The sequence below is a fragment of the Mesorhizobium sp. P2_C7 genome, from assembly GCF_056404515.1.
Genome location: NZ_JBFUDW010000005.1, coordinates 228,569 through 281,501 on the forward strand (window position 1 = coordinate 228,569; position 52,933 = coordinate 281,501).

Consider the following 52,933-nt stretch of genomic DNA (forward strand, 5'->3'; position numbering starts at 1 on the left):
TATGGCCCAAAGGGCGTGCGGGTCAACGCGCTGCTGCCCGGCGGCACCGACACGCCGGCAGCGACCTTCAAGACTCCTGAGTCGCGAGCTTTCGTCGAAAACCTGCATGCGTTGAAGCGTATCGCGACACCGGAAGAGATCGCCCGTTCGGCCCTCTACCTTGCCTCCGACGCATCGAGCTTCACCACGGGAGCCGCGCTGTTTGCCGATGGCGGCGTGTCGATCAACCGGACGTGAAGGCTTTTCCCCGCCAGGATGCATGTTGATTGTCGCAAGGTGGACGGCCGGTCTTGCTTTTTCCGTGCGATTTGGCGATGCCGTTTCCTGTCGAAACGGGTCTTTTGCCAATACAGGTCCTGGAACCATGATGCTGATCAGAACCTACGTGGCTGCGAGTGCAATCGAAGGCGTCGGCGTGTTCGCCGCCGAACCGATCAGGAAAGGCGCCTCGATCTGGCGGCTCGATCCGGATTTCGACCGATTGATTCCGATGAAAAAATACGAGGCAGCCCCCTCGCATCTGAGGGAATTGCTCGACCGCTATGCCTATCCAAGCCCGGACCGTCCCGGTTTCATGGTCTATGAGGTCGACAATGGGCGTTTCATGAATCACGCCGAACGGCCGAATACGGATTTTTCGCAGTATGGCGGCGCCATCGCCACCCGCGACATCGCGGCCGGGGAGGAGATCACGTGCGACTATGGTGAGTTCTTCGAGGATTTCGAGCGGCTTCACCTCGCTACGGCGTAGTCGGCTCCCGATCCAGCGGCAAACCGGCTGCGGTTTGCCGCTGATGTTCATTTCGGCTGTGGACAGCGCGGCCTGATTCTGCTATCAGCCGCCACAATTCGTGGTGTAGATCGCCGCGGAGGCTTGTGGCTATGGCCGCTTGCCTGTTGATATCAAACCCGAAAGACAGGATTGCCCGTGCAGGTACTCGTCCGCGACAATAACGTTGATCAGGCGCTTCGCGCGCTCAAGAAGAAGATGCAGCGCGAAGGCATTTTCCGCGAAATGAAGATGCGCGGCCATTACGAGAAGCCTTCCGAGAAGCGCGCCCGTGAAAAGGCCGAAGCCGTGCGCCGCGCCCGCAAGCTGGCCCGCAAGCGCGCACAGCGCGAAGGCCTGCTGCCGATGACGCCGCGTCCGGTTGCTGCTGGCGCCGCCGGCGGTGCAGGTGGTGCTCCGCGCCCGCCGCGGTTCTAACGCCAATTTTTCGTCCTTTTCGAAGGATACCAGAGGTGGCGCGATGCGGAATCGCCGCCACCTTTTTGTTTAGGGCGACATGCGTCCACTTGAACGCTCAAAAGACGCTCTAACGCTTTACGACAATTTTGACCCGGCCCGGAGGGGGGACCCGGACCCGAGTGACGCGACTGAAGTGAGGACAGGGCAGACATGAACGCAATCAGCGTGGAGCGCAGAACCCAATTGCGCGGCTTTGCCCTGACGGCAGCCCTGCTTTCCGGGCTGGCGCTGGCCGGCTGCCAGACGGCGGGCCCTACAGGCGAATTCAACAACATCGACAAGGCGCAAGGCTCGAGCGAGAACATCTCCTCGCTGTCGGCGGTGATTCAGCGCAATCCCAAGGATCCCGAAGGCTACAATGTGCGCGGCTCCGCTTATGGCCGTGGCGGCCAGTACCAGGCGGCGCTCCAGGATTTCAACACCGCCATCCAGCTCAACCCGAATTTCTACCAGGCCTACTCGAACCGTGCGCTGATTCAGCGCTTCCTCGGCAATCAGAAGGCCGCGCTCGACGACTACAACCGTTCGATCCAGATCAATAGCAATTATGACGCCGCCTATATCGGCCGCGGCAATCTCTACCGCAAGGCGGGTCGCACCCAGGATGCCTTCAACGACTTCCAGAAGGCAATCCAGCTCGACACCACCGATGCGCGCGCTTATCACAATCGCGGCCTGATCTATCAGAGCCAGGGCCAGCACAAATTCGCCATCGAGGATTTCTCGACCGCCATCTCGCTAGCGCCGGACGCCGCCGAACCCTACAACGGCCGCGGCCTTTCCTATCTGGCCACCAACGACGAAGACAACGCCTTTGCCGACTTCAACATGGCGATCAAGCTCGACGGCAAGAACGCCGAGGCCTGGGCCAATCAGGCGCTGATCTACGAGCGGCGCGGCGACAAGGTCAAGGCGGGGAAATCCTACCGCGAAGCCGTGCATCTTGATCCGACCTACCAGCCGGCCAAGGATGGCCTCGCCCGCGTCAGCGGTGCGACTTAGGCGCCAATCAAAGCGCTGCCCGTTGTGCGCCCGAACTAGCGCGCGGCTCTTGAAAACCCATCAATCCGGCAACCGCGCATTAACCCCGGCGGCAAGGTGTTGGCGCGTGCCTTGTTCGCGCCAAGTTTTCAGGGGAACGGTCTGGCCACCCAAGCCGTTATTCCAAGCAATTTGCGAAAGGACCCTCCCATGATCAAGAAACTCGCCTGCGCCGCGGCCCTCGCCACGACGGTGTTCGCCGCCGCCCCTGCCAGCGCCGGCAAGCTGCAGCTCGGAACGCTCGACTGCACCATTGATGGCGGCACCTCTTACATCGTCGCTTCCAACAAGGGCGTGTCCTGTGTCTTCCGCCCCTACCACCACGGACCGTCGGAGATTTACACCGGCGTCATCTCCAAGATCGGCGTCGATGTCGGCCAGACGCATCAGGGCCAGCTCGTCTGGGCCGTGCTGGCGGCAACGCGCGAACGTGATGCGGGCGATCTCGCCGGCAGCTATTATGGTGTCAATGCCGAGGCCAGCGTGGTGACAGGCGGTGGCGCCAACCTGCTGGTCGGTGGCTTCAACAGCGCCTTCATGCTGGAGCCGCTCAGCGTGCAAGCACAGACCGGCGTCAACCTCGCCGTGGCCGTGACCTCGCTGGAGCTGATCCACTCGCTCAAGTAATTGCATGGAGCCATGCGCTCCCACGACCCTCTATTTACGGTGCGGAACCAGATAGGATGGTTCCGCGCCGTTTGATTCTTAGGCAATACCGGGAAAAAGGTGAAACGGTTTTGCCAGGAAAAGCGCGTGGCGCTTTCCCTAGGGAATTGCGTCAAAACAAAGAGATAGAGCGGTTCCGAACCGCTGGGGGGACTGCATGCCAAAGACAGCCATCGCTGCTGCCATATTCGCCACCACGCTTGCCGGAGCGGCGCATGCACAGGACAAGGGCATCGAACTCGGCGTCCTGGATTGCGCCATCGGCGGCGGCACCGGCTTCATCTTCGGCTCGAGCAAGGATTTGAGCTGCACCTTCAACCCCGCCGACAAGACCTTTGCACCGGAAGCCTATTTCGGCGCCGTCAACAAATACGGCCTCGACATCGGCACCACGAAGCAGACGGTGATGCAGTGGATCGTGCTGACACCGCTGAAGAACATCTACGCGCCGGGCGCGCTGGCCGGCGACTATATCGGCGCCAGCGCCGAGGTAACGGCCGCCGTCGGCGCCGGCGCCAATCTGCTGGTCGGCGGCTCCTCGCAGGCCTTCACCCTGCAGCCACTCAGCCTGCAGACGCAGACCGGCATCAACCTCGCTATCGGCGTCAGTCAGTTCCAGTTGCGCAGCACCGAGAATTGATCGCCCGGTCGCCTCCCGAAAAAATCTCGAAAATTTCGCTTGAGCTCAACCCCGGTTGAGGTTTTACAAGCCTGCCCCGACTGGAGCGGCGCCCTCGACGCGGCGCGCGATGCACGCTCCCGCCTGCGCATGGTCCTGCCGGAAACCCATACTGGCTTCTGGCGCCATGCGCTGGCATCGAGATATGGAAGGCAGGGGTGGAAATGACCGGAATCAGCACAAACAGGGTCGACTGGCGCGCTTTGTGGGCAAGCGGCGACCTGGCGCGTTTCTGCTTCATCAGCCTCGGCATCCTGCTGCACGCCACCAACGAGACGATGGTGGCGACGGTGATGCCGGCCATGGTCGGCGAACTGGCCGGCGTCCAGCTCGTCGGCTGGTCTTTGGCCATCTATGAACTCGGCGCCATCGTCGCCGGCGCCGCGGCGGGACGGCTGGTGAGCTATGTGGCGCTGCGCACCAACATGGTGGTTGCCGCCCTCCTCTATGCCACCGGGGCGCTGATCTGCGCCATCTCGCCTTCCATGCAATTGTTCCTTGCCGGCCGCCTGATCGAGGGGCTTGGCGGCGGCGCGTTGGTGTCGTTGGCGTTCGTCTCGGTCGAACGGCTGTTCTCGCGCGCCATCTGGCCGCAGCTTTTCGGCATCATGTCGGCGATCTGGGGCGTCGCCGCCTTCAGCGGCCCGCTTCTCGGCGCGATCATGACCGAGCTTTTGTCATGGCGCTGGGCCTTTGGCATCTTCACCTTCGGCGGCACTGCGATGGCGCTGGCGAGCCTGATTGTCCTCAACACGCCCGAGGCCACCAGGCCGCAGGCGACCGCGGGCAAGGCGCCGCCCTTCCCATTCGCGGCGCTTGGCTGCCTTGCCGTCGCCGTGGTGCTGATCGCCTCGGCAGGCGTCGACATCGCCCTGCTGCGCTCGTCGGTGCTGATGGCCCTCGGCCTCATCGGCCTGGTGCTGTTCTTCCACATCGACGCGCTGAAGCCGCGCTCCCGGCTTTTTCCGGCGCGCCTGTTCTCCTGGCGCACACCGGTAGGCGCCGGCATGACCATGGTCGCCGCCTTTTCGGTGGCGACCTGTTCCTTCGGCGTTTACGGGCCGCTGATCCTGACCAGCCTGCACAACATCCCGCTGCTCACCACCGGCTACATCATCGCCGCCGAATCGATCGCCTGGTCGATCCTGTCGATCCTCGTCGCCAATGCGCCACCGCACCGCGAGCGGTTGATCATCGTTGGCGGCGCGCTGATGATCGCGGCAGGCATCGCCGGCTTTGCCTATACGATACCGCTGGGCTCCATTCCGCTGATCCTGCTATGCGCCCTGCTGCAGGGTGGCGGCTTCGGCATCGCATGGCCGTTCCTGACGCGCGTCATCGTTGCCTCCGCCCCGGAGGACGAGCAGACCATCGCCTCGGCTGCGGTGCCGACCATGCAGCGCATCGGCTATGCCGTGGGGGCAGCACTTGCCGGCATCGTTGCCAATGCCAGCGGCTTTTCAGAAGGACTGAATCATGACGCGGCCGCGAATGTCGCGTCCTGGCTGTTTCTTGCCTTCGTGCCGCTCGGCATCGTGGGCTGCCTCGCGGCCTTGCGGACATCGTCGACGGCAAACCGCCTGCAGGAGGCTGTTGGTTAAAGCAATTCCAGGAAAGTGTGAAACTCGGGATAAGCGCATTGGCGCTTTCCCTCAGGGAATTGCTTCAAAACAAAGAGACTAGAGCGTCACGGCGAACGGCCGCTACTCGACCTCACGCAGGCGATAGCCGACGCCGGTCTCGGTGGTGATATAGCGCGGCTGGTCGGGGGTCTTCTCGATCTTCTGCCTGAGCTGCCGGACATACACCCGAAGATACTGCACGTCGGTGGAGTCGCCCCAGACCTGCTTCAACAGGAAATGATGGGTCAGCACCTTGCCGGCGTGCTGCACCAGGATGCGCAGGATCTCGTACTCCTTCGGCGACAGCTTGACGTCCTTGCCTTCGACCTTGACGATGCGTTTGACCAGATCGACGGACAGGTCGCCGGTCTGGAACACCGGCTTTTCACCTTGCTGCTGGAACTTGTGGCGCAGCGCCACGCGGATGCGGGCAACCAGCTCATTCATCCCGAACGGCTTGGTGACGTAGTCGTCGGCGCCAAGTTCCAGAGCCTGGACGATGCCGGCCTCGTCGGTCCGGCTGGACAGGATGACCACCGGAATGTCGAGGCCGTCGTCGCGCCATTTGCGCAACAGTTCGTGGCCACCCATGCCGGGCAGGCCGAGATCGAGCAGGACGAGATCCGGCTTCTCCGCATCCATCAGTTCGATCGCTGCCTTGGCGTTCGGCGCCTCGCTGATCGCGTAGCCCTGGCTGCCGAGCCCGACACGAAGCAGCTTGCGGATCGGCGGCTCGTCGTCGACAACCAATATCCTGACGTTCGAATTTGTCATGCCAAGTCACCCACTTCGTTGTCGTCCGTATTGGCGGCATCGAGATCGGGCTGGTTCGCCGGCTTCGGCATCTTGATGGTGAAGACCGCGCCCGAACGGTCGGTTCGGTTTGCCGCCGTGATCGTGCCCCCCATCGCCTCGATGAAGCCGCGGCAGATCGACAGGCCGAGCCCGGTGCCGGCGCGGACCTGGTCGCGCTTGCGCACTCGGTAGAACGTATCGAAAATCCTTTCCAGGTCGCCGGGAGGGATGCCCGGCCCCTCATCCATGACCTGCAGGATAACGGAACCATTGTCGGTCCAGCCCTGTATCCGGATAGTCGAGCCGGGCGGCGCGTATTTCGCCGCATTGTCGAGGAGATTGAACAGCGCCTGCTCGAACAGCACGGGGTCGACTTTCAACATCGGCAAATCGCTGGGGATGTCGATCTCGGTCTTGTGCTCAGCGATGATTTTCCTGGCTCTCTGCAGAGCGGAACCGACGATGTCGCCGACATAATGGAAAGCATAATTCGGCTCCATCGCGCCGGACTCGATCTTGGTCATGTCGAGCAGATTGGCGATAAAGCGGTTCAACCGCTCGGATTCGTCGAGCACGGTCGTCAACAGCTCCGCCCGGTCCTGTTCGGGAAGTGCCGGTGCGAATTCCCTCAGCGTGCCGGCCGCGCCCATGATGGCGGCGAGCGGCGTCTTCAAATCATGCGAGATGGACGTGAGAAGTGCAGAGCGCAGCCTGTCCGCCTCGGCCGCGAGCTTGGCACGGTCGACGTCGGCGACGAGCTGGATGCGCTCGATGGCGACCGCCGCCTGATCGGCCAGCGCATCGAGCAGGCGCTGCTGCTCGGGCGTCAGCAACGGACCCTGCTTGTCGTTGTCGAGGCCGACGACGCCGATTGCCGTGCGCCCGGTGCGCAAGGGAAGATAGAGGCGCTTGGCGCCCGGAAGCGTATCGGCGCCGCGTCCCGCGGCACGGTCATGCTCCCAGGCCCAGCGGGCGGCTGCGATGTCGGCCTCGGCCAGCGTGTCGTCGGGCGGATAGCCGGCCTTGACGGTGATCGTTCCGTCTTCCGGCAGCAACAACACCACCCGCAGTTTCAGCATCGAGGCGATCTGGAAGGCGGTGGCCCAGAGAACATCGTCGAGCGTGCCGGCACCGGCGAGCTTCTTCGAAAAGAGGTAGATGTCCTCGGTGGCTCGCGCCCGCGAGCGGGCGGCGATCGCCTGGCGCTGCACGCGCACCGTCAGATTGCTGGCAATGACGGCGACAACCAGGAACACGCCGAGCGCAACGATGCTCTCCGGATCCCGGATCGTCAGTGTGTAGCGCGGCTCCAGGAAAAAATAGTTGAACGCAAGCGCGCTGGCGAGACAGGCATACAGAGCCGGCCACAATCCGCCGGTCACCGCCGATGCCAGCACCCCGACGAGAAAGATGATGGCGAGGTTGCGAACGTCCAGGAACTGGTCGAGAAGGACGGCGAAGGCGAGCGAGCCCATGACATAGGCCGTGGCCTTGAGATAGGGCCATATCTGGAACTGCCACTGCTCGTCCGCCGCCCTGACGTTCCTCGACGTCGCCTCGGTGTTGCGTTCGTTTCCCGAAATGACATGGACGCTGATGTCACCGGCATTGCGGATGAGATCGTAGGTGAGCGAGCCTTCGATCAATTCGCGCCAGCGCGACCGGGTCGGCCTGCCGACCACGATATGGGTGAAATTGTTCGCCGTCGCATAACGCACGATGTCCTGCGCCAAATTCTGACCCGGAATGGTCGTCACCTCGGCACCAAGCTGTTGGGCGAGGCGCAGGTTCGTGGCGAGTCGGTCCTTGTCCTCCTCGGGCATGCTGGCCGAGCGAGGGCTGTCGACATGCAGCGCCGTCCACGGCGCGCGAAGCCGGTCGGCCAGCCTGCGTGCATAGCGCACGCGTGCCGACCCTCCCTGGCGCGCGTCGAGACAGACGAGGACCCTTTCGCCTGCAGCCCACGGCCCGGGAATGGCATGCGCCTGCATATGGATCAGCAACTGGTCGTCGACGCGCTGGGCGGTGCGGCGCAGCGCCAATTCCCTCAGCGCCGTCAGATTGCCGGGCGAGAAATAGTTCTCGATGGCGCGCTGGGCGGTGTTGGGGAAATAGACCTTGCCTTCCTCGAGCCGCTTGATCAGGTCGTCGGGGGTGAGATCGATGATCTCGACATCGTCGGCCTGGTCGATGATGGAATCGGGAACCGTCTCGCGGACCCTGACCTTGGTGATCTGGGCGACGACATCGTTCAGACTTTCGACGTGCTGGATGTTGAGCGTCGTGTAGACGTCGACGCCTCGCGTCAGGATTTCCTGGACGTCGAGGTAGCGCTTGGGGTGGCGGCTGCCAGGCGCGTTGGTGTGGGCGAGTTCGTCGACGAGAACCAGCGCCGGACGCCGGGCGAGGATGGCGTCGATATCCATCTCGTCGAGGACCCGCCCCTTGTAGTCGACCTTGCGGCGGGGAATGACCTCATAGCCCTCGACCAGGGCCAGTGTTTCCTTGCGACCATGCGTCTCGACGACGCCGATCACCACGTCCACGCCGTCGGCCAGCCTGGCGCGGCCCGACATCAGCATCTCGTAGGTCTTGCCGACGCCGGGTGCCGCACCCAGGAATATTCTCAGGCGGCCGCGTTCCTCCCGCTCGGCATGATCGAGCAGCGCGTCGGGAGAAGGTCTGGTTTCGTTGCGGCTGTCGTCCGGCATCAGCATCGATCATGGATGGCGCCGGGGGTAGTGTCGATCCCCGGCACCCACCATTCACTATTTCGCGGCGTCCAGCGCAAGGTTGAGACCGAGCACGTTGACCACCGGTTCTCCCATGAAGCCGAGTTCCCTGCCCTCGACCTGGCTGTCGACAAGCGCCTTGACCTTGGCCTCATCGACGCCCCTGGCCTTGGCCACCCGGGCCACCTGGAAGTAGGCCGCTTCCGGGCTGATGTGCGGATCGAGGCCGCTGCCGGACGTCGTCACCAGGTCCATCGGGACGGGCTGATTCGGATTCTCCGCTTTCAGCTTTTCGGCATCGCCCTTGATGCGGTCGATCAGCTTGGGGTTGGTCGGGCCGAGGTTGCTGCCGCTGGAGGCAGCGGCGTTGTAGCCATCGCCGGCTGCCGAGGGGCGACCATGGAAGTACTTGTCGCTGGCAAAGCCCTGGCCGATCAGTTCGGAGCCGATGACCTTGCCGTCCTTTTCGATAAGGCTGCCATTGGCCTGACGCGGGAACAGGGCCTGGGCGACGCCGGTCATGCCGATCGGATAGATCAGGCCGGTCAGCACCGTAAAGAAGACGATCATGATGATCGCGGGTCTTATCTGGGTGAGCATGGATGTATTCCTTAAGCGAGGCCGAGGCCGGTGACGATCATGTCGATCGCCTTGATGCCGATGAAGGGGACAATGATGCCGCCGAGGCCGTAGACGAGCAGGTTGCGGCGGAGCAGTGCGCCGGCGCCGATTGCACGGTATTTGACGCCTTTCAGCGACAGCGGGATCAGCGCGATGATGATCAGCGCGTTGAAGATGATGGCCGACAGGATGGCGCTCTGCGGCGTCGCCAGATGCATGATGTTGAGCGCCTGCAGCGGGCCGGTCGTTTGCCCCGGCGCGACGTAGAACACGGCGAACATCGCCGGGATGATGGCGAAGTACTTGGCGACGTCGTTGGCGATCGAGAAGGTGGTCAGCGAACCGCGCGTCATCAGCAGCGCCTTGCCGATCTCGACGATCTCGATCAGCTTGGTCGGATCGCTGTCGAGGTCGACCATGTTGCCGGCCTCGCGCGCGGCGACCGTGCCGGTGTTCATGGCGACGCCGACATCGGCCTGGGCAAGGGCCGGCGCGTCGTTGGTGCCGTCGCCGCACATGGCGACAAGCTTGCCCTTGGCCTGCTCGTCGCGGATCAGCTTCAGCTTGTCCTCGGGCGTCGCCTGGGCGAGGAAGTCGTCGACGCCGGCTTCCGCGGCGATGGCCGCCGCCGTCATCGGGTTGTCGCCGGTGATCATCACCGTGCGGATGCCCATCTTGCGCAATTCGGCGAAGCGCTCCCGGATGCCGCCCTTGACGATGTCCTTGAGATGCACGACGCCCAGCAGGCGCCCGTCACGCTCGACCGCCAGCGGCGTGCCGCCCGACTTGGCGATCTCGTCGGCGATCGCCTGGAGGTCCCTGACGGTATCGCTGCCGGGCCGTGTGGCGTGGGCTGCGACCGTCGACTGGCTGACATGGGCGAGCACGGAATCGACTGCGCCCTTGCGCACCGAGGAGCCGTCGATATCGACGCCGCTCATCCGGGTCTGTGCGGTGAAGGGCACGAAGGTGGCGTGCAGCGTTGCCATGTCGCGGGCGCGGATGGCGTATTTCTCCTTGGCCAGCACGACGATCGAACGGCCTTCCGGCGTTTCATCGGCAAGCGACGCGAGCTGGGCGGCGTCGGCCAGTTCCTGTTCGGTGACGCCCTTGACCGGGCGAAACTCGGTCGCCTGGCGGTTGCCGAGCGTGATGGTGCCGGTCTTGTCGAGCAGCAGCGTGTCGACGTCGCCGGCGGCCTCGACGGCGCGTCCGGACATCGCCAGCACGTTGAAGCGCACCAGGCGGTCCATGCCAGCGATGCCGATGGCCGACAGCAGGGCGCCGATGGTGGTCGGGATCAGGGTGACGAACAGCGCGACCAGCACGGTTACCGAGATGTAGCCACCCGAATACGAAGCGAAGCTCGGGATCGTCGCCGTCGCCAGCACGAAGATCAGCGTCATGCCGACGAGCAGGATGTTGAGCGCGATCTCGTTCGGCGTCTTCTGGCGCTCTGCGCCTTCGACCAGCGAGATCATGCGGTCGAGGAAGGTATGGCCCGATGCCGCGGTGATGCGCACGCGGATCCAGTCGGACAGCACCTGTGTGCCGCCGGTGACCGCCGAACGGTCGCCGCCCGATTCGCGGATGACTGGCGCCGATTCGCCGGTGATGGCGGCTTCATTGACCGAGGCGACGCCTTCGACCACTTCGCCGTCGGACGGGATGATGTCGCCGGCCTCGACGAGGGCGATGTCACCGACCTTGAGGCTGGTGCCGGGCACCAGCTTGAACTTGGTGCGATCCTCGCCGGTCAAAAGCTTGGCCTGGGTTTCGGTGCGCGCCTTGCGCAGCGAATCCGCCTGGGCCTTGCCGCGGCCTTCGGCGACAGCTTCGGCGAAATTGGCGAACAGCACGGTGAACCACAGCCAGATGATGATCTGCAGCGTGAAGCTGAAATCGCCACCGCCGGTGATCAGATCCCTGACGAACAGCACGGTCGTAAGCGCCGAAACAACGGCGACGACGAACATCACCGGATTTCTGATCAGGGTGCGCGGGTTCAATTTCTTGAAGGCCCCGCCGATAGCGGGCAAGAGGATGCTAGCATCCATGATGCTCGCGGATTTTGAGTGGCTCATTTTGGAGCTCCGGCTTCGCTGTTGTTGGATGGCACCGATCGATCGGATGCCGAAAAGGGCGGCCCGTAGACCAGCAGCCAGATCACGATCATGACCGCCGCAATTCCCAGGAACGTGGATACGCTCGGGAAGGGAGGGGGAGTTGCCTCCCCCTCATTATCGGCCTTGGGCCGAGCCTTGCGACGCGTGGTGTTGAACCAGGACATGACTTCTATCCAAGACGGGGCGGCATCAGAATGTCTGCCCATGGATCATTGCCAGGTGTTCGACGATCGGCCCGATCGCCAGTGCCGGGAAGAAGGTCAGGCCGACGACGATCAGGATGACGCCGACCAGCAGGCCGACGAACAGCGGGCCATCGGTCGGGAACGTGCCCGCCGAGGCCGGGACCGTCTTCTTGGCCACCAGCGAGCCGGCAATGGCCAGCGCCGGAATGATGACCAGGAAACGTCCCATCAGCATGGTGATGCCGAGCGTGATGTTGTACCAGGGCGTGTTGCCGCTGAGGCCTCCAAAGGCCGAGCCGTTGTTCGCTGCCGCCGAGGTATAGGCGTAGAGTATCTCGGAGAAGCCATGCGGCCCGCCATTGGCGATGGATGCCACAGCGCTCGGCAGGACCACGGCGATGGCCGTGAAGACCAGCATCGCCAGCGGCAGGCAGAGGATGGCCAGCATCGCCATCTTGACTTCCTTGGCTTCGATCTTCTTGCCGAGATATTCGGGCGTTCGGCCAACCATCAGTCCGGCAACGAAGACGGCGACGACGATGAACATCAGGATTCCATAGAAGCCGGCGCCGACGCCGCCGACGATGACTTCGCCGAGCTGCATGTTGATCATCGGGATGAAGCCGCCGAGCGCCGTGAAGCTGTCGTGCATGGCGTTGACCGCGCCGCAGGATGCGGCGGTGGTGACGACCGCAAACAGGGCCGACATGGCGATGCCGAAGCGCGTCTCCTTGCCCTCCATGTTGCCGCCATCGATGCCAAGCGCGTGCACCAGCGGATTGCCGCCAGCTTCCGCCCAGTAGCAGACGGCGACACCGGCGATGAACAGGGTGCCCATCGTGGCCAGGATCGCCCAGCCCTGGCGCTGGTTGCCGACCATGCGGCCGAAGACGTTGGTCAAGGCAGCACCGAGTGCGAAGATCGTCACCATCTGGATCAGGTTGGAGATCGCGTCGGGATTTTCGAACGGATGCGCGGCATTGGCATTGAAGAAACCGCCGCCATTGGTGCCGAGCATCTTGATGGCCACCTGCGAGGCGACCGGACCGACCGCGATCGTCTGCTGGGCGCCTTCAAGCGTGGTGGCGTTGACGTATGGGCCGAGCGTCTGCGGCATGCCGAGATAGACGTAGACAAGGGTCAGGACGATGCAGAGCGGCAACAGCACATAGAGGGTGCAGCGGGTCATATCGACCCAGAAATTGCCGATGGACTTGGCCGAGGCACGGGCGAAACCACGGATCAGCGCGACCGCGATGGCGATGCCGACCGCCGCCGACAGGAAGTTCTGCACGGTGAGGCCGGCCATCTGCACGAGGTAGGACATCGTGCTCTCGCCACCATAGTTCTGCCAGTTGGTGTTGCTCACGAAGCTGACGGCGGTGTTGAAGGCGAGGTTGGGTTCGACAGCGGTCATGCCGGCGGGATTGTAAGGCAGGACGCCTTGCAGCCGCTGCAGAACGTAAAGCACCAGGAAGCTGGCAACGCTGAAGAGCATGATGCCTGCCGCATAGGCGGTCCAGTGTTGCTCCTCGCGTTCACTGGTGCCGGCGATGCGATAGAGCCCGCGTTCAATCGGGCCTAGAACCGGCGAAAGAAATGTCCGGTCGCCGTTGAAGACGCGGTACATGTAGCCGCCGAGCGGCTTCACCAGCAAAACGACGATCCCGCAGTAGACGAGGATCTGTAGCCATCCGTTGAGTGTCATGGTTGTAGCTTTCCGGACCTTGCGTCTATTGCCGTCAGAAGCGTTCTGGACGAACGAGGGCGTATGTCAGGTAGACGAGCAGGAACAGCGTCACGCTGCCACCGAGAATATAGTCGACGAGCATTTCGCGATCCTCGCGTTAGAGAATGTCACAGGCTTTGATGTAGGCGAAGGACAGGGCAAAAAACAAAATCCCGATCCCGAGAACGACGATGTCCATTCTGCTTGTTCCTTGCTTCCGATCTTCTACTTTCGACCGTAGCGCCTGCCAAAGGCAGGTCGGCGATTGCGTAAACAGGTCGGCGATTGCGTAAAAAGCGGCCCGCCATACTTCAGGTGTGACGGCGCCAACTTTTGCTCAAGGCGGAATATGGACCCGATCGCCATAAAGGTTCGAGACGGGGCGGGAAGGAAAGAAATAGGAATTTTATAAGGGTTTTGCGCCCGGCTCGTGGCCGGCCCCCGGGCCAACAATTTGGCTCGCCTGGGACGTCATTGCCGCAACGAGCGGAACAAAACCTCCGATGCGAGATTGTCGACCTGAGGGCTCACCACAGGAGATGACCATGGCAAAGCAGAAGACGCTCGACGACCTATTTCACGACACGCTGAAGGACATCTATTTCGCCGAGAAGAAGATCCTGGCGACGCTGCCGAAAATGGCCAAGGCCGCGCAAAGCGCCGACCTGAAAGCGGCCTTCGAAAAGCATCGCACCGAGACCGAGGGCCATGTCGCAAGGCTGGAGAAGGTCTTCGGCGTCATCGGCAAGAAGCCGGTCGGCAAGACGTGTGCGGCCATCATGGGCATCACCGAGGAAGGCGCCGAGATCATGGAGGACTACAAGGAATCTCCGGCGCTCGACGCCGGCCTCCTCGCCGCAGCGCAAGCGGTCGAACACTACGAGATTTCGCGCTATGGCACGCTGAGGACCTGGGCCGGCGAACTCGGCCTGAACGATGCGGTGACGCTTCTCGAAGCCACGCTGAAGGAGGAGAAGGCCACCGACGAAGCCCTGACGCAGATCGCGGTATCGGCTGTGAACGTTGCAGCCGAAGCGGCGTAACCCAAAACTCATGATCGGTGAGCCGCGCCAGGAACGAGCTAGCGCGGTTCCCGCATCATGCTGAGATAGGTCGGATCGAACTCGGCGATCTCCTGCAGCCGGTGCCAGTCGAGAATGGTCACCGTGTGGTTTGCCCAGTTGACGACGCCGACCTTGCGCAAGGCGCCGATAACGCGGTTCAATGCACAACCGAGAGGCCAAGCACGTCGGCCAGTTCGGCCTGTGAAAGCGGCAGATGAAACCTCATGCCGTTGGTGCGTTGTACCACCTGCAGGCGCACGAAAAGTTCACAGACGAGATGGGCCAGATGCGAGGTCTTGGAGCGGCGTCCCATCGCCACGATCCACTCGCGGTGAATGGCGCCATCAACCAGCGTGTCCAGCCACAACAGCCGGGTCAGATGCGGTGCCTCCTCGGTGATGGCACGCAGCCGGCTGTGATCGGCGAACATGACATGACAAGGCGACAGGGCGACGATGCCGTGATCCATAGTCTTCAGCAGGAAAGCGTGGAGATCGACGAAGTCGCCAGGCACCTGCAATGAGGTGAACTGTCGGCCGCCATTCTCCAGCACCTTGTAGCGTGCCGCCAGGCCGTCGAGGATCAAAGTCGAGTAAGTCGGCCGCGATCCCGAGGCGACAATGTCCTGTCCGGTCGCAAAATGCCTTTCGAAGGTCATGGCACCGGCCAGCAACGCTTTCTCGCCGTCGGAGAGCGCGTCGTGTTGGCCAAGGTTCAGATAAAGGGATTCAAGCACCGCTATCTCCAGCGAAGGGGCTCAGAGCCGATCGCCAATTCGTTTGGCGCAAGCATGGGGCGGCTGCGGAAGCACTAGGTCTTCGGACGGGGCCAGGCATTAACATTTGTTAGAGTGCACTTATTCGCCGGCAAACGCCACCTCAGGTGGAACAACAGTTCGGTCCGCGAATTGTCGGTTGAATCTCACGCGCACATCGTCATCTGGAGGTCCAGCGCATCATGCCCAGATATTACCTCGACCTCTACAATGGTGATGGTCTGACGGTCGACGATGACGGGCAGGTGTTCGAAACGCGCGAACGCCTGCGGCGAGAGGCCATTCGCATACTGCCCGACATCGTCCGCGACGAGATGATCGAGAACGATCGCACGGTCATTACCGTGAAAGTGCGGGACGAGAGCGGGCGCCATGTCTTCGAAGCATCGCTGGTCGTCTCTTCGGGGTGGTGTGACTGAGAGCCTCGGCCCAAGGCTCGGACCGAAAGATTCCACTGGCCATCATTTGTAATCGTCACCGCCGCCGCACCGCTGCACCATGCGGAGACTGATTGAGGTGACAACGGTTCCGAGACCGACGTCCCAGCAGCGGAAGGACCGGCATATGAATCGCGCGAAAGTCGACACGGAGCGCGACGAACGCGCCAAGCGTGAGTCGCTGATCGTGACCGCCGCCGAGCGAGCGGCGCGAGAGGAAAAGACGGCCAGGCTGAGAGCTCTGCGCCTTGCCGCGCAGTCGGCGGACGAGCCGGCATCGGCAGGCCCCAAGCCGCCACGGCGACGCGCACGTTCGACGCAGTGATTGTCGCGCAAAGTACGCAGCCGCATCTGTGATTTCCTGCGGCTCCTGAAAAAGCGAAAGCCCGGCTGGGTCGAGCCGGGCTTCTGCGATAGATTAGCCACCACCATGGGAGGTGGCGTCAGGCGGCGTAGCCGCCATAACCACGGGCAACTGCGTGTACACCCGCGGTCGGCTCGAGATCCGGCCACAGGATGCCGGAAGCCTGGGCAAATTCGACCAGCGCACGGCGCGCCTGCTCGATGGTCACATAACCCGGAACCGCGAGATCACATGCCTTCATCGCGTTACGATAAAGCGGGCCGCGGCGGGAAGTCGTCCAATCGGTCAGGAAATCGTGCATTTCGGCAAGCGAGGCAATCTCGCGCTTGAAGCCAAGGCCGACGGTCAGCGCCACCGGTGAATGAAACAGCTTGTCGTGCATGAAACGGGCTCCTGATTATACGCAGCGCCAGGAGAGATATCCGGGCTGGTCCACGAACGGGACGCGGTGAAACGCGCCGCGTGGCAGGAGGTTCCAGGCCGAGCGCTTTTATATGAAGGCGGCGATCATCCTTGATCGCGATGCCCGCACGAGCGCTATGAGCGATCGGCGGATTGTCGCGTGAGGCTGGCCGGCATCCGCCAGGACCTTGCTTCACTCGCGACTGGAGCCTCGCGTGTCTCACGCTGCTTCGACAGGCGAAGAACTGCCGCAAGCCTGTTTCCCAGCGAGACGCCGGGCTTTTCAACAAAAAGGTGCGCGACCAGCGCCATGAGGAGCAGAAGCACCATCGCCATCACGATCACAAGCCAATACTGGGTGGCGTTGTCCAAGGCGAAGGTCCGCACGGGCGCGATGGAAAATATCGTGACGAAGGCAAGCCCCTGCAAGAGAAAGATGCCATAGCTGATCTCGCCCAGTCGCACTGAACGGTTGGCAGTCAGAAGGCCAAAGAAATCGGCGCCCGAGACGATCAGGAAGAAGGCACCGGTGCACAGCAAGATCGGTCCCGGCGCGTAGGCAACCCTGTAGGTGGCAAAAATATACACCAGCAGCGCCAGGGCGATGGCGGACAAGACGTGCCGATGCACCTTCACCAGCAGGGCGTTTTCTTCAAGCGTCGCGCACAACATGCCGCCTGCGAAAAGTCCCAGATAGCTATAGGCGCCGCTGCCTCCACTCATTGACATGAGGATGGAAAAAGCCAGCAGAACGGCCGGTAATCCTATGCGGGTAACTGGGTGCCGGCTGAATATGGCTGCGATCGGCAGGCTGAAATAGAACAGCCATTCATAGGGCAAGGTCCAGGTTACGCAGGCCAAGACGCAGACGCGGGCACTCGAAAGCGGGATATAGCCAAAGACACCAAACAGCAGATTGAAAAATGCCCGCTCGTAGGTCGCGAAGGTCGAATAATCGATCCGGCCGTCAACGACCTCCAAGGCCATCGCCACGCCGACAGCCAAAATGTAGAGCGGCCCGATCCTGAAAGCCCGCTTGAGCAACAGGGTCGGAAAATCCACGGAGGCCTTTGCCGACAGCAGTTTCCCCCAGAACAGATAGGCGGAGATAATGAAGAAAAAGGACACTCCCACCTGCCCCAGCAGCCCATAGAAAGCCGAAGGCGGATACTTCCATGCGCCGGTCGTCAGGAATTCATGGTAGATGACGGCGTGGTGAAGCGCGACGGCCAACGCCAGATAGCCACGCATTCCGTCGATCGCCCGGACCCTGGCGGCGTTCGCTTCGAAGCCGACCCGCTGAAACAGCGGCAAGCCCGCAAGCGGCCAAAGCAGCGCGACGACCACAAAGGCGGGCCAGAGATCATAAAGTCCAATCACGATTGCTCCGAGCCGATGCGCACAGCCTGCTGAGTCCCCCTGTTGGACTATGCAACCTTGCCCAGCGCCGGCACAAGCGCTTGCCACGATCCGCCTGATCCTTTCCCGCTGCGGCTAGCCGAACAATCGCTGACCTGCCTGACCGAAGCGATCGAGCGCAACGACAACCGCGATCGGGAATTCTGGAGGCGATGGCCGATTGCGCGTGACGTGTGGCCCCTATCGCCGCATGAGAGCGTCTGCTTCAGCCAATGTGGCCAGCACTTGCTCGACTTTCTGCGCCGAGGCGCCCGTGCGCTCGATGTGCCGAATCACCTGCTGCGTCAGCATCGCAAGCCTTGCGGCGCGATATACGTCGCCGTTTCTCGCGGTTTCAAGGTTGAAGGTCGCGATCATCATGGCAACAATCCCAAAATCATGGAGCACTACGATGGGGGTGGATCGATCTTCGTCAGGCGCTCTCTGGCCTCGATCACACGCCGCTGAGCGGCCCGTATTCTGCCGCAGAGCGCGAGATTGATCCCGACTCCGCAGTCTTCATCCAGCATTTCCTTGGCGCGCCTAAGGGCGGACTCCGCCCGCTTGACGCGCTGTCTGGCCTTGGCCAGTTCCAAGATCATGAGATCGGCCATTGCGCCGCGTCCACTGTGCTCCGGGGTGTACATCATGAAGTGCTAACTCATGACGGAGCGGATCGTTCCCCCGTTGAGGTCTGGCACCGAGATCACGAATAGAGTCTTGGTTGCCACGAACCCTTCAACGGAGATCTCTGTCCCATGACAGTGAGACCACGATGGCGGGCTTTCTATTGCCCCACGGTCAGGACGAGCGTGCGCACTCTTGCCTTGGTTCGCTTTAGGCAATGCTCCGGAATATCTGGCCACGTCGCCTCAGCGCATTCTTTCCCTGTGACTGCAACAGTTTCGCCAGGCTGCACGTTCGCGGCTTGGGTAGCGGTGGTTGAGGTGAAGAGCACTGTCTGAGTTATGAGCGCCGCAACGGCGGCGACCTGGATCAGGACGGTAGCTAGGGCGATTTTCTTGAGCACGCGAGGAAACGCTCCACCCCGCTCCTGGTTCCTCCGGCTTGTGATTTTCGTTCAGATTGGCCCACTCCCTTACGGTGTGGACTTTTCTGCTTGAGCAGGCCAGCCAAGCAGGGAAAGAAGCAGGGAGACCTAAGCTAGTCAGAAATCACCAGCGATTTCAACGCGTCGTCGAACGATGGTGGCGGGCCACGAACGATGAAAATGGGCACTATGTCTACGCTAACGCGCTCTAGAATGACCGGAAATCGTTTCTCGTCGAACACCCTATAGCGAATCCTAGGGTCGGGCTCTTTCATAACTCCGATCAAGCCGATTCCCACCCGACCTGCCTTTCGCATGGCGTCCTTCGAAAAGCCCGCGTTGCTGCATATCAAGGTGACATCCGCGGCAAGATCGCGACGCTTTGAATCGGCAGCATCGATGACGGCAATCCCTATTCGCCGTTTGTGCGAGTCGTAGTCTTGCATTCGATCAGGATCTGCCTCGTCACGCCGTCCACGGTGCCTGCGATCAGTACGTCGACCTCTCTAAGGCCATCCGGCCCTTTTACCCACTCGCCGACCTTCACCTCGGCCGAAGGATCGAACTGCTTCGCCACGTCGGCAACGACTTGTTCATAGGCCCTTCCGAGCTTGGCCATGCGGAGGTTTCCTCGGTTGTCCGTGCCCGAAAATGGCTCACCAATGCATGGCGCTTGCCTCGTCAGGGCGCTGCTGCAGTTTCAGGTTTGCAAGGCGGTTGGCCTTTGAAGTCACGAGCAAGGCACCCATACTTGTCGAACGTCTGCCCGGTTTCCCTCGCGGCTTTGGCCATACCGCAGGCCGAAATGGCCAGGCAGGAGAGCAGAGCAATCGCGGTTCTCATAACGAGCATCGATTCATGTCTGCGCCTCATTTTCCGTCCTTTTACGATGCCCGAATTGCCAGAGGTTGACCGTGATCGGCGCCGGGGTCAACCGTCCCGAAGACGCACGCGATTGAGCATCGTTGCACATTGCGGCGCTTGCCATTCCTTCGTTGCGGGGACCCTTCAAACGGAGTTCGCCAATGGCTAGATCGAAACCGTCCAAGCAATCATCGCAGGCTGAAATCGAGCGCTTTCTCGTGGCAGCGGAAGCGCTGCATTGGAGCATCGTGAAGCCGTTCATATCGCCACTCTGCGAGCACTACCGCGCTACGCGTGTCTTGCATGAGGGCTGTTGAAGGCCATGCGGGAAGTGACGGGAAGGAAGTCGAGTTTATCCCATGGAATGTGACGGGTCCGGTGCGATGCCCCCCGGCTGAGTAGCGCGCGGGCTGGGACTTCAGTCTTAGTCCCGCCAATAGGCTTAATTGCGAAGTTGCTAATATGCCCATAGTTTTGGCAGCGCGGGGAACGCAACCCCTTCCCGCAGTGACCGGTGCGGCTTTCGCATCCCCAAGATAGCCCCAAGGCCGCACCGGCCATCGTATCAAGAACGGGTCGCGCGGACGGTCGGGCTTGTTAGCCGAATCGTGGAAGGCAGTCCTAAGTGCTCTCAACTGTTTTACGGGAAAAGCTGGTGTGCGAATGCGGTCGCACCGGTTATCTGAAACTACGAGAAGACCATCAGCCCCTCAGCGGGACCTGGGAATCCTACAGCCTGGAAGGGTTCAATGGCGGCAGCCTGACGATCACCAGTTGCGGAAATATTTCGGGCGACAAGTTGGCCTATCTCCGTCCTTTGTGTCCTCAATGCAGCCAGTGGGGCAAGGTGAAGTATGCCAGCCGGACCTGAGCCCGAACGGACCACTTACATCGCGAGCGTGTTTGAGAAGCCGCATTGGCGGACAGTGCTGACCACTAAGGACAAGGCCGAAGCAGAGGCGCTAGAACAGGCAATGGCCCAGGACGACGTTAAGGCGCGGATCGAGGAGATCACGCCGAAGCCGAAGCGGCGGTAGGCTTTGAGTGATGGTGAGAAGTCTAGCCCTTACCACCACCGTGATTGCATCGATAGCTGCCGCTATCGTGCTGACATTTATGGCAGCTAAAAGATTTGAACTACGGCGCCCAAATCCGATCGAGGCTCATATCGAGAGGAATATCTGAGGGATGCGGGATGATCCTGCTACAATCCCGTATGGCCGTCCGAATAGTGGTTATCCTGGCGCTTCTGTCCGCCTTCGCCTACGGATTCGCAAAACTTGTGGAACGCTATGGCGGCGTTGGCGATAGGCCCTCTCCGTGTGAGCAATCGTCTGATTGCCCCGACCCGAACGCGCCGCCTCCTGAACTTGAGCCTAAGCCTTCTTAAGCCGCACCCCGGCGCCGCCGCCGGACAACCCTAGCGAAACAGCAGATAGACGCCATATGCAAGAGCTCTGAATGAAATGCGCGATCGCTTGATTGAATATGGCGTCTCCCGCAAGACACGGGTTTAGCAAGCTTCGCCCCCGCAAGGGCGCGCTTGACGATTTCAGCCCCGGCAGCGACACGGCGCCGAGCCTATGGCTCGCTACAGGGCCAATCTTCAGGCCTCGTCAAGCCAGAAGGCAACTCGGTCCGGGCGTCTCCGCAAGCCATGTTGAGCTGCCACTGGGACAGACCCGCCGAATTGGAAAGATCGAGGCCCTCGATACGGGTCTGAAAGAAAAAAGCGCGGTCAAAGTCTATCGGCGCGGTGAACGTCGCTCCTCGGAAGTCCGCCCGCGCGAGATTGGCAAACGAAAAGCGGCTGCCGCTGATATTGGCGTCATGGAACTGCGCTCGCCCCAATTCCGCCTTTGTGAAATCAACATTGGTCAGATTGGCGTCCTGGAAATTCGAGCGCTGCACTTCCGCGCTCGTAAACACAGCGCCCTGCGCGTCCATACGGCTGAAGTCGGTCCTGTAGGCCTCGATTTTGTCGAACCGGGCGCCTTTGGCGGTCGAGTCGGCCAGGGAAGCACGCACAAGCGTTGCCTTCTCAAAATTCGCCGCAAGGAGATTGCTGTTCCTGAGGTCGGTCGACGTGAAATCAACACCGAACAGGTTCGCCCCGCTCAGGTCCTCTCCTGTTAGGATGAGAAGCTTTTTGTCACAGTCCTGCCAATTGACGCCAGGCGCCGCCGCTGCGTCGCAATTTTGAGCGGCAGTGGCGTTCTGCCATGCAAATACAATGCAAACCGCTAGAACCAAGCCGGATGCGCCGTAAGCTCTGGTTCGTCTCAAAGTCATTGTTGCTGGACCTCTGCTACTCGCCGACAATCAACCTTACCATATCTGCTGACACTCGAAAGCGACGGCATTTTGCCCGCTAATCCCGCTAGTCCCCACCGCCAAATGAAAAGCCCGCCACCGTTGAGGCAGCGGGCTAAAATGGTGGGCGTCGGACCTATTCAATGCAAGAGCCCGGCGGGTAGCGCTCAGGCCTGAGATTCCAGATCGTCGGGCCACATGACGGTTTCGCCGTAGTCTCCCGGACAGTACCCTTCCAAGTCGCCGCCGTCCTCGTCGTCGCTGTGGTCGAGCTCCAGATCATCGAGGCAGCCGAGCGACGGCTCGTCGTCTGCTGTCTCCTCCAGGTCGCAATCGACTTCCATGAGATCGAGCGCGGTGATCAGCGACATGGCGCGAAAGTCGTTGAGGCGCTTCTCGACCGACTGGCGCCATTGGCGGGGATCCATACCCTTCGGCATGCCGAGAGGCTGCAGGATGGGCGTGTGCGCGTTCATGACAAGCCCCTATCGTGGTTTTCATAGTATGCCGAGGCCAGTTGAGGCCGGCCAGACATGCGCCTTCCACAAGGCACGTAGATGGTCAGAGTGGCTGATGTCGGCCATCCAAAATCAGCCTGTTATGCGAGAAATCTGGCGGAGAGAGCGGGATTCGAACCCGCGTTACGGTCTCCCGTAAACACACTTTCCAGGCGTGCGCCTTCAACCACTCGGCCACCTCTCCGTCCATGCATGTCGCGCCGGCCGGTTTCGCCGCGCGGGTTGGGGAGATGCACCTCCCTTGGGACTATGGCGTGGAACTCCGCGCCGGCGCCGCCAACCAGCGAACGCCTTTCCCCTGCACCTGAGCCGTCGAAGCAACAGGCGCGGGGCTCATCTAGTCGATCCGGCGCCGAATGCCAAGACATAACGGCAGTCTATTCGCTTTGCCGGCCACACAGCGTTTCGCGAGACTGCCGGCGCCTCCGTTTTGAGGCGCCGCCACCCGAATGATGTGCACAGGCAAGGCCGCAAGGCTGGCGGCGCTTGACTTCGCCCGAGGTCGCCTGTCTCGTGGTGGAAAGACTTTGCGGGGGCATCGTCCGGACATGACATCGAGCAATGGACAGATGCCAGCGAGGCGACCGGACAGCGGCCTGTCCTTCGTGCCGCCGGGATGGCTCGTCTTCGTCATGGCATGGTCGGTCTACGGTCTGATCTCCAGCTGGCGACTGGTCGGCGACTACGGCCTGCCGGACAGGGTCTTCTATCTCGTCTTTAGCGGGCTCGCCGTCGACATCATCACCATCCTGTGGGGGCTTTATCTGCTCGGCCTCGCCTTCGGCCGCTCCGCCCGCTTCCCGCGTCATTTCACCATCTGGCAAATCGCCACCATCATCTGGCTGCTGGCGAGGCAGGCCTATGTGCTGACGATTTCCGATTTCGTCTTCTCAGGCCAGGCGCTTGTCGTCACAGCTGCCGAGATCGCCATCGGGGTTCTCTGCATTTATCTGCTGCGCCGCGGTTCCGAAGCCGGGACCGTCTATGCCAATCCTGCAACCGAAAGCCCGCCGGTCTTCGTCTCGATTGTCGCCGCCCTGCTCGGCATCATCCTCGGCGCGGTCATCGGCGCCGTCGGTGGATTCTTCGCCGGCTCGGTCATCGCGGACGCCACCGACATGAGCTGCTTCGAGGGCGCCTGCGGCTATTTTGCCGTGTTCATCGGCCTGGCCGGGTTGGTCGTCGGCGCCATCGCTGGTGGCCTTTTCGCCGTCTGGCGCGTCCATCGGCGCAAACGCAAGCAGGTGGCATAGGCCGGGCTTCAAATTCGCGTATGGCGATTGCGAACCAGGCACGCGCATTCTATCTCTCGTTTGAAACCGGACGACCCTCGGGAGGAGCTTGAGGACTGGCCGGGAGGAAAAGGTTCCTGAATGTTTCGCTTCCTCTTTCGTCTTGCCGCGATGGTCGCGCTGTCGATTTCCGTCATCATGGCGGTGCTCGACGCGACGCGGACCGTGGCGGCTTCGGCGCTGGTGCTGACCCCGCTCAACGCCAGTTGGCTGGCGGTCTCGCCCGACACGCGGGCCGCCTTCGAGACCTTGGTGCGAACCAAGGCCGGTCCGCTGCTGTGGGACGTCGCCATCGCCTGGGTGCTCAACCAGCCGGGCTTCGTCGTGTTCGCGGTGCTGGCCCTCCTGCTCTATGCGATCGGCTACAGGCGGCAACGACGCCCGGGACAGTTCGCCGCTACCTAGAGAGAGGGGCGGACCCAAAAGTGGGCACCGGTTTTGGGAAACCGATGCTCGAACGAAAGACCACTTCTTGTGTCCCACCCGGAAAAGAAAGACCGCGCATGTTCTTTCTCAGCGACATGCTGAACAAGAAGCTCAATCTGCCGAAGCCGTCCGAGGCGTTGCCGGGCCGCGCCCGGGCGATCCCGACGACTTCCAGGCATCAGGTCCTGAAAAAACCGCTCAAGGGTCCCTATCCCGAAGGCTTCGAGACGGCGCTGTTCGGGCTCGGCAGTTTCTGGGGCGCGGAGCGGCTGTTTTGGGAGCTCGAAGGCGTCTGGGTCACCGCGGTCGGCTATGCCGGCGGAATCACGCCCAATCCGACCCATCAGGAAACCTGCACCGGCCTTACCGGCCATGCCGAAGTGGTGCTGGTCGTCCATAACCCCAAAATCGTCTCTTATGCCGCGCTTCTGAAGCTGTTCTGGGAAAGCCACGACCCGACGCAAGGCATGCGCCAGGGCAATGATGTCGGCACCACCTACCGCTCCGCGATCTACACATTCGGGGATGCGCAATTGCGGGCCGCGAGCGCCTCGCGCGATGCCTATGAAACCGCTTTGCGCGCGGCCGGCCATGGCAGAATCACCACAGAGATCGCGCCGGCACCTGAATTCTACTTCGCCGAAGGCGACCACCAGCAATACCTGGCGAAGAACCCTTACGGCACCTGCAACCTCAAGGGCACCGGCATCCCTTGCATCCCGGCTGCCATCTCCGCCTGAGGCCTTTGGCGCAAGGATCGAGCTGCGGTGCGGCTTGCCCGCGCCATGCTTTTCCAAAAGGTCAAAATTCCGCGTGAATTTTGTTTCGGGCCGTGCCAGATTGCCGCCGAGCGGGAGGGGAATACACTCCTGGCTGATGTCGTATGCCTGCCGAAGAACCGGGCCGGCATGCGGCGCGTAACGGAAAAAATAACCGACAGGGTGTGGATCACATGAAACGTATCGTTCTCGGCCTCCTGGCCGCAACCGCAATGGTTCTTCCGGCTTTCGCCGCGGATGTCCAGCCGGCCATCCTCTATGATCTCGGCGGCAAGTTCGACAAATCCTTCAATGAGGCTGCCTTTCATGGCGCCGAGAAATTCAAGACCGAAACCGGCGTCGCCTATGTCGAGTTCGAGGTGTCCAACGCCTCGCAGCGCGAGCAGGCGCTGCGCCGCTTCGCCGAGGACGGCCGCAACCCGATCGTCATGGCCGGCTTCGCCTGGGAGGATGCGCTGAAGAAGGTCGCGACCGAATATCCTGACCTCAACTTCGCCATCATCGACGATGCCGTCGATCTGCCCAATGTCCGCTCGCTGGTATTCAAGGAGAATGAAGGCTCCTATCTCGTCGGCATCATGGCGGCGATGGCTTCGAAGTCGAAGAAGGTCTCCTTCATCGGCGGCATGGACATTCCGCTGATCCGCAAGTTCGAATGCGGCTATGTCGGCGGCGCCAAGTCGGCCGGCGCGACGGACGTCATCCAGAACATGACCGGCGACACGCCGGCTGCCTGGAACGACCCGGCCAAGGGCGGCGAGATCGCCAAGACGCAGATCGACCAGGGCTCCGACGTGGTCTATGCCGCGGCCGGTGGCACCGGCGTCGGCGTGCTGCAGGCGGCAGCGGATGCCGGCAAGCTCGGCATCGGTGTCGATTCCAACCAGAACGGCCTGCAGCCCGGCAAGGTGCTGACCTCGATGCTGAAGCGCGTCGACGTTGCCGTCTACACTGCCTTCCTGGACGGCAAGAACGGCACCTTCAAGGGTGGCGTCGAGAATCTCGGCCTCAAGGAAGGCGGCGTCGACTACGCCATGGACGACAACAACAAGGCGCTTGTAACCGACGAGATGAAGGCGGCGGTCGAAAAGGCCAAGGCCGACATCATCGCCGGCAAGCTCGAAGTGCACGACTACACCGCTGACAACGCCTGCCCGTATTGATCGGCACGGACCTACAGCCATTATCTGCAAAACCGCCGGGCGCAAGCCCGGCGGTTTTTGCCTTTTCCGGATCGAACAAGCGTTCGCCCGATGCGGCAGTGCCAACATTCCAGGACAGCAATGCAGCCGACAATCGAACCCATGCAGGAGTGCGATGTAACAGCGGTCGCACAATTGCGCCTTGCCGCCTTTTTCAAGGGGACGGGAAGGACCATTGAAGAGGATGCGGCAGGGCTTCGCGAACTGCTCGCCGGTGACGGCTTCGAGGCCGCTTTCGTGGTCCGGATCGGCGACGTGCCGGTCGGGACATGCCTGCTGGTTCGCCGCGAACTCGAGCCCGCGCATGATCTGACGCCATGGTTGGCCGGGCTGGTCGTCGATAGCCGCCATCGAGGCCAAGGCATCGCCACCGCACTGGTCAGGGCAACCGAAGCCCACGCAGCGTCGCTGGGCGTCGAGACGCTCCATCTCTACGCATGGGATGCGCGTGATTTCTACGCAACCCTTGGCTGGAATACGGTGGAGATCTTCGGCCAGGATGACGAAACGATGGCGCTGATATCGCGCCAACTTCGCCTATAGCTTGCCCGCCAGGTAGCCCAGCGCGAAGGCCACGATCAGCCCGACCGCAACGGCAAATCCGCGCCGGCCACCGAGCGCGTGCAGGCCGATGCCGTGCGGCGCCTGCGACAGGCTTCGGATCACCGTCGGTGATTTGGCATCGCTGCCGCCCAGACCGAAGGTGCGCATCTGCGGCAGGTCGGCAATGCGCTGCGTGATCTGGTTCCAACGCTCTTCGCCTTCAACCGGTTTGGCCCGGTCGAAGACATGCATGCGTTCGGCAAGTTGCACGACCGCGTCCCGGAAGGCAGCGTCGATCTCCAGGTCGCGCTCGGCCCGTTCGCGTTCCGCATCGTTCATCAGGCCGAGCACATAGTCGCCGGCGCGCGCAACGCGATCGCTTTCACTGGCCATGACTTCCCCCCTCCCCTTCTTCCTCACCAGTGCGGCGGCTTGGTTACCGGCACGTCCGGCGCCGCCTGCTCCTCCAGCGCCAGGAAGCGGTCGGTCAGCGCATCGAGCTTGCGCTGCATGCGCTCGATCACCTTCCACTGCTCGGCGATCTGGTCGGACAGTTCTTCGATGGTCTTCTCCTGTTCGGCGGCGCGGATCTCCAGCGTCGTCAGCCGGTCGGCGGGCATGATCATTCAAAGTCCCCAGTCTGGCAGCATAATGCCTCGCAGCGCAGTGCATGGCGACGCCTTGCGCCGCGATGTCAATTTCACCTTTGCCATAGTAGCGAATGTGAAGGCCCCGGCCACGTTGGAAATTGACAAGCACACCGGGATTTGTCGAGAGTGACCAATGCTCCGCCAATTGGCACGGGCGGAGTGTCATGCTAGGCGTTTTGACCAAGCGATAAAAAATAAGAGTGGGACAGGCTGCATGGCGCAAGCCGCAATCGAGTTGATTGGCATCAACAAGAGTTTTGGCGCCGTGCGCGCCAACCGCGACATCAATCTGGAGATCGCACGCGGCACCATCCATGGCATTGTCGGCGAGAACGGCGCCGGCAAGTCGACGCTGATGTCGATCCTCTATGGGTTCTACCAGGCCGACAGCGGCGAGATCCGCGTCGGCGGCCAGCCGGCCTCGATCAAGACACCCAATGACGCCATCGCGCTCGGCATCGGCATGGTGCATCAGCATTTCATGCTGGTCGACAATTTCTCCGTGCTGGAAAACATCATTCTGGGCGCCGAGAGCGACGCGCTGCTGAAGCGGAGCATCGCCAAGGCGCGCTCCGAACTCGAGCGTCTCGAACGCGAATACGGGCTGGAGGTCGATCCCGATGCGATCATCGAGGAACTGCCTGTCGGCCTGCAGCAGCGTGTGGAGATCCTGAAAGCGCTCTATCGCGGCGCCGAGATTCTGATCCTCGACGAGCCGACGGGCGTGCTGACCCCGGCCGAGGCCGACCATCTGTTCCGCATCCTCGGGCAGCTGAAGGAACAGGGCAAGACGGTGGTGCTGATCACCCACAAATTGCGCGAGATCATGGCCATCACCGACACGGTGTCGGTCATGCGCCAGGGTACGATGGTGGCGACGCGCGAGACCAAGAAGACCACCGTCGAGGAACTGGCCGAGCTGATGGTCGGGCGGCGCGTCCTGCTCAGGGTCGAAAAGGGCGAGGCGGATGCCGGCGCCGTCAAGCTCGCGGTCAAGAACCTGACGGTAAAGGATACGCGCGGCGTCACCATGGTCGACGACATCTCCTTCGACATTCGCGCCGGAGAGATCGTTGGCATCGCCGGCGTCGCCGGCAACGGGCAATCGGAACTGCTCGAGGCGATTTCCGGCATCCGGCACGCCGTTTCCGGCTCGGTCATGCTCGACGGCAAGCCGATCGACCTGACGGGTGCCGCCGATCCGGGCGAATTGCGCGACCGCGGCCTCGCCCACGTGCCGGAGGACCGCCATCACGTCGGGCTGGTGCTGGCATTCGAGGAGAACGAGAATTCCATCCTCGGCTATCACGACGACCCTCGGTATTTGAAAGGGCCGTTCCTCAACATCGATGCCATCCGCAACGATGCCAAGGACAAGATCGCCAAATACGACATCCGGCCGGCCGACTGCCGGCTGAAGACCGCCAACTTCTCCGGCGGCAACCAGCAGAAGATCGTGCTGGCGCGGGAAATGGAACAGGACCCGGGTGTTCTCATCGTCGGTCAGCCGACACGCGGCGTCGATGTCGGCGCCATCGAATTCATCCACAAGCGCCTGATCGCCATGCGCGACCAGGGCAAGGCGGTGCTGGTGGTCTCGGTCGAACTGGACGAGATCCGTTCGCTCTCCGACCGCATCCTGGTGATGTTTGCCGGCCGCATCGTCGGCGAGCGCGGCCCAGAAGCGACCGAAGGCGAACTCGGCCTGCTGATGGCTGGTGTCGAGCATCAGGAGGCCGCCCAATGAGCACGCCTTACGCCAAATTGCCGGCCTGGGCCGACTACGGCCTGATCCCGCTGATCAATCTGTTCGTTGCCTTCGTCGTCGCCGGCTTCGTCGTGCTTCTGGTCGGCGAGAACCCGTTCCGTGCCGCCGTCATTCTGGTCGAAGGCGCCTTCGGCAAGGGCACAGGCATTGCCTTCACCCTCTTCTATGCCACCACGTTCATTTTTACCGGGCTTTCGGTGGCAGTGGCTGCGCATTGCGGCCTGTTCAACATCGGCACCGAGGGACAGGCCTACATCGCCGGCCTCGGTATCGCCGTCGTCTGTCTTTCCTTCGACAGCGTGCTGCCATGGTGGCTGACATTTCCGCTGGCCATCGTCGCTTCGTCGGTCGTGGGCGCGTTGTGGGCGCTTATCCCCGCCTACCTGCAGGCCAAGCGCGGCTCGCACATCGTCATCACCACCATCATGTTCAACTTCATCGCCGCTTCGATCATGGTTTACCTGCTGGTCGGCCCCTTGAAGCCGGCAGGGTCGCAAGCGCCGCAGACGCGCAACTTCCTCGCCGGCGCGGAACTGCCGAAGCTCAACTGGATCATCGAACTGTTCGGCGCCAAGATCCGCTCGGCACCGCTCAATGTTTGCTTCCTGCTGGCGCTGATCATGGCCTTCCTGGTCTGGCTGCTGATCTGGCGCACCAAGCTTGGCTACGAGATGCGCACCTACGGTCACAGCCCGAAGGCGGCACGCTATGCCGGTATTTCGGAAACCCGCATCATCATCACCGCCATGATGATCTCCGGCGCGCTGGCCGGCATGATGGCGCTTAACCCCGTGATGGGCGACCAGCACAATGTCGCGATCGACTTTGTCAGTGGCGCCGGTTTCGTCGGCATCGCCGTGGCGCTGATGGGCCGCCTGCACCCGGTCGGCATCGTGCTGGCGGCGATCCTGTTCGGCATGCTCTACCAGGGCGGCGCCGAGCTTGCCTTCGAGATGCCGGCGATCAGCCGCGACATGATCGTCATCATCCAGGGCCTAGTCATCCTGTTCGCCGGTGCGCTCGAGCACATGTTCAGGCCTTACATCCAGGCGCTGTTCGCCTCGTTCAGTCCGCGATCGGTCGGCATGGAAGCGGTCAAGGGGAAGGGTGCCTGAGATGGATGTGTTCAACGCAATCGTCCAGACATTGGACTCGACCATCCGCCTCTCGGTCCCGCTGCTGCTCGCTTGCCTTGCCGGGCTCTATTCGGAACGCGCCGGCATCTTCGACATCGGCCTCGAAGGCAAGATGCTGGTCGGGGCCTTCGCCGGTGCCGCGGCCGCTTCCGTGTTCCATTCGGCCTTTCTCGGCCTCGGCATGGCCATCCTGATCTCCGTCGCCTTTGCCATGGTCCACGGCTTTGCCTCGATCACCCACCGCGGCAACCAGATCGTCTCTGGCGTGGCGATCAATTTCATCGCCGCCGGATCGACCATCATCCTCGGCCAGGCGTGGTTCCAGCAAGGCGGGCGCACGCCGGCGTTGCAACCGGGCGAGCGCTTCGAGGCCATCACCTGGCCGGGTGCCGACGCCATCCACGACGTGCCGATCATCGGACCGATCTATGCCGAGCTTCTGTCGGGCCACTCGATCCTGGTCTATCTCGCTTTCCTGATGGTGCCGTTCACCTGGTGGGTGCTGTTTCGCACCCGCTTCGGCCTCAGGCTGCGCGCCGTCGGCGAGAACCCGGCCGCCGTCGACACCGCCGGTATCTCGGTCGCCTGGCTGCGCTACCGGGCGCTGATCTGCACCGGCGTGCTGACCGGCATCGCCGGTGCCTATCTGTCGATGGTGCAGAATGGCGGCTTCGTGAAGGACATGACCGCCGGCAAGGGCTACATCGCGCTTGCCGCGCTCATCTTCGCCAAGTGGAAGCCGGTCAACGCCATGTTCGCCTGCCTCTTGTTCGGCTTCCTCGATGCGGCGGCGATCCGCCTGCAAGGCTCGCCGCTGCCCATCATCGGCAAGGTACCGGTGCAGTTCATGCAGGCGCTGCCCTATATCCTCACGGTCATCCTGCTCGCTGGGTTCATCGGCAAGGCGATCCCGCCGCGCGCCGGCGGCGTGCCTTACGTGAAGGAACGCTGAGGTCGAAGCGCTGCCCGGCGTAGGCGCCGGGTTTTGGACACGATCGTCGGAGAGAACGAACCAATGTCGCATGATCTGTTCGAAGCGGCCAAAGCTGCCATGGCCAAGGCCTATGCGCCCTATTCGAAGTTCCCGGTCGGCGCCGCCTTGCGCACCGAGGACGGGCGCGTCTTTGCCGGCGCCAACATCGAAATTGCCTCCTATCCGGAAGGCTGGTGCGCCGAGACCACCGCGCTTGGCCACTACATCATGGGTGGCGGTGGCAAGATCGTGGAAATCGCCGTCCTTGCCGAGCGCATGGCGAAATGCTCGCCTTGCGGCGGCTGCCGCCAGCGGCTGGCCGAATTTTGCCGGCCGGAAACAAAACTCTATCTCTGCGACAATGCCGGCGTGGCCGAGACCGTGACCATGGGCGAGATGCTGCCCTACGGTTTCCGCGGCGACATTCTGAAATGAAGACCTGGTTGACCGAAGAACTGGCTGAAATGAAGAGTTGGCTGCGATGAAGGAAAAGGCGCTCGACCATCTCGTCGAAAGGCTCGACGGCCTGGCGCCGTCGGCCGCACTGGTGCTGGGTTCAGGCCTGGGCGGGCTGGTCGACCAGATCGAGGATCCGATCCGCATTTCCTACGCCGACCTGCCGGGCTTTCCCAGAAGTGGCGTCTCCGGCCATGCTGGCCAAGTGGTGGCGGGGCTGTTTGCCGGCGTGCCGGTGCTGATGCTGTCCGGCCGCGCCCATTACTACGAGCACGGCAACGCGGCCGCGATGCGGCCCGCGCTGGAAGTGCTTGCAGGTATCGGCATCACCAAGCTGATCCTCACTAATGCCGCCGGTTCGGTCGATCCCGACATGCCGCCGGGCTCGGTGATGCTGATATCGGACCACATCAATTTCTCGGGCACCAATCCGCTGATCGGCGAGCCCAGCGACAACCGCTTCGTCGGCCTGACCGAAGCCTATGATGCCGGCATCCGCAAGGCGATCGAACGGGCGGCGAAGGCAACCGGCACAGCACTTCACAAGGGCGTCTACATGTGGTTCTCAGGCCCGTGCTTCGAAACGCCCGCCGAAATCCGCATGGCGCGCATCATGGGCGCCAATGCGGTCGGCATGTCGACCGTGCCGGAGGTCATTCTTGCCCGCTTCCTCGGACTTCGGGTCGCCGCCTGCTCGGTCATCACCAATTTGGCGGCCGGCATGACCGGGGCCGAGCTCTCGCACCAGGAGACCAAGGACATGGCGCCGATCGGCGGCGCGCGGCTGGCAACGATCCTGCAGCGCGTGTTCCGCGACGGACTGCTGGAGACCTGATGCTTCCCCAGGAAATCATCCGACGCAAGCGCGATGGCCTGAAGCTGTCGGCGCAGGAGATCGCCGGCTTCGTCGAGGGCATCACCGAAGGGATCGTTTCGGACGGCCAGGTCGGCGCCTTCGCCATGGCGGTGTTCTTCAACGGCATGAGCCGCGACGAGGCGGTGGCACTGACGCTGGCGATGCGCGATTCCGGTGACGTGCTCGACTGGTCGGACCTGCCCGGCCCGGTGACCGACAAACATTCGACAGGCGGCGTCGGCGACAATGTCTCGCTGATGCTGGCGCCAATCGTCGCCGCCTGCGGCGCTTATGTGCCGATGATCTCCGGCCGTGGCCTTGGCCATACCGGCGGCACGCTGGACAAGATGGATGCGATCCCTGGCTATACCAGCGAGCCCGATATCGCGCTGTTTCGCAAGGCCGTGCTTGAAACCGGCTGCGCCATCATCGGCCAGACCGCGGACCTCGCGCCGGCAGATCGACGGCTCTACGCGATCCGGGATGTCACCGGCACGGTCGAATCGGTGCCGCTGATCACCGCTTCGATCCTGTCGAAGAAGCTGGCGGCCGGGCTGCAGTCGCTGGTGCTCGACGTCAAGGTCGGCAACGGTGCCTTCATGGAAAAGTCGCGGGACGCGACCGCGCTTGCCAACAGCCTTGTCGAGATCGCCAATGGTGCCGGCCTGAAGGCCTCGGCGTTGATCACCGGCATGAACGAGCCGCTGGCCTCGGCCGCCGGCAACGCGGTCGAGGTGCGCAACGCCGTCGACTTCCTGACAGGCCGTCTTCGTGATCGTCGGCTGGAGGACGTGACGCTGGCGCTCGCCGCCGAGATGCTGCAATCGGCGGGACTGGTGTCGTCGAACCAGGATGGCATGCGGCGCGCCACTGAGACGCTTGCCAGCGGCCGCGCCGCCGCCACTTTTACGCGCATGGTCGCCGCGCTCGGCGGTCCCGCCGATTTCATCGAGAAACCGGAAAAATACTTGGCTGTGGCGGCGACCGAGTTTGCCGTCAAGGCGACCGAAGACGGCTTCGTCACCGGCATAACGACCCGCGATATCGGGCTCGCCGTGGTTGGCCTGGGAGGCGGACGCACGCGGCCGGACGACAAGGTCGATCACGCGGTCGGCATCACCAGGCTGCTGCCGGTCGGCGCGGAGGTTCGGGCTGGCGAGCCGCTGGCGCTGATCCATGCCCGCTCGTTGGCCGATGCCGAGGCGGCCGCCGCCGCCGTGATTTCGGCCTATGCGATTGGCGCTTCGAAGCCGGCCGCCGACAAGTCGGTCATCCGGCGGATTCTTCCACGCGGCTGATTGCGAATTCTTCCGCGCGGCAGATTATTGAACGAGCAGCAGCGTCCCATTCTCGGCCTGGAATTTGCCAAGCCGATTGAGGAAGCTCATGCCGATCAGATTGGTCTGCAGTGCCTTGTCGTCGAGCACGATGGTCTGGACGTCATTGACCGTGATGCTGCCGATCTGTAGCCGGTCGATCATCGCCACCGCAGCCTTGATCGAGCCGTTGGCGGTGCTGACCTCGTGGCTGAAGTCGGAAGGGTTCAGCGACAGGCCAATCCTGCGTGCCGTCGAGGTGTTGATGGCAACCAGCGTGGCGCCGGTGTCGATCATGCCGTCGACCTGACGTCCGTTGAGCTTGAAGGCCGATGAGAAATGTCCGCGCTCGTCAGCCGTAACGATGACCTTGCGGCCAAGCAGCAGCGGTGTGGCCGGCTTGCTGGGCACCGCTGCCAGATTGACGTCCGGTTGGGCTTCGACCGCGGCCTTGCCCGTCAACGGCGGTCTCAGCAGGTTTTCGATGATTTGCGGATTCGACTGATACACGATCGGTATCGATGCCGATGTGCCGGCGAAAACGCCAAGGATGAGAAGTTTGCGCAGCATGGATCGGCCTTCGTGACGGTCGATCCATAAGCCCGGATGGTGATTGCCGCTTTAACGCACGCCAAAACCGCGCCTTTGCGTAAACATTTGGTAAATCGTACCGGCAACTTTGCCTGGTACTACTTGGTCCCGTACATGCGGTCGCCGGCATCACCGAGGCCGGGCATGATGTATCCCTTCTCATTCAGCTGGCGGTCGATCGAAGCGGTGAAGACGGGAACATCCGGATGCGCCTTGGTGAAGCGCTCGATGCCTTCGGGCGCCGCCAGTAGGCAAAGGAAGCGGATGTTGGTGGCGCCACGCCCTTTCAGCTTGTCGATCGCCGCGATCGCCGAATTGGCGGTGGCCAGCATCGGATCGACGACGATCACCAGCCGGTCGGCGAGGTCGCTCGGCGCCTTGAAGAAATATTCGACCGCTTCCAGCGTCTCGTGGTCGCGGTAGAGGCCGATATGGGCGACGCGGGCCGCCGGCACCAAGTCGAGCAAGCCTTCGAGCAAGCCGTTGCCGGCACGCAGCACCGAGGCAAAAACCAGCTTCTTGCCCTCCAGCGTCGGCGCCTCCATCGTCTCGATCGGCGTTTCGATAGTCGTCGTCGTCAGTTCGAGGTTGCGGGTCACCTCATAGCCGAGCAGCAGCGAGATCTCGCGCAGCAGGCGCCGGAAGCCGGCCGTCGAGGTCTCCTTCTTGCGCATGATGGTCAGCTTGTGCTGGACAAGCGGATGGTCGACGACGGTGACGTCCTGCATGGTGTTCTCCTGATGCCTGCGCCCGAATGTGCGCGCATGGTCCCTTTCGGACGCGCCGCGCTTCAAGCTGCTTGAGTGAACCCTAGCGGCAATACGCCGGCCAAGGAACCGTTTGGCCAGCACCGACCACAGCTTTGTCGGTAGAAATCAGCGCGAGGCGCCGTTGAGGCGGGCAAGAAGCGCGGTCTTGGTCTTTCGGTCGACGAAAGCGGCCTCGATGGCCGTTCTGGTGACGGTGGTCAGCGCTTTTTCGGTCATCGAGAAATGCTCGGCGGCTATATCGTATTCGCGCTTCAGCGAGGTCCAGAAATAGGGTGGGTCGTCGGAATTGAGCGTCACCTTGCAGCCGGCCGCCTGCAGGGCCGGAAAGGGATGGTCGGCAAAACTGTCGAACACCTTGAGCGCGATGTTGGAGCCGGGGCAGCACTCCAGCACGATGCCCTCATCGGCAATGCGCCGGACAAGGTCCGGGTTTTCGATGGCGCGCACGCCATGGCCGATGCGGGAGGGACGGATGTGATCGAGCGCCGCCTTGACGGTCTCCCAGCCTGTCAGTTCGCCGGCATGGATGGTAATGCCGAGCCCGGCCTCGCGTGCGATCTCGAAGGCCCTGACATAGTCCTCCATGTCGCCGATGCGCTCGTCGCCGGCGACGCCGAAGCCGGTGACCAGCGGATGCCCGCAGCGCGCCGCGAAGCGTGCCGCCTGCTCGATCGACTCGACGCCGACATGGCGTACGCCGGTGACGATCATTCGGCCCTCGATGCCGGTCTTGGCCTTGGCGCGGGCCATGCCTTCGCCAAGCGCGTCGGTATAGGCCTTGGGCGACAGCCCGGCCTTCGTGGCGTGGTCGGGCGAAGTGAACACCTCGGAATAGATGGCGCCGTCGCGGGCGAGGCTGGTCAGATAATGGTCGGCCAGACGCGCATAATCCTCCTCCGTCCGGAACAGATCGGCGGAGAAATCGTAGGCCGCGAGGAAGGATGTGAAATCATGCCAGACGAATGAACCGTTCTGGATATAGGGCGAGGTATCCTTGCCGTATTTCTGCGCCTGGCGGATGACGAGTTCAGGCGCCGCTGCCCCTTCAATGTGGCAGTGCAATTCCGCTTTCAAAGGCATTCAATCATCCCGTCGGTCAGTCCAAGTCTTGAAAATCCAACACCTGGAAGCGCGGCTGAACACCGCGCCTTAAACAATAGCGCCCGCACCATCGATCGGCTATGGTCCCGCCGGTTTTATGACGGATCAAAAAAATGTCAGTTGAGAGAACCACGGCCGCGGGCGGCATGGAAACCTCCTATGGTTTCAAGCGTGTAGGGGCTGGCGACAAGCAGTCCCTGGTCAACGATGTTTTCCACAAGGTTGCCAACCGCTACGACCTGATGAACGATCTGATGTCGGCCGGCCTGCACCGGCTGTGGAAGGATGCCATGGTCACCTGGCTCAATCCTCCCAAAAGAATGGGCTGGCGCGTGCTCGACGTTGCCGGTGGCACCGGTGACATCGCCTTCCGCATCGTCGATGCGAGCCACGGCAATGCCCATGCCACCGTGCTCGACATCAATGGCTCCATGCTCGCCGTCGGCCGCGATCGAGCCGAGAAGAAAGGCCTGTCCGGCAACACCGACTTCGTCGAGGCCAATGCCGAGGAACTGCCCTTTGCGGACGCGACATTCGACGCCTACACCATCGCTTTCGGCATTCGCAACGTGCCGCGCATCGATGTCGCACTCAGTGAAGCGTTCCGCGTGCTGAAGCCGGGCGGCCGGTTCCTCTGCCTCGAATTTTCCGAAGTCGAGATGCCGCTGCTCGACAAGGCCTATGAAGCCTGGTCGTTCAACGCCATTCCGAAGATCGGCAAGATGGTCACCGGCGACGGCGAGCCCTATTCCTATCTGGTCGAGTCGATTGCCAGGTTTCCCAACCAGCAGAATTTCGCGACGATGATCTCCCGCGCCGGCTTCGATCGCGTCTCCTTCCGCAACTATTCCGGTGGCATTGCGGCACTTCATTCGGGCTGGAAGCTTTGAGGCTGGACCGGATTTCTCCCAGTCGACGTGCGCCATGCCGGTTCGAAGAACCGGTAGGACGGGCACGGCCATGAGCACCGTCAGCGCTGGGTTTCGGCTCGTACGGGCGGGCTGGGTATTGGTGCGCGAAGGCGTCGTCGCCGCCTTGCCGGGCGAGGAACTGTCCGGCCTGCCGAAGTTCGGCTGGCGGCTGGCGCGGCTGTTCACCCGCCGCCGCGCGCTGGCCTACGAGCGCAGCGACCGGCTGGCGAAGGCAGTCGTCCGGCTCGGGCCGTCCTATGTCAAGCTCGGCCAGTTCCTGGCGACACGCCCAGACGTCGTCGGCAACGACATGGCGCTCGATCTCGCCATGTTGCAGGACAAGATGCACACCTTCCCGAGAGCCGAGGCGATCGCCGCTGTCGAGGCTTCGCTCGGGCGCAAGGTCGGCGATCTCTACGCGCAATTCGGCGACCCGGTCGCAGCCGCTTCCATTGCCCAGGTCCACGCTGCCGAAACCATCCATGGGGGCGCTGCAACCAAGGTCGCTGTAAAGGTCATCCGGCCGGGCGTGCGCCGCCACTTCTTCCAGGATCTCGAAAGCTATTTCCTCGCCGCCCACTTGCAGGAGAAGTACATCCCGTCGTCGCGCCGGCTACGGCCGGTCGAAGTCACCGAGACGTTGGCGCAGACCACCAGGATCGAGATGGACCTCCGCCTCGAGGCGGCCGCGCTTTCGGAACTCGGCGAAAACACCAAGGATGATCCCGGTTTTCGCGTGCCATCCGTCGACTGGGAGCGCACCGGCCGCGACGTGCTGACCATGGAGTGGGTCGACGGCGTCAAGATGAACGACATTGCCGGCCTTGCCGCTGCCGGTCACGACCTGAAGACAATCGCCGCCAACCTCATCCAGTCGTTCCTGCGCCACACACTGCGCGACGGCTTCTTCCACGCCGACATGCATCCGGGCAATCTGTTTGTCGAAGCAAACGGCACCATCGTCGCCGTCGATCTCGGCATTGCCGGCAGGCTCGGCAAGAAGGAGCGCCGCTTCCTCGCCGAAATCCTCTACGGCTTCATCACCCGCGACTACCTGCGTGTCGCCGAAGTGCATTTCGAAGCCGGCTACGTGCCGCGCCAGCACAATGTCGCCGCCTTTGCGCAAGCGATCCGGGCGATCGGCGAACCGATCCACGGCCAGCCGGCAGAGACCATTTCGATGGCCAAGCTTTTGACGCTGCTGTTCGAAGTGACCGAACTCTTCGACATGGCGACGCGGCCGGAACTGATCCTGCTGCAGAAGACCATGGTGGTGGTCGAGGGCGTGGCGCGCACGCTCGACCCGGCCTTCAACATGTGGAAGACGGCCGAGCCGGTGGTTAGCGGCTGGATCGCCGGCAATCTCGGCCCGCGTGGCATGATGGTCGATGCACGCGACGGCGCCAAGGCGCTGCTGACTCTGGCCCGCCAGGCGCCCGAGCTTGCCGCGCGCACCGATCGGCTGTCACGTGAGATCGACCTGATGGCCGAGCACGGCCTGCGCTTCGACGAGACCACCGCCCGCGCCATCGGCAAGGCCGAGGCGCGTTACAGCCGCTCCGGCCGCCTGGCGCTGTGGGTGATCGCACTGACGCTGGTCTACATTGCCTGGAAGCTCATATAGCGCCCAGTCACATCCGGGCTGAGCTCGCAACTTGCGGCGATCTGATTGCATTGCTATCATTGCATTCAGAAACTGCGGCAGAGTGCAATCATATGGCCAGCATTACGATCCGCAATCTGGACGATGAGGTCAAGGACCTGCTGCGCCGATTGGCAGCGGAGAACGACCGCTCCATGGAAGAGCAGGCGCGGGTGATGATCCGGGCCGCCGTTGACGGACAGATCGGTCCTGTGGGCCGCATCGACCAGATCGAGAAAACCCTCCGCCAGCTGACCAGTTCGCACGGCGCAACGACTCCCGCTGCCGCACCGGCAGGCAAAGCCTTGCCGCGTGGGCTCTCCGGCAAACGCATCCTGCTCATCATCGGCGGCGGCATCGCGGCCTACAAAGCGCTCGATCTCATTCGCCGGTTGCGCGAGCGAGGCGCCGCGGTGCGGGTGGTCATGACATCAGCCGGGCAGGAATTCGTCACCACGCTGTCGGTGGGCGCGCTCTCCGCCGACCATGTCTTCACCGAACTGTTCGACCGCAATGACGAGCACGATGTCGGCCATATCAGGCTGTCGCGCGAGGCCGACCTCTTGGTGGTGGCGCCCGCCACCGCCGACCTGATGGCCAAGCTTGCCAACGGCCATGCCAACGATCTTGCCTCGACGGTGCTGATCGCCACCGACAAGCCGGTGTTGATGGCGCCAGCCATGAACCCAAGAATGTGGGCGCATCCGGCGACACGCCGCAACCGCGCGACGTTACAGAAGGATGGCGTCGTTTTTGTCGGTCCGGCCAGGGGCGAGATGGCCGAAAGCAATGAGGCGGGCGAAGGCCGCATGGCCGAGCCGCTGGAGATTGTCGCCGCCATCGAGGCGCTGCTCGATGTCAGCCCCAAGCCGCTGTTGGGACGCAGGATCATCGTCACCTCTGGCCCGACGCATGAGCCGATCGACCCGGTGCGCTATATCGCCAACCGTTCGTCCGGCAAGCAGGGCCACGCCATTGCGGCGGCACTGGCCAGGCTCGGCGCCGATGTCCGCCTCGTCTCTGGTCCGGTCAACATCGCCGATCCCGCCGGGGTTAGGACCATCCACATCGAACGGGCCCAAGAGATGCGCGATGCGGTGGAGCAGCTTCTGCCAGCGGACGCCGCGGTGTTCGTCGCCGCCGTTGCCGACTGGCGTAGCGAGAACTCGGCCGGTGAGAAGATCAAGAAGGTCGCCGGCGAAGGACCGCCGGTTCTGCGCATGGTCGAGAATCCCGACATTCTCGCCGGGGTTGGCCATCACAGCCAGCGACCCGGCCTTGTGGTCGGCTTCGCCGCCGAAACACAGGATCTCTTGCGCAACGCCGAGGCCAAGCTTCGCAAGAAGGGCGCCGATTTCATCGTGGCCAACGACGTGTCGCACGAAAGCGGCATCGGTCCTTCGGGCGTGATGGGCGGTGATCGCAATCGGGTGCGGATCGTGTCCAGGGCCGGCGTCGAGGAATGGCCCGAGATGAGCAAGGACGAGGTGGCGGCGCGGCTCGCCGCCCTTATCGCCGAACGGCTGAAGACGACCGTCGTTTGAGAGGGTGGCGCTGGAACGACGGCGCGCTTCAGGTCATTCGGCTCTGCGTGACCCTGCGGTCAATTGGACAAAAGCTCCGCGGTTCGGGCAAGGGCGCCGGCAAAACCATTGAGCGGAATGGAAAAGGTGACCGCCTGTCCGGTGTCTGCCGCGAAGGCATCGATCTTGAGGGTGGTGCCTGACTTCAGCAGCGGAGTGAGGGTCGCATCGAACGCCACCGGCACCAGGCAGCCGACGACCTGGCAGGTGTTGAATGGCAGGCTGCCATCCAGCTTCTGGTCGTCGATGCTCAGGCTGACGCCCTTGGCCAGCGCCAGGCCGAACGGCAGGGCGAGCGTACCGGCGGCATCCTCGCCGGTTTTGCTCGACAGCTCGATCGCCAGCAGGCGCTGGTTGTTTTGCTTGTTGAATTGCTGATGCGACAGGCTGCAGGTCTTGGTCGCGCCTGATATCTGGCAATTGACCGTCCAGTCGCCATGGGTCTCGGACAACGCCGACGCGCCACCGGGCAGTTGCGGCGCATCGGCGGCCGGCGCCGCCGCGGTCTTGGTTTGCGCCGCCATGGCCGGCACACCGACGACGCAGGCTAGACCCAGCATTGCCACGAAATACGCGTACTTCCTCATCAGGACTCCTCCCGCCCGGCTCCGCCTGGGGCCAGCTGGATGCTGACCTTGAGAGACGCGCCGATGGAGGCGCCGTCATAGCTGACGGCCGGCGCCATTGACGCCACTCAGCTCACGACGGGCGCCGACCGATAGAGCGGCGAATCGACGACCTCCGTCAAGTGCAATGCGGGGTTGTCAGGCAGATTCTCCGCCGCCGTGAGGTGGCCTTCGCCGGTCGACAAACCGATATTGTTTCGATCAGGCCCAAGATATGGCACAGCCGCACAGACGCCCTATATTAAGGCCATGAGTTCTTCACGCGGGAATGAGCGGATGTCGGCGTTTCGACCATCGATGGTTTTCACATCGGCAATGCTGGCGACGGCAGTGCTGGCCGGCGCTTGCCTGCCGGCTTCCGCGCAAGCCGTCAATTCCCTCAACGGCAACAACGCGCTGATCCGGCAGAACGACCTGCAAATCCTGCAGAACCGGGTGCAGCGGCAGCTCTACCAGCAGCAACAGCAGCAGTATCGTGCCCAGGACCGACAGATCGTCCAGCAGCCGCAGCCGGTGGTGCCACAATACAGGCCAAGCTGTACGACGCAGATAATCGGCGTCACCGCCTTGAGCAATTGCCGCTGACAAGCCGGCGGTTTTCATTTATTAGCCGACTTATGTGTTCGGAGTGTCTTTCGGCACACGAGAAAGTTTTGGTTTTGCAACGACGCCTTGTCGCGCTATGCGGCATTGCATCGACTGGATTCACGAATGATAGCCACCAAGAAGAAGGCCGTACGCAAGGCAAAGAAGGGCGAGAGCATCCGTCAGGTGGCGGCGATTCCGTTTCGGCTGAACGCGCGTGGCGATGTCGAGGTGATGCTGGTCACCTCGCGAACCACAAGACGCTTCATCGTCCCCAAGGGCTGGCCGATGAAGGGCAAGAGCGGACGCAAGGCGGCCACCATCGAAGCGCGAGAGGAAGCCGGCGTGCTCGGCAAGACGCTGAAGGAGCCGGCGGGCACCTACTCCTACTGGAAACGGCTGGCCAACCGCTTCGTCCGCGTCGACGTCATCGTCTATCTGCTGGAGGTCACCGAGGAACTGGCCGACTGGCAGGAAGCCAAACGGCGGCAGCGGGCCTGGTTGCCGGCAGCTGATGCGGCCACGCTCATCGACGAGCCGGACCTTTCGACCCTGGTGGCGAACTTGATGATTGCCAAGCCCGAGCCACTCGACCTCGCCTGAGGCTGGACTTCACTTGCTCGTGTCGCCCGCTTCTGGAAAGGGGCGCACCGGCGCGCCGGTATAGACCCACAACCATTCGCGCGGCAGCGGTCCTTTGTTTCGCTCGACTTGCTGTGACTGTTCCCAGGCATGCGCCAGGATGCCGACCGAGCGCGACAGCACGAAAAGCCCGCGCGTCAGCGGCGGCGGAAAGCCGAGTTCGCCATAGATGACGGCGGTGGCGCCATCGATGTTGAGCGGTATCTTTTTCCCTTTGCGCCGGGCGACTCCCGCCTCGATCGCCTCGGCGATGTCGGCGAAGCGTCCATTGACGACGCCACGCGCGGCAAACGCGCGGGTCAGCTCGAACAGGCGCGGTGCGCGCGGGTCGACCGGATGGAAACGGTGGCCGAGCCCTGGCACATAACCCTTCTCCTCGGCGAAGAACCGGTCGAGCCGCGTCGAGACGGCTTGATTCAGCGTCATGCCACCGTCGAGCGCGACAGCGATGTCACCGTAGAAGGTCAACGCCTGTTCGCCGGCACCGCCATGCACGTCGCCGAGCACGTTGATGGCCGAGGCCATGGCGCTGTTGATGCCGACGCCGCAGGTTGCAGCCATGCGCGCAATCGCGATCGACGGCGCTTGCGGCCCATGGTCGACGGCGGCGCCCAGCGCAATGCCGAGCAGCGCCGCCTGGTCCTCGCTGGGCAACTCGCCACGCAACATCAGCCAGATCATCGCCGGGAAGCTGACGCGGCCGATCAGGTCCTGGATCTCATAGCCGCGAAGCCGGATGACACCGGGCCGCATCTCGATGATATCGGTCTTCCACCATTCCTCGCCGCGCTCACGGCCCGTCTTCTTCTCGGTGCTCATGCCCGTGCCTTTGCCTTGGCGCGCGGCGGCAGATCGGCGAAAACCTCGTCCATATGCTCGCCCAGCGCCGGTGGCGGCTTCGTCGGCAGGGGTGCCGCGCCATCGACCATGAAGCCGCCGCGCAGAACCGTTAGCGGCCTGTCCATACCCGGCACGCCCTCGAAATTCGCGGTCACCTGGCGTTCGAGCACTTGCGGCTCGGCCAGCACTTGCGGGATCGTCAGCACCCTGCCCGCGGGCACGCCGGCGCGATTGAGCGTCTCTTCCCAGACTGCCGCCGCCGCGCCCGCCAGGGCGTCCTCGATCTCGACCTTGAGCGCCGCACGGTTGCGCTTGCGCGTCTCGCGCTCGGCAAAGCGCGGATCCACCGCCAGCTCCGCCCGCCCGATCAGCCGGCACAGCGCCACGAACTGCTCCTGCTTGTTGGCAGCGATGTTGAGCAGTCCGTCGCCGGTGCGAAAGGCGCCGGACGGCGCCGCTGTCATGTTCTCATTGCCCATCGGCTGCGGATCGACCGCTGCCGTCAGGTAGTTGGAGACCGGCCAGCCGAGCGCCGAGAGCGTGCATTCGAGCATCGAGACGTCGAGAAAGGCGCCCTCGCCGCTTGTCTTCTGCCGGACCAGCGCCGAGGCGATAGCGAACGCGCCGACCAGCCCCCCAAGCGTGTCGGCGACCGGATAGCCGACCCGCAGCGGCGCCGTTTCCGGCGTGCCGGTGATGCTCATGATCCCCGACAGGCCCTGGATGATCTGGTCATAGGCGGGATTGTCACGCATCGGTCCGGTCTGGCCAAAACCGGATATCGCGCAATAGACAAGGCCGGGGCGGACCGCCTTGAGCGCCTCGTAGCCAAGGCCGAGCCGATCCATCACGCCGGGGCGGAAGTTCTCCACCAGCGCATCGGCGCTCGCGACCAGATCGAGGAAGCGTTCGCGATCGGCCGGCTTCTTGAGGTCCAGCACCACCGATCGTTTGCCGGCGTTCTGCGCCAGGAACGAGGCGCCCATGCCGGCGCTGTTGAGCGTTGGCGATCCGCCGAGCTGGCGTGCCAGGTCGCCGCCTTGCGGGACCTCGACCTTGATCACATCGGCCCCGAGCAGCGCCAGCTGATAGGCACAATAGGGGCCGGCCAGGACGTTGGTCAGGTCGAGGACGCGGATACCGGAAAGCAATTCGGTCATGACAGCTCAAATCGATCAGGCATCGCCCGGCACATGCTCCGGTCCGCGCCGCCGGCGGTGCTCGACATAGGCCCATATATGCGGCCCGACCAGGCCGATGAAGGCGAGCGTCAGCAGCGTCAGTGACAGCGGATGCTTGTAGAACACCGACCAGTCGCCATTCGAGATGGTCATCGCCCGGCGGAACTGGGTTTCGGCGAGTGGCCCCAGGATCATGCCGATGATGACCGGCGCGGTCGGGAAATCGAAGCGCCGCATCAGGAACCCGGCCGCCCCCAGCAAATAGAGGATGACGAGGTCGATAGGCGATTGCGAGATGCCATAGGTGCCGACCGTGGCGAACACCAGGATGCCGGCATAGAGCTGCGGCGCCGGGATCTTCAACAGCCGCACCCACAGCCCGATCAGCGGCAGGTTGAGGATGACGAGGATGACGTTGGCGATGAACAGGCTGGCGATCAGTCCCCAGACGAGGTCGCCCTGCGTCGTCAAAAGCAGCGGCCCCGGATTGATGCCATAGCTCTGGAACGCCGACAGCATGATCGCCGCCGTCGCCGAGGTCGGCAGGCCGAGCGTCAGCATCGGCACCAGCACGCCGGCCGCGGACGCATTGTTGGCGGCTTCGGGGCCGGCGACGCCTTCGATGGCGCCGACGGTACCGAATTCCCCCTTGTGGTTCGACAGCTTCTTTTCGATTGCGTAGGACAGGAAGGTCGGGATTTCGGCGCCGCCTGCCGGCATGGCGCCGATCGGAAAGCCGATCGCCGCACCGCGCAGCCAGGGTTTCCACGAACGCGCCCATTCGGCTGTTGTCATGTAGAGCGAGCCCCTCAGCGGCACGATCTCGTCCTTGCCGGCATAGCGGCGCGAAGCCATGTAGAGTGTCTCGCCGACGGCGAACAGGCCGACGGCGCAGATGATGACGTCGACGCCGTCAAGCAGTTCGGTCATGCCGAAGGTAAAGCGCGGCTGGCCGGTCTGCAGGTCGACGCCGATCATGCCGATGACGAAGCCGGCGAACAGGCTGGTGAGGCCGCGCACGGACGAGGAGCCGAGCACCGCCGAAACCGTGATGAAGGCCAACACCATCAGCGAGAAATATTCGGCCGGGCCGAAGGCGAGCGCGAATTTGACCACCACGGGCGCCAGGAAGGCGACGCCCAAGGTGCCGATGGTGCCCGCGACGAAGGAACCGATCGCCGAGGTGGCAAGTGCCGCCCCGCCGCGGCCGGACCGCGCCATCTTGTTGCCTTCCAGCGCGGTGACGATGGTGGCGCTTTCGCCAGGCGTGTTGAGCAGGATCGACGTTGTCGAGCCGCCATACATGGCGCCGTAATAGATGCCGGCGAACAGGATGAAAGAAGCCTCCGGCGCCACCTGGTAGGTGATCGGCAAAAGCAGGGCGATGGTCAGCGCCGGCCCGAGACCGGGCAGCACGCCGATGGCGGTGCCGAGCGTGGTGCCGAGCAGGCACCACAGAAGATTGACTGGGGTGAAGGCTACCGAGAAGCCGTGTGCGAGATGGCCGAGCGTTTCCATGGCGTCAGGCTCCAAACGTGCCGATGATCGCATCGATCACCGTGTTCAGCTGGTTCTCGATGAAGCCGGCGCCGATGTTGACGCCGAGCGCCCTGGCGAAGCCGAAATAGGCGGCCAGCGCCAGGATCAGGCCGAGCCCTACGTCACGCAGCGTGCGCTTGCTGCCGAAGCCGTAGCAGACCAGAACGAACATGATGACGGATGCCGCCGTGAAGCCCAGCGGCTGGATCAGCAGCAGATTGGCGACGAGGCCGATGACGACGAAACCCATCGCCTTCCAGTCGGTCGGCGTTTCCTTTTCCTCCTCCGGCTGCCAGCCGCCGCGAAGCGCAGCGAGGATGAGCAAGAGGGAAAGCACCACAAGACCGACCATGGTGAGGTAGGGAAAGACGGTCGGGCCGACCTTGGAGTAGAGCGGCGACACCGGGATCGCCAGCGTCTGCCAGGCTACAGCGCCGGCGCAGGCCAGAAGCCCGACGCCGATCAACAATTCCGGCACGGCAAGGCGCGACGGCGCCACCTGCTGGTCACTGCTGCTCATGATTGTCCTCCCCAAGAATACTGGCCAGGATAGCTGGCCAAGATGCCCGGCACCGCACGGCCGGTCCTCACCGCAGTGCCGGCTTTGCATTCCATGCGAGAAGGGGCGGCGAGCGCCGCCCCTTTTTTTGGGAAGATCAGGCGAGCCCGAGGTCTTTCAGGATGGCCTCGATGCGGGCCGTGTCCTCGGCCACGAATTTCGCATAATCGTCGCCGGTGAGCAGGATCTGCGTCCAGTTGCGGTTCTTGCACTCGGTCGCCCAGGCATCGCTCTTGGCCATGCTCTCGACCAGCGTGATCATCGCCGCCTTGTCGGCATCGGAAACTCCGGGAGGTGCGAAGACCCCGCGCCAGTTGAACAGCTCGACATCGATGCCGGCTTCCTTCAGCGTCGGCGCGTCGATGCCGTCCTGGCGCTTGTCGGCCGAGATGGCAAGCAGCCGCAGCGCGCCCGCCTTGACCTGCTCGGAGAACTCGCCGAAGCCGGAGATGCCGGCCGCCACCTGATTGCCGAGCAGCGCCGACAGTGCTTCGCCGCCGCCGGCGAACGGCACGTAGGACAGGTTTGTCGCCGGCACGCCGACGGTCTTGGCGATCAGCCCAAACAGGATGTGATCCGAACCGCCGGCCGAGCCGCCAGCGACAGGAACCTTTGTCGGATCGGCCTTGAGTGCGGCGACGAAATCAGCTGCCGTCTTGAACGGCGACTCCGCCGGCACCACCAAGGCCTCGAACTCGCCGGTAAGGCGCGCGATCGGCGTGACTTGCGTCAGATTGTTGGCAGCCTTGTTGGCGATGATCGCACCGACCATAACCATGCCGGCAACCATCAGCGAATTGCCTTTGCCGTTCCATTGGTTGATAAATTGCGGCAGCCCGACCGTGCCGCCGGCGCCGCCGACATTGGTGATCTGCGAACCGGAGATCAGCTTTTCGCTGCGCAGCACCTGATCCATCGTGCGCCCTGTCTGGTCCCAGCCGCCGCCAGGTGCCGCCGGCACGAAAATCTGGATCTGCGGCGCGCCTTCGGCGAAAGCGGGAGAGAGATGAAGTCCTGCAAAGCCGGCAGCGCCTGCCGCCGCCGTGCTCATTAAAAATCTGCGTCTGTTCAGCATGGGATTCCTCCAGATCACGACACCTCCTCCGGTGCCTGCCAAAACGCGCCTGAATCCAGACCCGTAATCGAGTTCAAGCAGATGTTACCGAGTTCTGTCAACGGGAACGATATTCTGCTAGACAGAACGCATCGGCAGCGCGACACATTGGCCCCGCTAAGCAGGTTCCGCAAAAGCGTCCCGCGGTTTTGCGACAAGAACCTGCGGCAAACAAAGAAACCTAAGCAGACGACGCGTTGGCGAAGCCAGTGGTGTCTGCTTAGGACCTTCTCAGAATTGGGAACCGCAATGGACTCATCAAGCAGATCGGCTGATCCAGACATCCGGCACGCGGCTACCGAAGGGGTTGCCGCGCTTGATCGGGCGATCGCCATCCTCGACGCCTTCACCACCGCCGACCGGTCGCTCAGCCTGGCCGAAATCGCGGCCCGTACCGGCCTCTACAAGAGCACCATCCTGCGGCTTGCGCATTCCCTGTTGCGCGGGCAGTTGCTCGAGCGCCTGGACGATGGCCGCTACCGTGTAGGACCCGCCACTTTCCGACTCGGCGCGCTCTATCAGCGTTCGGTGGTGGCGATCGACATCCTGTTGCCGATCATGCGCGACCTATCTGAGCGAAGCTGGGAGAGCGTTGCCTTCTATGTTCGTTCGGGCGACGTCCGCACCTGTCTCTACCGCGTCGAATCCAAGCACCCGATCCGCTACACGATACGCGAAGGCGACGTGCTGCCTCTGCTGGCTGGATCGGGTGGGCGCGTGCTTGCGGCGTTTTCCGGCCAGCAGGGCGAACCCTACGAGACCATCCGCAAGACCTGCAACTGTCTCGCCGTCGGCGACCGCGACCCAGAGACGGCGGGCGTGTCGGCGCCGGTGTTCGGTCCGGGCCGGGCCCTGCTCGGCGCCTTGACGCTGGCAGGCCCCAGCTCACGCGTCGACGCCGCGTTCCTTCAGCGCATGAAACGCCCGCTGCTCGAGGCGGCGGCGCGCGCCACCCGCGCCTTCGGCGAGGACGCCTCCATGCTCGAGCAGGCGAGCCTCGCCGCGGAGGCTGTGTCGTAGCGGGGTCGAAGGCGCTGCAGCCGGAGCTGCGTCAGTTCAATTTGACCAAAACCACAGGGCGGTTCTTGGCACGGCCCGCGTCGTCGCCATTGCTGGCGACAGGCGCACTGCCATCTTTGCTTGGCAGCGCGGGGATCTCCAGTCGATGACGCCGCTCAGGGCAGCCGCTCCAGCAGAATGGTCGGGGCGTCGTGGTAGGTGGTCCGCATCACTTCCCGGTAGCCGCACTTCGTCGCAACGTTCAGCGACGCGGCGTTTTCCGGATCGATGATGCAAACGGTCCTCGCGGACCCGAAAGTCTCTTCGCCCCATGCCAGGACGCGGCCAACCACCTCGGTGGCGAAGCCTGCGCCATGAATGGCCGGAGCGAGCGCCCAGCCGGCCTCGGGAATGCCCTCGATCGACGGCTGCATATCGCGCTTCAGGTCGTGGAACCCGGCCTCGCCGATGAAACGGCCCGTCGCCTTCTCCTCGATCGCCCAAAAACCGTAGCCGAGCAACGACCACAGGCCGGCATGACGCAGGAAGCGCATCCAGCTTTCTTCGCGCGTGCGCGGCTTGCCGCCGATGAAACGGGTGACCACGGGATCGGTCCACATCACGGCATAGGCGTCGAAATCTCCCAGCCGGTGTGCCCGCAGGATGGTTCGCTGCGTCTCGATCACAGGGGCGATGGTCGCTCGCGGATTGTTCATGGGATTGCCTCGCTTATCCACCCGGCGCGTAGCAAATTGCCCGGGCCAGACAAGGGCCAAGGCATGGCATGTCATCTTCCAGGCGAGAAAATCGCGCTAAGCCGCGCCACAAATACGACGGGCACCCATGCGGGCAACATGGTCTCAAGCTCCGCTATGGGAATTCGGCGCGACGATGCTATTTTCGCGACAGGCTGATTCAGCATCTGCAAGTGCAATCCTTTCAGGCACGGGCTTGTGCCGTCAAACCCAAGGAAAAAGCATGGACACCACCGATCTCGTGCTTGCCATCGTCCACCATCTGCTGGTGTTTTCGCTAGCAGGGATCATCGGCGCCGAATTCGTGCTGATCCGCGGCGACCTGGCCGCCGCCACGCTCAAGCGGCTCGCCGGCATCGACCGTCATTATGGGATCATCGCCGCGCTGATCATCATCGTCGGGATCGGCCGCGTCTTCTATGGCCTCAAGGGTTGGGAATTCTACGTCTACAACTGGGTGTTCTGGGCCAAGATGGCGGCGTTTGGCATCGTCGGCCTGCTGTCGATCATCCCGACCGTCCGCTTCATCTCCTGGAACAGGCAGGCAGGCGCCAATCCCTCGTTCCTGGTGCCGGCAGCCGAGCTTGCATCCGTCAAGACCTATGTCCGCGCCGAGGCGTTCATCTTCCTGCTGATCCCGGTCTTCGCCGCGGCGATGGCACGCGGCTACGGCTACTGATCGCCGGCGGCAACCGTTTCAAGCGGAGCGATCGGCACCAGCGGCGCCGGAATGCTGGTCGTCTTCTCCTGCGCCTTGCAGATGTCGGCAATGACGCAGGCCGGGCAATCAGGCTTGCGCGCCTTGCAGACATAGCGGCCATGCAGGATCAGCCAGTGATGCGCGTGGCGCAAGTATTCGTCCGGGATGATCTTCAACAGTCCCTGCTCGACCTGTTCCGGAGTCTTGCCGGGCGCCAGCCCGAGCCGGTTGCCGATGCGGAAGATGTGGGTGTCGACCGCCATCGTGTGCTGGCCGAAGGCCATGTTGAGCACGACATTGGCTGTCTTGCGCCCGACTCCCGGCAGCTTGACCAGTTGATCCCGGTCGTCAGGCACATCGCCGCCATGGTCGCGGATCAGCGCCTGCGACAGCGCCATCACGTTCTTGGCCTTGTTGCGCCACAGCCCGATGGTTCTGATATGGTCGCCAACCTTGGCTTCACCCAGCGCCAGCATCTTTTGCGGTGTATCGGCGGCCTTGAACAGCGCCCGCGTCGCCTTGTTGACGCCGGCATCGGTCGCCTGCGCCGACAGCACCACCGCCACCAGCAATGTGAAGGCGTTGACATGTTCGAGCTCGCCCTTCGGCTCAGGCCGCTGGACGGCAAAACGCCGGAAGATCTCGTGCACTTCGGCCGCGCTGTAGCGCGACGAACGCCGCACCGGCCGCGGACGCGGCTTGGCGTTCGACCCGTCGCGCCGGCCGGGCAACAGCTCATTTTTGGGCATGGATGATTCTTTGGACTTGGGGCTCGCCATTTCCTTCCTATAATATCCCGCCATGAGCGACACAAACGCCTCATTTCAGGCCGACGAGCCATTCTTTCAGGCGCTGCTGATCCCGCACCGGTCCCTGGGCAAAACCGGCTTTGCCTTGCTGATGGGCGCGCTGCTGTTCGGCTGGCTGGTGACAGGCGCCTTTTTCCTGTCGCGTGGCGCCTGGCCGGTGTTCGGCTTCCTCGGCCTCGACGTGGTCGCCGTCTACATCGCTTTCCGCGCCAACTATCGTGCCGCGCGGGCCCGCGAGGAGGTGTCGGTCTCGCGCACCAGCCTCGACATCCGCAAGACCGCGCCATCCGGAAAATCGGAAGCGCATCGCTTCAACCCGTTCTGGGCGCGGTTTTCGGTCGCCCGTCACGCCGAGATCGGCATCACCAGGATGACAGTGGAAGCACAGGGACAGAACGTGCCGATCGGCGGTTTCCTCAATCCCGACGATCGCGAGACCTTCGCCACTGCCTTTTCGCGGGCGCTGGCGACCGCCAAGACGCGCTGAGTCTAGAACCGGTAGCGCAACAGCCTGCCGACCTTGCGCAGGGCTGGAATGTGTCTCCAAAGGCGGACGAACAGCTTCGCGACCCAGCCCATGCGGGCGGCGTGTTCAGGCTTGTAGGCCGAGATGTCATCGACGAACCGTAGCTTTGGGATGGCCAGTTCTAGGTCGTGCGGATCGTCGATCGCCCAATACACCTGGGCACCCGTCGCCTTGATGGCCGGATTGAGGCGAAGCAGCTTCAGGCCAAAACGGCTGTAGGCGTCGAACATCAGTTCGCCACTGGCAAGATGTGAGACCAGCCGCGCAAACAGGCGTGGTCCCTCGTTGGCAGGGAGATAGGGCGTCAGGCCTTCCGCCACCACGATGGCCGGGCGATTGCGCGGCACCGAGGCCAGCCAATCCGGTTCGGTCACCGACGAGGCGATCAGATGGCAATGGGCCCGGGACGGGTACAGCTTGCGTCTGAGCTCGATGACTTCAGGGTAGTCGACATCAAACCAGTCCACACCCTGTGGCGGATCGACACGAAATATGCGCGTATCGAGCCCGCATCCCAGATGCAACACGATGGAGTCGGGATTTCTGGCGAGAAAGTCCTGAACATGGACATCCAGCGTCTTTGCCCTGATCGCCAGGCCGACGCCGAGATTGGTGTCGACCTTGAGCCTGGAGAAATCGTAGTCGATCTTGCGCACCGCCTCGTCGGCGAAATGATCCCCGAGCAGCGTATCCGGCAACCTGCTCTCCAGAGCCTTGCCGTAGAGCGTCAACAGCAACGTCCCCTTTTCCCCGGTCAGATGTATCTTCTCGCCAGCCATGTGCGATTCCTAGTCAGAGCATGATCCCGAAAAGTGGAATCCGGTTTTCGGGAAAGATCATGCTTATACAAACAGACAGAGCCCCATCCCGACCTCATCGGGATGGAACAGGCTCTCGAAAACCCGAATCTATCTGGGTACGCGCCGCAAGAAGGCAAGTTTCGGGTGGCGATCGACGCCCCAAGGGGCGATATTCCTGCCCAAGGAGACAGTTCCATGAGCACACAGACGGCCGTTCTCAAAAAGGACATCACGCCCGAAGGCAGCGACTACGAAATCGTGCGCCGCGCCATCGAGAAGATCAGCCTCGACTATCGCGACCAGCCATCGCTGGAAGAACTGGCCGAAGAGGTCGGCGAGACGCCGACCGGCCTGCAGAAGCTCTTCACCCGCTGGGCCGGCCTGTCGCCAAAAGCCTTCCTGCAGGCGGTGACACTGGACCATGCCCGCAAGCTGCTGGATTCAGGCATGCCGCTGCTCGAAACGTCATTCGAGCTGGGCATGTCCGGCCCCGGCCGGCTGCACGACCTCTTCGTTACCCATGAAGCGATGTCGCCGGGCGACTACAAGACGCGCGGCGCAGGCCTCACCATCCGCTACGGCTACCACCCCTCGCCGTTCGGCACTGCCCTGATCATGGCTACCGACCGCGG

Annotated in this window: 60 protein-coding genes, 1 tRNA gene and 2 pseudogenes (2 of these 63 cut by a window edge); 32 read left to right on the plus strand and 31 right to left on the minus strand. The window is 63.0% G+C overall.

All coding sequences use genetic code 11. The features are described 5' to 3' along the window. The 7 genes from AC1D2G_RS12925 to AC1D2G_RS12955 form a co-directional block, all read left to right on the plus strand. On the plus strand, positions 1–237 hold the 3' end of the coding sequence (locus tag AC1D2G_RS12925) for an SDR family oxidoreductase (RefSeq protein ID WP_477414581.1). 522 nt of this gene lie to the left of the window's left edge; the window shows 237 of its 759 coding nt (coding positions 523–759); its start codon lies off the left edge, out of view; the stop codon is at positions 235–237. 127 nt (positions 238–364) lie between these two features. Next, the gene (locus tag AC1D2G_RS12930) at positions 365–751 is read left to right on the plus strand and encodes an SET domain-containing protein (RefSeq protein ID WP_477414358.1); all 387 of its coding nucleotides are present in this window, start codon (positions 365–367) and stop codon (positions 749–751) included. Between the two features lie 177 nt (positions 752–928). After that, on the plus strand, positions 929–1,207 hold the full coding sequence (rpsU, locus tag AC1D2G_RS12935) for a 30S ribosomal protein S21 (RefSeq protein WP_023810129.1): 279 nt from the start codon (positions 929–931) through the stop codon (positions 1,205–1,207). A gap of 192 nt (positions 1,208–1,399) precedes the next feature. Further along, complete coding sequence (locus tag AC1D2G_RS12940; RefSeq protein WP_457153123.1) at positions 1,400–2,251, plus strand: tetratricopeptide repeat protein; 852 nt, start codon at positions 1,400–1,402, stop codon at positions 2,249–2,251. A gap of 189 nt (positions 2,252–2,440) precedes the next feature. Beyond that, positions 2,441–2,917, plus strand: a complete 477-nt coding sequence (locus tag AC1D2G_RS12945) for a DUF992 domain-containing protein (RefSeq protein WP_095084635.1) — start codon at positions 2,441–2,443, stop codon at positions 2,915–2,917. 196 nt (positions 2,918–3,113) lie between these two features. Beyond that, positions 3,114–3,596, plus strand: a complete 483-nt coding sequence (locus tag AC1D2G_RS12950) for a DUF992 domain-containing protein (RefSeq protein WP_457153124.1) — start codon at positions 3,114–3,116, stop codon at positions 3,594–3,596. Positions 3,597–3,799: 203 nt separating this feature from the next. After that, positions 3,800–5,236, plus strand: a complete 1,437-nt coding sequence (locus tag AC1D2G_RS12955) for an MFS transporter (RefSeq protein ID WP_477414360.1) — start codon at positions 3,800–3,802, stop codon at positions 5,234–5,236. A 102-nt stretch (positions 5,237–5,338) separates the two neighbouring features. On the opposite strand, the gene AC1D2G_RS12960 is transcribed toward AC1D2G_RS12955, so the two are convergent. The 7 genes from AC1D2G_RS12960 to AC1D2G_RS12990 are packed head-to-tail and all read right to left on the minus strand — an operon-like array spanning position 5,339 to position 13,548. After that, entirely contained in the window at positions 5,339–6,031 is a 693-nt protein-coding gene (locus tag AC1D2G_RS12960) for a response regulator transcription factor (RefSeq protein ID WP_457153126.1), read from the minus strand. Beyond that, positions 6,028–8,763, minus strand: coding sequence for a DUF4118 domain-containing protein (locus AC1D2G_RS12965; RefSeq protein WP_477414362.1), 2,736 nt, complete (start codon positions 8,761–8,763; stop codon positions 6,028–6,030). Before AC1D2G_RS12965 ends, AC1D2G_RS12960 begins: the two co-directional genes overlap by 4 nt. 57 nt (positions 8,764–8,820) lie before the next feature. Then, positions 8,821–9,384, minus strand: coding sequence for a potassium-transporting ATPase subunit KdpC (gene kdpC / locus AC1D2G_RS12970; RefSeq protein ID WP_477414364.1), 564 nt, complete (start codon positions 9,382–9,384; stop codon positions 8,821–8,823). Positions 9,385–9,395: 11 nt separating this feature from the next. Further along, positions 9,396–11,489 carry a potassium-transporting ATPase subunit KdpB gene (kdpB, locus tag AC1D2G_RS12975; RefSeq protein WP_477414366.1) on the minus strand — a complete coding sequence of 698 codons (2,094 nt, stop codon included), beginning with the start codon at positions 11,487–11,489 and terminating at the stop codon, positions 9,396–9,398. Further along, positions 11,486–11,695 (minus strand): hypothetical protein, encoded by a 210-nt coding sequence (locus tag AC1D2G_RS12980; RefSeq protein WP_095084640.1) that lies wholly within the window; start codon positions 11,693–11,695, stop codon positions 11,486–11,488. Before AC1D2G_RS12980 ends, kdpB begins: the two co-directional genes overlap by 4 nt. A 25-nt stretch (positions 11,696–11,720) precedes the next feature. Then, entirely contained in the window at positions 11,721–13,424 is a 1,704-nt protein-coding gene (gene kdpA / locus AC1D2G_RS12985; protein WP_095084641.1) for a potassium-transporting ATPase subunit KdpA, read from the minus strand. 34 nt (positions 13,425–13,458) lie between these two features. After that, entirely contained in the window at positions 13,459–13,548 is a 90-nt protein-coding gene (locus tag AC1D2G_RS12990) for a K(+)-transporting ATPase subunit F (RefSeq protein ID WP_095084642.1), read from the minus strand. A gap of 442 nt (positions 13,549–13,990) precedes the next feature. On the opposite strand from AC1D2G_RS12990, the gene AC1D2G_RS12995 reads away from it, so the two are divergent. Then, complete coding sequence (locus AC1D2G_RS12995) at positions 13,991–14,488, plus strand: YciE/YciF ferroxidase family protein (RefSeq protein WP_477414368.1); 498 nt, start codon at positions 13,991–13,993, stop codon at positions 14,486–14,488. A gap of 38 nt (positions 14,489–14,526) precedes the next feature. Here the strand turns inward: AC1D2G_RS12995 and AC1D2G_RS13000 are convergent. Then, a pseudogene (locus AC1D2G_RS13000) lies at positions 14,527–15,245 on the minus strand (Crp/Fnr family transcriptional regulator). A gap of 221 nt (positions 15,246–15,466) precedes the next feature. On the opposite strand from AC1D2G_RS13000, the gene AC1D2G_RS13005 reads away from it, so the two are divergent. Next, positions 15,467–15,703 (plus strand): DUF6894 family protein, encoded by a 237-nt coding sequence (locus AC1D2G_RS13005; protein ID WP_095084645.1) that lies wholly within the window; start codon positions 15,467–15,469, stop codon positions 15,701–15,703. Between the two features lie 145 nt (positions 15,704–15,848). Next, the gene (locus AC1D2G_RS13010) at positions 15,849–16,046 is read left to right on the plus strand and encodes a hypothetical protein (protein ID WP_477398806.1); all 198 of its coding nucleotides are present in this window, start codon (positions 15,849–15,851) and stop codon (positions 16,044–16,046) included. 118 nt (positions 16,047–16,164) lie between these two features. Here the strand turns inward: AC1D2G_RS13010 and AC1D2G_RS13015 are convergent, their stop codons facing one another. The 6 genes from AC1D2G_RS13015 to AC1D2G_RS13040 all read right to left on the minus strand — a co-directional run bounded on the left by AC1D2G_RS13015 (position 16,165) and on the right by AC1D2G_RS13040 (position 19,555). Next, entirely contained in the window at positions 16,165–16,467 is a 303-nt protein-coding gene (locus AC1D2G_RS13015; RefSeq protein ID WP_095084647.1) for a DUF982 domain-containing protein, read from the minus strand. A gap of 155 nt (positions 16,468–16,622) precedes the next feature. Continuing rightward, positions 16,623–17,867, minus strand: a complete 1,245-nt coding sequence (locus tag AC1D2G_RS13020; RefSeq protein WP_477414370.1) for an acyltransferase family protein — start codon at positions 17,865–17,867, stop codon at positions 16,623–16,625. Positions 17,868–18,086: 219 nt separating this feature from the next. After that, positions 18,087–18,266, minus strand: coding sequence for a hypothetical protein (locus AC1D2G_RS13025; RefSeq protein ID WP_477414372.1), 180 nt, complete (start codon positions 18,264–18,266; stop codon positions 18,087–18,089). A gap of 26 nt (positions 18,267–18,292) precedes the next feature. Next, positions 18,293–18,499 carry a hypothetical protein gene (locus AC1D2G_RS13030; RefSeq protein WP_477414374.1) on the minus strand — a complete coding sequence of 69 codons (207 nt, stop codon included), beginning with the start codon at positions 18,497–18,499 and terminating at the stop codon, positions 18,293–18,295. Between the two features lie 550 nt (positions 18,500–19,049). After that, a complete protein-coding gene (locus tag AC1D2G_RS13035; protein WP_477414376.1) occupies positions 19,050–19,382 on the minus strand; it encodes a hypothetical protein in 333 nt (110 codons plus the stop codon). Continuing rightward, entirely contained in the window at positions 19,349–19,555 is a 207-nt protein-coding gene (locus tag AC1D2G_RS13040) for a hypothetical protein (RefSeq protein WP_477414378.1), read from the minus strand. The genes AC1D2G_RS13035 and AC1D2G_RS13040 overlap by 34 nt, the downstream gene beginning before the upstream one ends. A 406-nt stretch (positions 19,556–19,961) precedes the next feature. Here AC1D2G_RS13040 and AC1D2G_RS13045 point away from each other — a divergent pair. Beyond that, positions 19,962–20,202 (plus strand): annotated as a pseudogene (locus tag AC1D2G_RS13045) (hypothetical protein). 452 nt (positions 20,203–20,654) lie between these two features. Beyond that, positions 20,655–20,837, plus strand: coding sequence for a hypothetical protein (locus AC1D2G_RS13050; protein ID WP_477414380.1), 183 nt, complete (start codon positions 20,655–20,657; stop codon positions 20,835–20,837). Between the two features lie 544 nt (positions 20,838–21,381). Here AC1D2G_RS13050 and AC1D2G_RS13055 read toward each other — a convergent pair. The 3 genes from AC1D2G_RS13055 to AC1D2G_RS13065 all read right to left on the minus strand — a co-directional run bounded on the left by AC1D2G_RS13055 (position 21,382) and on the right by AC1D2G_RS13065 (position 22,815). Then, positions 21,382–22,092, minus strand: a complete 711-nt coding sequence (locus tag AC1D2G_RS13055; RefSeq protein WP_477414382.1) for a pentapeptide repeat-containing protein — start codon at positions 22,090–22,092, stop codon at positions 21,382–21,384. Positions 22,093–22,280: 188 nt separating this feature from the next. Then, positions 22,281–22,589 (minus strand): hypothetical protein, encoded by a 309-nt coding sequence (locus AC1D2G_RS13060; protein WP_477414384.1) that lies wholly within the window; start codon positions 22,587–22,589, stop codon positions 22,281–22,283. Between the two features lie 136 nt (positions 22,590–22,725). Continuing rightward, positions 22,726–22,815: transfer RNA gene (locus tag AC1D2G_RS13065), tRNA-Ser, on the minus strand. A gap of 385 nt (positions 22,816–23,200) precedes the next feature. Between AC1D2G_RS13065 and AC1D2G_RS13070 the strand changes: the two genes are divergently transcribed. The 5 genes from AC1D2G_RS13070 to AC1D2G_RS13090 all read left to right on the plus strand — a co-directional run bounded on the left by AC1D2G_RS13070 (position 23,201) and on the right by AC1D2G_RS13090 (position 26,873). Further along, complete coding sequence (locus AC1D2G_RS13070; RefSeq protein ID WP_477414385.1) at positions 23,201–23,884, plus strand: hypothetical protein; 684 nt, start codon at positions 23,201–23,203, stop codon at positions 23,882–23,884. A 120-nt stretch (positions 23,885–24,004) separates the two neighbouring features. Next, on the plus strand, positions 24,005–24,328 hold the full coding sequence (locus tag AC1D2G_RS13075; RefSeq protein WP_477414387.1) for a hypothetical protein: 324 nt from the start codon (positions 24,005–24,007) through the stop codon (positions 24,326–24,328). A gap of 98 nt (positions 24,329–24,426) precedes the next feature. After that, positions 24,427–25,089 (plus strand): peptide-methionine (S)-S-oxide reductase MsrA, encoded by a 663-nt coding sequence (gene msrA, locus AC1D2G_RS13080; protein WP_477414389.1) that lies wholly within the window; start codon positions 24,427–24,429, stop codon positions 25,087–25,089. A gap of 212 nt (positions 25,090–25,301) precedes the next feature. Continuing rightward, a complete protein-coding gene (locus AC1D2G_RS13085) occupies positions 25,302–26,291 on the plus strand; it encodes a BMP family lipoprotein (RefSeq protein ID WP_477397685.1) in 990 nt (329 codons plus the stop codon). A gap of 120 nt (positions 26,292–26,411) precedes the next feature. Further along, on the plus strand, positions 26,412–26,873 hold the full coding sequence (locus AC1D2G_RS13090) for a GNAT family N-acetyltransferase (RefSeq protein ID WP_477414391.1): 462 nt from the start codon (positions 26,412–26,414) through the stop codon (positions 26,871–26,873). Here AC1D2G_RS13090 and AC1D2G_RS13095 read toward each other — a convergent pair. Then, positions 26,868–27,266, minus strand: a complete 399-nt coding sequence (locus tag AC1D2G_RS13095; RefSeq protein WP_477414393.1) for a hypothetical protein — start codon at positions 27,264–27,266, stop codon at positions 26,868–26,870. The genes AC1D2G_RS13090 and AC1D2G_RS13095 overlap by 6 nt on opposite strands. Before the next feature lie 23 nt (positions 27,267–27,289). Next, positions 27,290–27,496, minus strand: coding sequence for a SlyX family protein (locus tag AC1D2G_RS13100; RefSeq protein ID WP_477414583.1), 207 nt, complete (start codon positions 27,494–27,496; stop codon positions 27,290–27,292). Positions 27,497–27,737: 241 nt separating this feature from the next. Here AC1D2G_RS13100 and AC1D2G_RS13105 point away from each other — a divergent pair, with 241 nt between their 5' ends. From AC1D2G_RS13105 to deoA, 6 genes are all read left to right on the plus strand, one after another. Continuing rightward, positions 27,738–29,270 (plus strand): ABC transporter ATP-binding protein, encoded by a 1,533-nt coding sequence (locus tag AC1D2G_RS13105; protein ID WP_477414395.1) that lies wholly within the window; start codon positions 27,738–27,740, stop codon positions 29,268–29,270. Next, complete coding sequence (locus AC1D2G_RS13110) at positions 29,267–30,406, plus strand: ABC transporter permease (protein WP_477414397.1); 1,140 nt, start codon at positions 29,267–29,269, stop codon at positions 30,404–30,406. The genes AC1D2G_RS13105 and AC1D2G_RS13110 overlap by 4 nt, the downstream gene beginning before the upstream one ends. A 1-nt stretch (position 30,407) precedes the next feature. Beyond that, positions 30,408–31,379, plus strand: a complete 972-nt coding sequence (locus AC1D2G_RS13115) for an ABC transporter permease (RefSeq protein ID WP_095084677.1) — start codon at positions 30,408–30,410, stop codon at positions 31,377–31,379. Positions 31,380–31,442: 63 nt separating this feature from the next. Next, entirely contained in the window at positions 31,443–31,835 is a 393-nt protein-coding gene (gene cdd, locus AC1D2G_RS13120; protein ID WP_477227933.1) for a cytidine deaminase, read from the plus strand. Positions 31,836–31,881: 46 nt separating this feature from the next. Further along, positions 31,882–32,691, plus strand: a complete 810-nt coding sequence (locus tag AC1D2G_RS13125; protein ID WP_477414399.1) for a purine-nucleoside phosphorylase — start codon at positions 31,882–31,884, stop codon at positions 32,689–32,691. After that, the gene (deoA, locus tag AC1D2G_RS13130; RefSeq protein WP_477414401.1) at positions 32,691–34,010 is read left to right on the plus strand and encodes a thymidine phosphorylase; all 1,320 of its coding nucleotides are present in this window, start codon (positions 32,691–32,693) and stop codon (positions 34,008–34,010) included. Before AC1D2G_RS13125 ends, deoA begins: the two co-directional genes overlap by 1 nt. Positions 34,011–34,034: 24 nt before the next feature. Here deoA and AC1D2G_RS13135 read toward each other — a convergent pair whose 3' ends face one another. The 3 genes from AC1D2G_RS13135 to AC1D2G_RS13145 all read right to left on the minus strand — a co-directional run bounded on the left by AC1D2G_RS13135 (position 34,035) and on the right by AC1D2G_RS13145 (position 36,469). Continuing rightward, positions 34,035–34,598: a TIGR02281 family clan AA aspartic protease gene (locus AC1D2G_RS13135; protein WP_477414402.1), complete on the minus strand. Its 564-nt coding sequence runs from the start codon at positions 34,596–34,598 to the stop codon at positions 34,035–34,037. Between the two features lie 119 nt (positions 34,599–34,717). Further along, on the minus strand, positions 34,718–35,347 hold the full coding sequence (gene upp, locus AC1D2G_RS13140; RefSeq protein WP_477414404.1) for a uracil phosphoribosyltransferase: 630 nt from the start codon (positions 35,345–35,347) through the stop codon (positions 34,718–34,720). A gap of 147 nt (positions 35,348–35,494) precedes the next feature. Next, entirely contained in the window at positions 35,495–36,469 is a 975-nt protein-coding gene (locus AC1D2G_RS13145) for an adenosine deaminase (protein WP_477414406.1), read from the minus strand. 134 nt (positions 36,470–36,603) lie between these two features. Between AC1D2G_RS13145 and ubiE the strand changes: the two genes are divergently transcribed. The 3 genes from ubiE (at position 36,604) to coaBC (ending at position 40,587) form a co-directional block, all read left to right on the plus strand. Next, the gene (gene ubiE / locus AC1D2G_RS13150; protein ID WP_111548752.1) at positions 36,604–37,380 is read left to right on the plus strand and encodes a bifunctional demethylmenaquinone methyltransferase/2-methoxy-6-polyprenyl-1,4-benzoquinol methylase UbiE; all 777 of its coding nucleotides are present in this window, start codon (positions 36,604–36,606) and stop codon (positions 37,378–37,380) included. A 70-nt stretch (positions 37,381–37,450) separates the two neighbouring features. After that, complete coding sequence (ubiB, locus tag AC1D2G_RS13155) at positions 37,451–39,025, plus strand: 2-polyprenylphenol 6-hydroxylase (RefSeq protein WP_477414408.1); 1,575 nt, start codon at positions 37,451–37,453, stop codon at positions 39,023–39,025. A gap of 92 nt (positions 39,026–39,117) precedes the next feature. Then, on the plus strand, positions 39,118–40,587 hold the full coding sequence (gene coaBC, locus AC1D2G_RS13160) for a bifunctional phosphopantothenoylcysteine decarboxylase/phosphopantothenate--cysteine ligase CoaBC (protein WP_477414410.1): 1,470 nt from the start codon (positions 39,118–39,120) through the stop codon (positions 40,585–40,587). Between the two features lie 59 nt (positions 40,588–40,646). On the opposite strand, the gene AC1D2G_RS13165 is transcribed toward coaBC, so the two are convergent. Then, the gene (locus AC1D2G_RS13165; RefSeq protein WP_477414412.1) at positions 40,647–41,213 is read right to left on the minus strand and encodes an invasion associated locus B family protein; all 567 of its coding nucleotides are present in this window, start codon (positions 41,211–41,213) and stop codon (positions 40,647–40,649) included. A gap of 315 nt (positions 41,214–41,528) precedes the next feature. Here AC1D2G_RS13165 and AC1D2G_RS13170 point away from each other — a divergent pair, with 315 nt between their 5' ends. Next, positions 41,529–41,837, plus strand: coding sequence for a hypothetical protein (locus tag AC1D2G_RS13170; RefSeq protein WP_477285709.1), 309 nt, complete (start codon positions 41,529–41,531; stop codon positions 41,835–41,837). A 126-nt stretch (positions 41,838–41,963) separates the two neighbouring features. After that, positions 41,964–42,440 (plus strand): NUDIX hydrolase, encoded by a 477-nt coding sequence (locus AC1D2G_RS13175; RefSeq protein WP_457150937.1) that lies wholly within the window; start codon positions 41,964–41,966, stop codon positions 42,438–42,440. A gap of 9 nt (positions 42,441–42,449) precedes the next feature. Here the strand turns inward: AC1D2G_RS13175 and AC1D2G_RS13180 are convergent, their stop codons facing one another. The 5 genes from AC1D2G_RS13180 to AC1D2G_RS13200 all read right to left on the minus strand — a co-directional run bounded on the left by AC1D2G_RS13180 (position 42,450) and on the right by AC1D2G_RS13200 (position 47,673). Further along, entirely contained in the window at positions 42,450–43,298 is an 849-nt protein-coding gene (locus AC1D2G_RS13180) for a citryl-CoA lyase (protein ID WP_477414414.1), read from the minus strand. Next, complete coding sequence (locus AC1D2G_RS13185) at positions 43,295–44,479, minus strand: CaiB/BaiF CoA transferase family protein (protein WP_477414416.1); 1,185 nt, start codon at positions 44,477–44,479, stop codon at positions 43,295–43,297. Before AC1D2G_RS13185 ends, AC1D2G_RS13180 begins: the two co-directional genes overlap by 4 nt. A gap of 15 nt (positions 44,480–44,494) precedes the next feature. Further along, entirely contained in the window at positions 44,495–46,018 is a 1,524-nt protein-coding gene (locus AC1D2G_RS13190) for a tripartite tricarboxylate transporter permease (protein WP_477414418.1), read from the minus strand. Between the two features lie 4 nt (positions 46,019–46,022). Next, positions 46,023–46,559 (minus strand): tripartite tricarboxylate transporter TctB family protein, encoded by a 537-nt coding sequence (locus AC1D2G_RS13195; protein ID WP_284283708.1) that lies wholly within the window; start codon positions 46,557–46,559, stop codon positions 46,023–46,025. Positions 46,560–46,695: 136 nt separating this feature from the next. Further along, positions 46,696–47,673 (minus strand): Bug family tripartite tricarboxylate transporter substrate binding protein, encoded by a 978-nt coding sequence (locus tag AC1D2G_RS13200; RefSeq protein ID WP_457150941.1) that lies wholly within the window; start codon positions 47,671–47,673, stop codon positions 46,696–46,698. Between the two features lie 288 nt (positions 47,674–47,961). Between AC1D2G_RS13200 and AC1D2G_RS13205 the strand changes: the two genes are divergently transcribed. Continuing rightward, positions 47,962–48,732, plus strand: a complete 771-nt coding sequence (locus AC1D2G_RS13205) for an IclR family transcriptional regulator (RefSeq protein WP_477414420.1) — start codon at positions 47,962–47,964, stop codon at positions 48,730–48,732. A 155-nt stretch (positions 48,733–48,887) separates the two neighbouring features. Here AC1D2G_RS13205 and AC1D2G_RS13210 read toward each other — a convergent pair whose 3' ends face one another. Next, on the minus strand, positions 48,888–49,427 hold the full coding sequence (locus AC1D2G_RS13210; RefSeq protein ID WP_477414422.1) for a GNAT family N-acetyltransferase: 540 nt from the start codon (positions 49,425–49,427) through the stop codon (positions 48,888–48,890). Positions 49,428–49,689: 262 nt separating this feature from the next. Between AC1D2G_RS13210 and AC1D2G_RS13215 the strand changes: the two genes are divergently transcribed. After that, on the plus strand, positions 49,690–50,145 hold the full coding sequence (locus AC1D2G_RS13215) for a DUF2214 family protein (protein WP_477414424.1): 456 nt from the start codon (positions 49,690–49,692) through the stop codon (positions 50,143–50,145). On the opposite strand, the gene nth is transcribed toward AC1D2G_RS13215, so the two are convergent. Next, complete coding sequence (nth, locus tag AC1D2G_RS13220) at positions 50,139–50,945, minus strand: endonuclease III (RefSeq protein ID WP_477414426.1); 807 nt, start codon at positions 50,943–50,945, stop codon at positions 50,139–50,141. The genes AC1D2G_RS13215 and nth overlap by 7 nt on opposite strands. Positions 50,946–50,967: 22 nt before the next feature. On the opposite strand from nth, the gene AC1D2G_RS13225 reads away from it, so the two are divergent. After that, complete coding sequence (locus AC1D2G_RS13225) at positions 50,968–51,462, plus strand: DUF2244 domain-containing protein (RefSeq protein ID WP_477414428.1); 495 nt, start codon at positions 50,968–50,970, stop codon at positions 51,460–51,462. A gap of 2 nt (positions 51,463–51,464) precedes the next feature. Here the strand turns inward: AC1D2G_RS13225 and AC1D2G_RS13230 are convergent, their stop codons facing one another. After that, entirely contained in the window at positions 51,465–52,280 is an 816-nt protein-coding gene (locus tag AC1D2G_RS13230; RefSeq protein ID WP_477414430.1) for a class I SAM-dependent methyltransferase, read from the minus strand. Between the two features lie 216 nt (positions 52,281–52,496). Here AC1D2G_RS13230 and AC1D2G_RS13235 point away from each other — a divergent pair, with 216 nt between their 5' ends. Next, on the plus strand, positions 52,497–52,933 hold the 5' portion of the coding sequence (locus AC1D2G_RS13235) for a methylated-DNA--[protein]-cysteine S-methyltransferase (protein ID WP_457151911.1). 442 nt of this gene lie beyond the right edge of the window; 437 of the gene's 879 nt are visible here — the first part of the coding sequence; the start codon lies at positions 52,497–52,499; the stop codon falls past the right edge of the window.

What these genes read in the sequence shown, in the direction of transcription:
- AC1D2G_RS13135 (WP_477414402.1), bottom strand. Translation starts at nt 34,598, where the DNA reads ATGCTGCGCAAACTTCTCATCCTTGGCGTTTTCGCCGGCACATCGGCA.
- AC1D2G_RS12990 (WP_095084642.1), bottom strand. Translation starts at nt 13,548, where the DNA reads ATGCTCGTCGACTATATTCTCGGTGGCAGCGTGACGCTGTTCCTGCTC.
- AC1D2G_RS13125 (WP_477414399.1), top strand. Translation starts at nt 31,882, where the DNA reads ATGAAGGAAAAGGCGCTCGACCATCTCGTCGAAAGGCTCGACGGCCTG.
- AC1D2G_RS13005 (WP_095084645.1), top strand. Translation starts at nt 15,467, where the DNA reads ATGCCCAGATATTACCTCGACCTCTACAATGGTGATGGTCTGACGGTC.
- cdd (WP_477227933.1), top strand. Translation starts at nt 31,443, where the DNA reads ATGTCGCATGATCTGTTCGAAGCGGCCAAAGCTGCCATGGCCAAGGCC.
- AC1D2G_RS13025 (WP_477414372.1), bottom strand. Translation starts at nt 18,266, where the DNA reads ATGATGATCGCGACCTTCAACCTTGAAACCGCGAGAAACGGCGACGTA.
- AC1D2G_RS12955 (WP_477414360.1), top strand. Translation starts at nt 3,800, where the DNA reads ATGACCGGAATCAGCACAAACAGGGTCGACTGGCGCGCTTTGTGGGCA.
- AC1D2G_RS13215 (WP_477414424.1), top strand. Translation starts at nt 49,690, where the DNA reads ATGGACACCACCGATCTCGTGCTTGCCATCGTCCACCATCTGCTGGTG.
- AC1D2G_RS13230 (WP_477414430.1), bottom strand. Translation starts at nt 52,280, where the DNA reads ATGGCTGGCGAGAAGATACATCTGACCGGGGAAAAGGGGACGTTGCTG.
- AC1D2G_RS12940 (WP_457153123.1), top strand. Translation starts at nt 1,400, where the DNA reads ATGAACGCAATCAGCGTGGAGCGCAGAACCCAATTGCGCGGCTTTGCC.
- AC1D2G_RS13180 (WP_477414414.1), bottom strand. Translation starts at nt 43,298, where the DNA reads ATGAGCACCGAGAAGAAGACGGGCCGTGAGCGCGGCGAGGAATGGTGG.
- AC1D2G_RS13110 (WP_477414397.1), top strand. Translation starts at nt 29,267, where the DNA reads ATGAGCACGCCTTACGCCAAATTGCCGGCCTGGGCCGACTACGGCCTG.
- AC1D2G_RS13210 (WP_477414422.1), bottom strand. Translation starts at nt 49,427, where the DNA reads ATGAACAATCCGCGAGCGACCATCGCCCCTGTGATCGAGACGCAGCGA.
- AC1D2G_RS13195 (WP_284283708.1), bottom strand. Translation starts at nt 46,559, where the DNA reads ATGAGCAGCAGTGACCAGCAGGTGGCGCCGTCGCGCCTTGCCGTGCCG.
- coaBC (WP_477414410.1), top strand. Translation starts at nt 39,118, where the DNA reads ATGGCCAGCATTACGATCCGCAATCTGGACGATGAGGTCAAGGACCTG.
- AC1D2G_RS13010 (WP_477398806.1), top strand. Translation starts at nt 15,849, where the DNA reads ATGAATCGCGCGAAAGTCGACACGGAGCGCGACGAACGCGCCAAGCGT.
- AC1D2G_RS12995 (WP_477414368.1), top strand. Translation starts at nt 13,991, where the DNA reads ATGGCAAAGCAGAAGACGCTCGACGACCTATTTCACGACACGCTGAAG.
- AC1D2G_RS13070 (WP_477414385.1), top strand. Translation starts at nt 23,201, where the DNA reads ATGCCAGCGAGGCGACCGGACAGCGGCCTGTCCTTCGTGCCGCCGGGA.
- AC1D2G_RS13165 (WP_477414412.1), bottom strand. Translation starts at nt 41,213, where the DNA reads ATGAGGAAGTACGCGTATTTCGTGGCAATGCTGGGTCTAGCCTGCGTC.
- msrA (WP_477414389.1), top strand. Translation starts at nt 24,427, where the DNA reads ATGTTCTTTCTCAGCGACATGCTGAACAAGAAGCTCAATCTGCCGAAG.
- kdpA (WP_095084641.1), bottom strand. Translation starts at nt 13,424, where the DNA reads ATGACACTCAACGGATGGCTACAGATCCTCGTCTACTGCGGGATCGTC.
- AC1D2G_RS13050 (WP_477414380.1), top strand. Translation starts at nt 20,655, where the DNA reads ATGCCAGCCGGACCTGAGCCCGAACGGACCACTTACATCGCGAGCGTG.
- deoA (WP_477414401.1), top strand. Translation starts at nt 32,691, where the DNA reads ATGCTTCCCCAGGAAATCATCCGACGCAAGCGCGATGGCCTGAAGCTG.
- AC1D2G_RS12950 (WP_457153124.1), top strand. Translation starts at nt 3,114, where the DNA reads ATGCCAAAGACAGCCATCGCTGCTGCCATATTCGCCACCACGCTTGCC.
- AC1D2G_RS13105 (WP_477414395.1), top strand. Translation starts at nt 27,738, where the DNA reads ATGGCGCAAGCCGCAATCGAGTTGATTGGCATCAACAAGAGTTTTGGC.
- ubiE (WP_111548752.1), top strand. Translation starts at nt 36,604, where the DNA reads ATGTCAGTTGAGAGAACCACGGCCGCGGGCGGCATGGAAACCTCCTAT.
- AC1D2G_RS13170 (WP_477285709.1), top strand. Translation starts at nt 41,529, where the DNA reads ATGTCGGCGTTTCGACCATCGATGGTTTTCACATCGGCAATGCTGGCG.
- AC1D2G_RS13035 (WP_477414376.1), bottom strand. Translation starts at nt 19,382, where the DNA reads ATGCAAGACTACGACTCGCACAAACGGCGAATAGGGATTGCCGTCATC.
- AC1D2G_RS13055 (WP_477414382.1), bottom strand. Translation starts at nt 22,092, where the DNA reads ATGACTTTGAGACGAACCAGAGCTTACGGCGCATCCGGCTTGGTTCTA.
- AC1D2G_RS13175 (WP_457150937.1), top strand. Translation starts at nt 41,964, where the DNA reads ATGATAGCCACCAAGAAGAAGGCCGTACGCAAGGCAAAGAAGGGCGAG.
- AC1D2G_RS13225 (WP_477414428.1), top strand. Translation starts at nt 50,968, where the DNA reads ATGAGCGACACAAACGCCTCATTTCAGGCCGACGAGCCATTCTTTCAG.
- AC1D2G_RS13085 (WP_477397685.1), top strand. Translation starts at nt 25,302, where the DNA reads ATGAAACGTATCGTTCTCGGCCTCCTGGCCGCAACCGCAATGGTTCTT.
- AC1D2G_RS12965 (WP_477414362.1), bottom strand. Translation starts at nt 8,763, where the DNA reads ATGCCGGACGACAGCCGCAACGAAACCAGACCTTCTCCCGACGCGCTG.
- kdpC (WP_477414364.1), bottom strand. Translation starts at nt 9,384, where the DNA reads ATGCTCACCCAGATAAGACCCGCGATCATCATGATCGTCTTCTTTACG.
- AC1D2G_RS13145 (WP_477414406.1), bottom strand. Translation starts at nt 36,469, where the DNA reads ATGCCTTTGAAAGCGGAATTGCACTGCCACATTGAAGGGGCAGCGGCG.
- nth (WP_477414426.1), bottom strand. Translation starts at nt 50,945, where the DNA reads ATGGCGAGCCCCAAGTCCAAAGAATCATCCATGCCCAAAAATGAGCTG.
- AC1D2G_RS13185 (WP_477414416.1), bottom strand. Translation starts at nt 44,479, where the DNA reads ATGACCGAATTGCTTTCCGGTATCCGCGTCCTCGACCTGACCAACGTC.
- ubiB (WP_477414408.1), top strand. Translation starts at nt 37,451, where the DNA reads ATGAGCACCGTCAGCGCTGGGTTTCGGCTCGTACGGGCGGGCTGGGTA.
- kdpB (WP_477414366.1), bottom strand. Translation starts at nt 11,489, where the DNA reads ATGAGCCACTCAAAATCCGCGAGCATCATGGATGCTAGCATCCTCTTG.
- AC1D2G_RS13075 (WP_477414387.1), top strand. Translation starts at nt 24,005, where the DNA reads ATGTTTCGCTTCCTCTTTCGTCTTGCCGCGATGGTCGCGCTGTCGATT.
- AC1D2G_RS13090 (WP_477414391.1), top strand. Translation starts at nt 26,412, where the DNA reads ATGCAGCCGACAATCGAACCCATGCAGGAGTGCGATGTAACAGCGGTC.
- AC1D2G_RS13115 (WP_095084677.1), top strand. Translation starts at nt 30,408, where the DNA reads ATGGATGTGTTCAACGCAATCGTCCAGACATTGGACTCGACCATCCGC.
- AC1D2G_RS12960 (WP_457153126.1), bottom strand. Translation starts at nt 6,031, where the DNA reads ATGACAAATTCGAACGTCAGGATATTGGTTGTCGACGACGAGCCGCCG.
- AC1D2G_RS13060 (WP_477414384.1), bottom strand. Translation starts at nt 22,589, where the DNA reads ATGAACGCGCACACGCCCATCCTGCAGCCTCTCGGCATGCCGAAGGGT.
- AC1D2G_RS13095 (WP_477414393.1), bottom strand. Translation starts at nt 27,266, where the DNA reads ATGGCCAGTGAAAGCGATCGCGTTGCGCGCGCCGGCGACTATGTGCTC.
- AC1D2G_RS12980 (WP_095084640.1), bottom strand. Translation starts at nt 11,695, where the DNA reads ATGTCCTGGTTCAACACCACGCGTCGCAAGGCTCGGCCCAAGGCCGAT.
- AC1D2G_RS12930 (WP_477414358.1), top strand. Translation starts at nt 365, where the DNA reads ATGATGCTGATCAGAACCTACGTGGCTGCGAGTGCAATCGAAGGCGTC.
- AC1D2G_RS13030 (WP_477414374.1), bottom strand. Translation starts at nt 18,499, where the DNA reads ATGGCCGATCTCATGATCTTGGAACTGGCCAAGGCCAGACAGCGCGTC.
- AC1D2G_RS12945 (WP_095084635.1), top strand. Translation starts at nt 2,441, where the DNA reads ATGATCAAGAAACTCGCCTGCGCCGCGGCCCTCGCCACGACGGTGTTC.
- upp (WP_477414404.1), bottom strand. Translation starts at nt 35,347, where the DNA reads ATGCAGGACGTCACCGTCGTCGACCATCCGCTTGTCCAGCACAAGCTG.
- AC1D2G_RS13190 (WP_477414418.1), bottom strand. Translation starts at nt 46,018, where the DNA reads ATGGAAACGCTCGGCCATCTCGCACACGGCTTCTCGGTAGCCTTCACC.
- AC1D2G_RS13200 (WP_457150941.1), bottom strand. Translation starts at nt 47,673, where the DNA reads ATGCTGAACAGACGCAGATTTTTAATGAGCACGGCGGCGGCAGGCGCT.
- AC1D2G_RS13205 (WP_477414420.1), top strand. Translation starts at nt 47,962, where the DNA reads ATGGACTCATCAAGCAGATCGGCTGATCCAGACATCCGGCACGCGGCT.
- AC1D2G_RS13015 (WP_095084647.1), bottom strand. Translation starts at nt 16,467, where the DNA reads ATGCACGACAAGCTGTTTCATTCACCGGTGGCGCTGACCGTCGGCCTT.
- AC1D2G_RS13040 (WP_477414378.1), bottom strand. Translation starts at nt 19,555, where the DNA reads ATGGCCAAGCTCGGAAGGGCCTATGAACAAGTCGTTGCCGACGTGGCG.